Below are 57,671 nucleotides of genomic sequence, written 5' to 3'. Positions count from 1 at the left end.
CCGGCTTTTTTGGTAGAATAAAGCTATATTAGAAACAAAGGGGAACAGAATGGCGCAGCGAAAAGACAAATCCCAGGCCATGAGAGAAAAAATTTTAAATACAGCAACCCAGCTCTTTATCCAAAAGGGGTCCGAAAAGACCAGTATGCAGGATATTGCTCAGACGGCAGGCATTTCCAAGGGGGCTATCTACCATCATTTCAAGTCAAAAGATGAGATTGTCCTGGCGGTGATGAGGAGCCGGCAGGAGCTGATGGAAGAAGAGATGAAGCAGTGGCTCAAGGCTACGGAAAATCTGACCGGCAGGGAGCAGCTGCAAACCATCCTCAAGTCCAATCTGGAAAGTCAGACAGCCCGGGCCATGGACGGCATTGTGGATGAGTACGAGCAGGATGCAGGTTTTATTTTGACCATGATGCGGGACAATCTGCGGATAGGCGCCCCTCTGGTCAGTGACATTATCAAAAAAGGGATGGCAGATGGCTCCCTTCAGACCCAGTATCCGGAAGAGGCTGCAGAAGTTTTTCTGCTGCTGGTGAATTTTTGGATGCATGAGACCGTTTTTGAAAGCGATCCTGAAAAACTGCCAGAACGTTTCCATTTTCTGCAGTTTATGATGACCTCGGTCGGCATGGATATCTTTACTGACGAGCTCCTGCAGCTTTTTAGCCAGAAAAATAAGGCATAAAAAAAGGCGATAGGACAGAACTAAAAAATTTAATTCTGTCCCAGCCTTTTTATTTATGTGCTGAATATACTGTGGATATCTTCCTCGGTCAGGCCGATTAAGGGGTCGATTTTCAGGAAATTTTCCTTAGTCAGGACATAGTTTTCCACAGGTGCTTTCATTTTATCCACAGGATTGTGGATATTAGTTTCAGCTTGCGGGAGGTCGCCAAAGCGCTCGATTAGATAGGTTTTTCGGGCGGTTCCAGTATTTTTTGCGGCATAGTCAAAGGCTGCTTTTTCCCCAAGTAGGATCAACTTGCTCTTGGCGCGGGTGATAGCGGTGTAGATGAGATTGCGCTGCAGCATTCGATGACTGCTCTTGGTGATGGGCAAGATGACCACCGGAAATTCACTGCCCTGAGACTTGTGAATGCTCATGGCGTAGGCTAGGCGAATCTTGTACCACTCGCTACGCTGATAAACAAGTTCATTGCCATCAAAGTCAATGGTTAGCTCGTCCTGCTTGGAGTCGGTGTACTTAGCAGGCAGCAGGTCGCTGATGTAGCCTAAGTCACCGTTGAAGACATTGCTTTCAGCATCATTGACCAAGTGGATAACCCTGTCTCCTTGGCGATACTGACAGTCGGGAGCTTCAAAGGTCAGTTCCTCTTTCTCTACAGGATTGATGAGATTTTGCATAAGATTGTTAATCTGGTCAATGCCGGCTGGCCCCCGATACATAGGTGCCAATACCTGAACATCTTGAGCTGGGATGCCGCTGCGAATGGCTGCGCTAGCGATTTTCTCAATCATAGGCGGGATATGCTCATTTTTAGCTTCAAAATAAGAACGGTCCGCTTTTTTCTCTGTGAAGTCTGCTGGTAAAATGCCCTTCTGAATCTGGCTGGCCAGTGTGACGATTGTAGACTCTTCGCTCTGCCGATAGATGGTTTCCAGCTTGGTCTGTGGGATAGTCGGTATCTGCAGTAAGTCTGCCAGTACCTGACCTGGACTGACAGAGGGCAGCTGGTCCGCATCTCCGACAATCAAGAGCTTGGTCTGAGAGGAGATATTGCTGAGCAGCTGATTAGCCAGCCAAGTGTCCACCATGGAAAATTCATCCACAATGATAAAATCAGCATCCAGATAATCATCCAAATGACTGGTATCATCATCGCCAGTCATCCCCAAGTGGCGGTGGATAGTGGCGCTAGGAAGACCAGTCAATTCGTTCATGCGCCGAGCAGCACGTCCAGTGGGAGCTGCTAGCAGAATAGGCAGATCATTGACCTTTCGCAGATCCAAACCGCGAAGCTGGGCGTAGACTGCGATGATACAGTTGATAACGGTCGTTTTTCCAGTTCCCGGTCCGCCGGTTAGGATAAAGACCTTTTGATTGATAGCCTGACGGATGGCTTCTTTTTGGATACTGTCATAGGAGATGCCGGAGTTCTCCTCCACTTGCTGGATAGCCGCAGTAATCTTATCTTGGTCGAAAGAATCTTGCTCTCCTTTTTCTAGCAGACGGACCAGATTACTTTTTATTCCTTCTTCAGCAAAGAAGAGGCTGTTTTCAAAGATCTTGGTCTCTACATTCTGGACCTTATCTTCCTCAATCAGATGAGCCAGCTCATCAGCGACTAGACTAGGGGCCAGCTCCACTTGGCGTGAGCTTTCTAAGAGCTCGATGGTATGCTTGAGTAAATCACGAGCTTCAACATAGGTATCTCCCCGCTCCATAGACTGGGTCAGCAAGGTGTGGACAAGGCCAGCCCGAAAACGCTCAGGGGCATCACTTTGGATCCCCAGCTCTTCTGCCAGATGGTCAGCGATTTTAAAGCCGATCCCCTGAATATCCTCTACCAGCTGATAGGGATATTTTTCGACAATGTCCAGCGTTTCTTCCTTGTAGGTATCCTGGATCTGAAAAGCCAGTTTATTGGGAATGCCGTAGGCTGCCAGCTTAGCTAGTACCATCTCAGTTCCATAGTTGAGTCTGAGCTTGGCGACAAAGGCCTCGCGGTTCTTGGCAGCTAAGCCATTTATCTGAGTCAGCTTTTCCGGCTCTGCTAAAATCTTGTCAATGGTGTCCTCGCTATCTTCTCCGTAGAGTTGGACGATTTTTTGAGCTGTCTTGACCCCGATGCCCTTGAAATGGTCGCTGGAGAAGTATTTTACTAGGCCTTTACTGCTGGGTTTGGCTCGCTCATAGCGAGAAATTTTCAGCTGCTGGCCATATTTGGGGTGCTGGACGAGACTGCCCCAGAAAGTGTAATCTTCGCCTTCCATGACATCTGCCATAGAGCCGGTGACAATGATTTCAAAATCTTCAAAATCCTCGGCATCTGTATCCTCAATATCTAAGAGCAGGATGCGGAAAAAGTTGCTGGGATTTTCAAAAATAATCCGTTCAATCGTTCCTGAAAAGTAAAATTCCATAGTTTATAGGTTCTTCTTTTAAAACGAACTCAGCTGAAGTTCAACTGAGTTCGGTATGCTTAATAGGTCTTAAAGGGCAGCAGCGGCCAGAAGCGGAATTTGGCTTCGCCCTGAATTTGTTCTTTTTGGAAGGTACCGACTTGGCGACTATCCTTGGAAACAATCCGATCGTCACCTAGAAGCAGATATTCATCATCCAGAAGCTTGACGGTGAAGACAGGGCTGCCTTCACTATCAACAGTGAAGGCTTGAGCCTGAGCTGCGAGTTTCCTGAAAAACTCACCATTATCATAATAATCGTCCCCAGTGTAAGTTGATTGGAGCTTGTCTTCTTTAAATTTCTTGATGTAGTCCGTCAGGTAAGGCTCATCTGTTTTTTTACCGTTGATGTAAAGAGTATCATTTTCATACTGAATAGTGTCACCTGGCATACCGATGACCCGTTTGACAATCTCCTTGGTCGTTCCGTCATTATCTGTCTCAGTGGCGACAACGATATCAAAGCGGTCAATAGACTGATGTTTGAGGACAAGTAGGTATTCCCCATTGGCCAGGGTAGGGTCCATAGAGTGGCCGTCTACCTTGACAGGGGACCAGAGAAAGAGCCTTGACAGGATAATGACAGAGATAAAGAAGATAAAGAGTCCCCATTCTTTGAGAATGACAACAGCAGTATTTGATTTTTTCATAGGTTACCTTTCTAGAAGTTTTTGTGCTTTTTCAGTATTTTTAAAGTGGAGTTTAGCAGAATGCTGCAGACCGGCCATTCCATAGGATTGAAGAATCTGGCTGGCAACATGATCGCTCTTGCTTCCGGCTCCGCTAGGCAGGGTATAGCCTAACTCTTGACTGAGATTTTCTAGATTTTCCAGAAAGAGGTCGCGAGCGATAATAGAGCTGACCGCAACAGCTAGAAACTTTCCTTCAGCCTTCTCAATCAGACTTACCGGATTTGGAAAATGATTTTTTTCCTGCTTTAGGTATTTATTATAGTTTTGCTGGCTGGTAAAGGCATCGATGACGATTTTTTCGGGATTTAGACCTTTTTGCAGCAGTAGGTAAATAGCTTGATTGTGCAGGGCTACTTTGACAGAGACAGCGTTGTAGCCAGAAGCGATGACTTCGTTGTACTTCTCTGGCGATAAGAGCAGAGCTTGGTGGGCAATCTTTTCTTTTAAGACCGGCGCCAGTTGGCGAATCTTGCTATCGTTCAAGGTTTTAGAATCACCAACGCCCAGTTTTCTCAGAAAGTCGTGCTGGCCTGGAGTGACGAAAGAAGCTACGACGGCTAGACCTCCAAAGTAGGAGCCGTTTCCGACCTCATCTGTCCCAATGAGGGCAAAATTCTGAGAAGCAGGACTAGAACTGGTCTTGGTCACTTGATGACCAAAAAAGTCAGCGTAGTAAGCAGCTTTTGCCCCTTGAAAGAGAACTTTTCCGGAGCTAAAGATACTAACCGTTGCCTGATCCAGTCGGAAGAAATATTGAATATGTGGGTTCTTGCTGGGAGCCAGCTGGCTCTGATATTTCTTAATAAAAGCCTGAATTTCTTGCTGTTTAGGACTGAGGGTGATACTTTCCATACCCCCTATTGTACCATAAAAAGGAAAAGTCGAAAGCCATAAGATTGAAAATCCTACAAAAATTTTGTAGGAGAGCACCGCTGTTTACAATGTCAAAAAAGATGAAAAAGAAAGTCCCTGTCTAGTTCCAAGTGTTTTAATAACTGACAAAGGGCTTCTTTTTTGATATAATACAATGAGGTGATTTTATGGCAAATTTGAATCGATATAAATTTACATTTGGAAACAAGACCTTAACTCTAACAACAGAACACGATAATCTCTTTATGGAAGAAGTAGAACGGGTAGCAAAGGAAAAATACAAGGCTATCAAAGAGCAGATGCCTGCGGCAGATGATGAAGTCCTGGCGATTTTGCTGGCTGTCAATAGCCTATCTACCCAGCTCAGCCGCGAGATTGAGTTTGACGACAAGGAAAAAGAACTAGAAGATTTTCGTCACAAAATGCTCAGTGAGCTGAGAGAAAAGTCGGGTAAATAGAGGAGAAATAATGTTTTCTATTATTATTTTACTAATATTGGCCTGGAGCTTTTATATTGGTTACTCGCGTGGCATTGTTCTGCAGGGCTATTATGCTGCTGCGACCATGGTTTCTATGCTGGTGGCTGGAGCTTTTTATAAGAGCTTGGCTAAGTTTATCAGCCTTTGGGTACCTTATGCCAGTGCGACTCAGGGCTCTTCGACCTATTTTTTCCCTAGCTCTCAGCTCTTTCAGTTGGATCAGGTTTTTTATGCTGGTTTGGCCTATCTCATTATCTTTACGGCTGTCTACATCCTTGGGCGCTTTTTCGGGATTTTTGCCAATCTGATTCCTTACCCCAATAAGCTGGATACCAAATGGTACAATGTGACCAGCGGAGCCATCGCTGTTTGCATCTCTATTTTTGTTTTGGGAATGTGCCTGACTATTTTAGCGACGGTGCCGATGGAGATGGTTCAGGAGCGACTCAATAGCAGCTTCATGATTCGCTTTATTGTCAAGTATACCCCTATCACATCCAATATCCTCAAAGATCTCTGGGTGAATCAAGTTATCGGATAAAAGACGACTCAGTTGGCCTGCTAGCTGGGTTCTTTTTTACTAGAAAAGAAAATTATGAACACAAAAATTTTAGAAACCTTAGAATTTAAGAAGATTAAAGAACTGTTTGCTCCCTATCTTTTGACTGAGCAGGGGCAGCTGGAGCTGGGCCTGCTCTTGCCAACCAGCAAGAAAGAGACGGTGGCCTCAGCTTTTCTGGAAATGACGGATATGCAGCAGATTTTTGTGCAGCATCCGCACTTTAGTCTGGCAGCGACTCAGGATATTACTGCCTTGACCAAGCGCTTGGAGCTGGAAAGCGACTTGAATATTGAGGAGTTTTTGGCCCTCAAACGAGTCTTGGCTGTGACTCAGGAGCTCAGGGCCTTTTATGAGGACTTGGAAAATGTGCACTTGGAAAAGCTGGACCGTCTGTTTGATAATCTAGCTGTGTTCCCTAAGCTGCAAGGAAGTCTGCAGGCTGTTAATGATGGAGGCTTTATTGAAAGCTTTGCCAGCGAAAGTTTGAGCCGCATCCGCCGAAAAATTCAAGAAAATGAAAACCAGGTGCGGGAAATTCTGCAGGAGATTCTCAAAAACAAGGGAGAGATGCTGGCGGATCAGGTAGTGGCCAGCCGGAATGGCCGCAATGTGCTGCCCGTGAAAAATACCTATCGCAACCGCATTTCAGGTGTGGTTCACGATATTTCAGCCAGCGGCAATACCGTCTATATCGAGCCTAGAGCAGTTGTCAATCTCAACGAAGAAATTGCCAGCAGTCGGGCGGACGAGCGTTATGAAATTCAGCGGATTTTGCAGGAATTATCGGACCTCTTCCGTCCCCATGCAGCTGAAATTGCCAACAATGCTTGGATTATCGGACATCTGGACCTGGTGCGTGCCAAGGTCCGCTTCATGCAGGAGACGGGAGCAGTGGTGCCAGACCTGTCGGAAGAGCAGGATATCCAATTGCTTAGTGTCCGCCATCCCCTGATTGAAAATGCAGTGGCTAATGACTTGCATTTCGGGCCAGATTTGACAGAGATTGTCATTACTGGGCCAAATACCGGTGGTAAGACCATCATGCTGAAGACCTTGGGCTTGGCTCAGATCATGGCCCAGTCAGGTCTGCCGATTCTGGCGGACAAGGGCAGCCGCGTCGGGATTTTCAGTCAGATTTTTGCAGACATTGGTGATGAGCAGTCCATTGAGCAGAGCCTGTCGACTTTCTCCAGTCACATGACCAATATCGTCTCTATTTTAGAGCAGGTTGATAGCGATAGCTTGGTCCTGCTGGATGAGCTAGGAGCTGGGACTGATCCGCAGGAGGGGGCAGCTCTAGCTATTTCTATCTTGGAAGATTTGCGTTTGAGACAGATTAAAACCATGGCGACGACCCACTATCCTGAGCTCAAAGCCTATGGGATTGAGACAGACTGGGTGGAAAATGCCAGCATGGAATTTGATACAGATAGTTTAAGGCCGACCTATCGCTTTATGCAGGGAGTGCCTGGCCGCTCCAATGCCTTTGAAATCGCTCGGCGTTTGGGCTTGGCAGAAGTTATCGTTGGCCATGCCCAAGAGCAGACCAACACAGACAGCGATGTCAATCGGATCATTGAGCGCTTAGAGGAGCAGACACTGGAAAGCCGCAAGCGCTTGGATAATATCCGCGAGGTGGAGCAGGAAAATCTCAAATTTAACCGAGCCCTCAAAAAGCTATATAATGAGTTTAACCGAGAAAAGGAAACCGAGCTCAATAAGGCGCGCTTGGAAGCCCAGGAAATCGTTGATTTGGCTCTGTCAGAGAGTGAGAGCATTCTCAAAAATCTCCATGATAAGTCTAGTCTCAAACCGCATGAGATTATCGAAGCCAAGGCTCAGCTTAAAAAGTTGGCACCAGAAACAGTTGATTTATCAAAGAATAAGGTACTCAAGCAGGCCAAGAAAAATCGGGTGCCTAAGGTGGGAGATGATATCCTAGTCACCAGCTATGGTCAGCGGGGAACCTTGGTCAAGCAGCTCAAAGACGGTCGCTGGGAAGCTCAAGTCGGTCTTATCAAGATGACTCTAGAAGAGCAGGAATTTAATCTTCTCAAGGCTGAAAAGGAGCAGCAACCTAAGCGCAAGCAGGTTAATGTGATCAAGCGGGCTAATACTGCTGGACCCAAAGCCAGGCTGGACCTGCGCGGCAAACGCTACGAAGAGGCCATGGAAGAGCTCGATGCCTTTATCGATCAGGCCCTCCTCAATAACATGGCTCAGGTGGATATTATCCACGGTATTGGGACCGGAGTCATCCGTGAAGGGGTGACCAAATATCTCCGCCGCAACAAGCACGTTAAGTCCTTCGGCTATGCTCCGCAAAATGCTGGCGGCAGCGGTGCGACGATTGTGATATTTAAGTAAGAGGCCAGAAATGAAAATACAAACCTATGACTCGACTTATGAGAAAAGTTGGGTTTATACAAAAGCTTTGAGCTATCTCTTTTCGCCTTTCTTTGATGATATGAGCCGCAGCAAGGATGCTTTTACTGAAGAACCTTACCAAGATTCAGTTGAGCTCATAGCAGTGGAAGATAATCAGGTTGTAGGGCTTCTAGATATTGGGATTTACACCGAAGAAGCAAGCCATGCTTATCCATATTATCCGGGAGAAAAGATAGCTTACTTCGCTAATCTGGCTGTCCATCCTGATTTTCAGAATCAAGGTATAGCCAGTCAACTCTTTCAAACTGCTTGGGAGCAGCTGCATGAAAAGAAAGTTGAGGCCTTGATCATCTTTACCCGAGACGGAGAGCAGGCAAATCACCTCTATCAGAAGTGGGGCGGCAAGCTGATTTGCCAAGACTACTTGGTTGTAGGACGCCCCAAAGATCAAACACCGTTTTCTTTCAGTGTTGATAGGAAGCAGCAGACAATCTGTCTGACAGATAAGTCGGGAAATTCTTTAGGCTATTATCAAAGAGAAGGGCATTATATTGTCTCAAGGAAAGAAGATTTGGAGCATTTTGAGATTGATGAACTTTACAAAGAACATACCTATGTCTTGAAAATCGAATAAGGCATTGGAAGTTTCAGCGAAGAGATCACAGCAGGTTCTTTTATGAGGGCCTGCTTTTTGCTATAATGGAAGCAGCATAAAGTGTTTCGGAGGGAAAATAATGAGAATAAAGCATGCATCAGATTCCTGCACGACTATTTTGGTAGGCAAGAAGGCCAGTTACGACGGTTCAACCATTGTCGCTCGTACAGAGGATTCACAAAATGGGGTTTTTACGCCCAAGAAATTTGTCGTAGTGGAGCCACAAGACCAGCCCCGCCATTATCAGTCTGTTTTGACGTCTTTTGAGATGGATTTGCCGGACAATCCAGTCCGCTATACGGCGGTGCCTGACGCAGTTCCCAAGGATGGGATTTGGGGAGCTGCTGGGATTAACAGCTATAATGTCGCTGTCAGCGCAACGGAAACAATTACGACTAACAGCCGCGTACTGGGGGCTGATCCTTTGATAGAGTCAGGTATCAGCGAGGAAGATATCCTTACGCTGGTCTTGCCCTATATCAAAACAGCTCGCGAAGGGGTTCTACGATTAGGGAAAATCCTAGAAGAGTATGGCACTTATGAGTCTAATGGGATTGCTATCTCAGATGTCAATGAAATCTGGTGGTTGGAGACCATTGGTGGCCACCATTGGATGGCGCGGCGCGTGCCGGATGATGCCTATGTGACCAACCCCAATCAGCTGGGCAGTGATTATTTTGAATTTGACAATCCTGAGCACTTCCTCTGTCATCCAAATCTCAAAAACTTTATCGAGGAAAACCATCTCAATCTGAATTACTCGGACGAGGGTTTCAATCCCCGCTATGCTTTTGGCAGCCAAAAGGACAAGGACCGTCATTACAATACGCCGCGAGCTTGGGATATCCAGCGTTTTCTCAATCCAGAAGCGGAGCAAGATCCAAGAAGTTTCTTCATTCCTTGGTGTCGTAAGCCTTACCGCAAGATCACGATCGAAGATGTCAAGTATGTCCTGAGCAGTCACTATCAGGATTCGCCTTATGATCCTTACGGAGCAGAGGGTGACCACTACAGTAGAAGAGCTTTTCGGACCATTGGAATCAATCGAACCAGTCAGACAGCTATCTTGCAGCTGCGCCCTAATCAACCGCAGGAAACAACAGGGATCCAGTGGCTGTCCTACGGCTCCATGCCCTACAATACAGCCGTTCCTTTCTTTACTCAAGTCTCGACAACGCCAGACTACTTTGCCAATACGACAGACAAGGTTTCGACAGATTCCTTCTATTGGGCCAATCGTCTCATTGCTGGGCTGGCTGATGCTCATTTTAGCAGTCATGTCGGAGACTTGGATGATTACCAGGAAAAGACCATGGCCTGGGGCCATGAAATGATCGGTCGGGTAGACCGAGCTCTGGCTAAGGGCGAGGCTGTGGACTTTGAAGCTGAAAATCAAGCTATGAGCGACAAGGTGCAAGAAGCGACAGACCAGCTCTTGGAGAAAGTTCTCTTGGATGCCAGCAATCTCATGACCAACCATTTCTCACTGAGTGACTAAGGCCCTACCCGTAGCAAATATTTTTCTTTCTGATGTTTTTGGTGTAAAATGTTATCAAAAGTAAGCAATAAAAGGAGAAGATTTATGGTAGCAGCAGTTACAGATGCAACATTCGCAGAAGAAACAAAAGATGGATTGGTTTTGATTGACTTTTGGGCAACTTGGTGCGGTCCATGCCGTATGCAGGCGCCTATCTTGGAGCAGTTGGTAGGGGAAGTCCATGAGGATGAATTGAAAATCCTCAAAATGGATGTGGATGAAAATCCAAATACTGCCCGTGAATTTGGCATTATGTCCATTCCGACCCTTCTGTTCAAGAAAGACGGTCAAGTCGTGAAGCAAGTCGCGGGTGTTCATACCAAAGACCAGCTCAAGGCTATTATCGCGGAATTGAGCTAAGCAAGAAGCCTGAGGGCTTCTTTTTTGTATCAAAAAACGTTTACATGCTCAAAAATTTTCATAAAATATTGACAAAAGGCGAATGTTCTTTTAGAATAATAGAAAATTAATAATCAACACCGAACGAAGTTTTTCAGAAAGAGGCAGTCGCCTCTGACTGTGAAATGGACGGAACTCTGGAGAGACCATGAATGGCACCGAAGGGGCAAGGCGGTTTAGAACCGCTCAAACTCTCAGGTAAAAGGACAGAGCGAAGAGGCAGGGATTTCCCTACTCCAGCACATCCAGAGTACATGTTTTGCATGTGCTCTTTCTTTTTCTCGGTGTGAAAAGGAGCTTATATCATGTTGGAAATATTGAATCGTCTGGATTCTTTGGTTTGGGGTCCACCCCTGCTCATTTTGCTGGTTGGTACCGGTATCTATCTCAGTCTGCGTCTGGGCTTGCTGCAGATTTTTCGACTTCCGCGTGCCTTTCGGCTAATCTTTGTATCAGACGAGGAGCATCAGGGCGATGTCTCTAGCTTTGCTGCTCTCTGTACAGCTCTAGCCGCGACTGTTGGGACAGGAAATATCATCGGAGTGGCAACAGCCATTAAAACCGGTGGACCGGGTGCCCTCTTCTGGATGTGGGTGGCTGCTTTCTTTGGGATGGCGACCAAGTATGCCGAAGGCCTCTTGGCTATCAAGTACCGCCGCAAGGATGCTCATGGAGCCATGGCAGGCGGTCCTATGCACTATATCTTACTAGGAATGGGCGAGAAGTGGCGTCCTCTAGCCATCTTTTTCGCGATAGCTGGTATCTTGGTGGCTCTCTTGGGGATTGGGACCTTTACGCAGGTCAATTCCATCACAGAGGCCATGCAGAATACCATTCAGCTGCCTCCAGCTGTGACAGCTTCTATCTTGGCTATTTTGGTGGCTCTGGTTATTTTCAGCGGTATCCAGTCTATTGCTCGAGTATCGACCAAGGTTGTGCCCTTTATGGCAGCGATTTATATCTTGGGCACTGTGACTGTCTTAGCGGTCAATCTAGATCGATTGCTGCCCACTCTCCAGCTGGTCTTTAGTTCAGCCTTTAGTCAGACAGCTGCTGTCGGTGGCTTTGCCGGTGCGACTATCCAGATGGCCATTCAAAACGGGGTTGCGCGCGGAGTTTTCTCCAATGAATCTGGCTTGGGATCAGCCCCCATTGCAGCGGCGGCAGCTCGGACTAAAGAACCGGTAGAACAGGGCTTGATTTCCATGATCGGAACCTTCATCGACACCCTGATTATTTGTAGTCTGACAGGCTTGACGATTTTAATCACAGGGGTTTGGGATGGCAATCTTAATGGTGTGTCCTTGACTCAGGCAGCCTTTGCGAGTGTTTTTGCTAATTTTGGTCCAGTTCTGCTTTCAGTCTTTCTAGTTCTGTTTGCCTTTACGACTATCTTGGGCTGGAACTACTATGGTGAGCGCTGTTTTGAATTTCTCTTTGGGGTGCGCTATATCCGTGTTTATCGCTTGCTCTTTGTCCTGATGATTGTCCTCGGTGGCTTTGTGGGTCTAGAGGCGGTCTGGATTATTGCAGATATTGTCAATGCCCTCATGGCCTTGCCAAACTTGATTGCCTTATTAGTCTTGTCTCCAATTGTCATTAGTGAAACAAAGAAATATTTTGACAAGCATCGAAAGAACTAACTTTCGCACATAAAAAAGCCTCTAGCTTCCCGTAATGATGGAAGTCTAGAGGTTTTTTGTCGAAATTAATAGCGTTTTTCTTTTGGCCAGCTGCTCATCTCGGCCACAGCTGTAAAGAGAACGTCAGTAGAAGAGTTGAGAGCTGTCTCGCAGGAGTCCTGAATGACACTAATAACGAAACCGACGCTGACTACCTGCATGGCCAAATCATTGGAAATCCCAAAGAGGCTGCAGGCGACCGGAATGAGCAGGAGAGAACCGCCAGCTACGCCGGAAGCCCCGCAGACAGAAATTGCCGCTACGACACTGAGAACGAGAGCCGTTCCAAAGTCAACCCTGATATCCAGCGTGTTGACAGCAGCTAAGGTTAGGGTATTGATAGTAATAGCAGCCCCTGCCATGTTGATAGTGGCCCCCAGAGAAATAGAGACCGAGTAGGTCTATGGATTGAGCCCCAGATCCCGACAGAGTTTCATGTTGACGGGGATGTTAGCCGCTGAGCTGCGCGTGAAAAAAGCAGTCACACCACTGACTCGTAGACAGCGCCAGACCAAGGGATAAGGATTTTTCCGCAGCATGATAAAGGTAATCAAAGGATTGATAATCAGAGCGACAATCAGCATGCTGGCTATCAAGACCAGCAGTAGGATGCCATAGCTTTTTAGAGCCTGGAAACCTTTGCCGGAAATGGTCGTGTAGACCAGACCTAAAATACCCAGAGGGGCTAGATTGATAATCCACTCGACAATCTTAGAAGTGATATCTGCCAAGGTCTGCAACAGTTCCTTGCTGTGGTGGCTGGCTTCCCGCATGGCAATTCCAAAGATGACAGCCCAGGACAGGATACCAATGTAGTTAGCGGTGATGAGGGCGTTGACGGGATTGTCCACCAGCTGAAGCAGAAGATTGCTGAGAACTTGTCCGATTCCATCTGGCGGAGAAACCTTTTGGGAGGACGAAGCCAACTCTATACTAATGGGAAAGAAGAAGTTGACTAGGACTGCGACCAGGGCCGCCGCAAAGGTTCCCAGAAGGTAGAGCAAGATGACTGTCTTCATATTGCTCTTTTGTCCTTTTTGCTGTTGAGATAAGGCATTTGCCACCAGAGCGAAGACTAGGAGCGGAGCGATGGCCTTGAGGCCGCCAACTAAGATTTGGCCCAGAAGTCCGATGGCTTGTGCTTGGGGGAAGAATTAGGACACCAATGCCAATACCGATGGAAATCCGCTTGATTAGATTGGTTTTATTCCAAATGGTGATGGAGCGATGGAGCATGTAAGTTCCTTTCTTGTCTTGGATACTTATTTTATTATACGATAGAAAGGGAGTGAAAGCAATGTTAGGTCGGACTAACCATTCTATGTCCGCGCTGATTGGTCTTTGTGGTATAATGGTAGTAATCTTTTTGGAGGTAGCCTATGTCTAAGACCGGAAATGTCTTTTCTCGCTATATCCAGCAGTTTGACTGGAGCAAGATTGCAGATGACCTTTTTTCCAAGCTGGTCTCTTTACTTCTGCTTTTTATCTTATTTTACATCGTTAAGAAAATCCTGCATTTGTCAGTGACCAAAATTATTGCCCCCTCTCTCAAGCTATCCAAGCAGGATGTAGCCAGACAGAAAACCATCACTCGTCTGATTGAGAATCTGCTTAATTATGTCTTGTATTTTCTCTTGATTTACTGGGTTTTATCCATCTTGGGACTGCCGGTTTCCAGCCTTTTGGCTGGTGCCGGGATTGCTGGGGTGGCTATCGGGATGGGAGCTCAGGGCTTCCTGTCGGACCTGGTCAATGGCTTCTTTATCCTTCTCGAGCGACAGTTAGATGTCGGTGACAATGTCCGCCTGACTAACGGTCCTATCAACATCGCTGGAACAGTAATCAGTGTCGGGATTCGGACGACGCAGGTACGGGACGCGGACGGAACGCTGCATTTTGTTCCAAACCGCAATATCATGGTTGTCAGTAATCTTTCCCGTGGAGATATGCGTGTTCTGATTGATATCCCCATTTATGCCCAGACGGATTTGGACGAGATTTACCGCATCATTTCCAAGGTCAATGAAGAAGCCGTACCAGAACATCCGGAGATTCTCAAGGAACCGAATATTTTGGGGCCGCAGATGGCTTCAAATGGCCAGTTCAACTTCCGTATCAGCATGATAGTGCAGGGAGGCATGCAGATTTCTATTTACCATATCTTCTACCGTCTTTACCATGAGGCGCTTTTACGAGAGGGGATTGAGCTTCCGACGCTTGGACCTCTTTCCAAAGGCAAATAATTATTGATTAGAAAGGTCCATATGAATCAGCGAATTCAGCAGGAGATTGTCAGTGAGGACAATCTTGTTTACCGTTTAAAACGTCCTCTCCACAAGCAGGGTCTCTTTTGGGCAGCTCTGGTGTCTGGTATTATCATCTTTCTTCTGGCCTTGCTCAGCATTCTCCTCGTCATCACCACGATTGGCCTTATGGAGGAAAATGACCATCTCAAGTCTCTCACAGGCCACCATAACTCGCCTTTAGAGACCTATTCCAGCCATGCTTTTGAGAAAACAGTTGAATTTTCCAGCGGACTCAAGGTGACAGTTCATTCGGCAGTGGAAGACAGCAAGCGAGTCATGAGCGATGAGTCAACAGGAGTAGCTGTCGTTGCAACCATCACGGTTGAAAACACTTCTAAAAAGCCCATTCTGGTCAGTCCTTATGACTTTGGACTTTATGACAAGAAGGAGAATGTCTATATTTTGGACGGCTCAACCTTTGACAATACACAAATCGGCACCAATCTGGCGCCAGGCAAGTCTATCCGCTTTGACTTGGTATTTGACGGGGAAGGCGGCGATGAGGATACCTATACCGTGACCTACGACAATGCTAAGTGGCAAAAGGAGAAAAGCAAGCCAAAGCAAGAGAAAAAGAAGGATCAGTAGGGAAAATTATCCTATTACTCTAATACCTTTGCTACTTTCCGCACCCAGATTTGAAAGTGGAGGCAGCAAATGTTATAGATGAAAGAGGATTTGAGACAAAAGTTTCAAATCTTTTTCTTGACTATGACCCTAGAGGAGGGTGTATACTGGTGAAAATTAGAAAAGGAGATTACCATGAAAATCAATATGATTCGTTCAGATAAGGTTTATCAAGAGCTGCTTGAACTTCCATTTGATAAAAGGGAGGGCTGTTTTCGAGCGAAAATACTCGCTCCATTTGCTCTTAAATACCAAACTCAGCACATTCCTTTAAAAGCGAAGTATCCTGGAGGATTTGATGCTCTATTTCTACTTGGCTTTATGAATCAGCTGCCTGGAACTCTGTCAGAAAAGGATAGACCAGCTATCGACTCTCTGAGCTCTGATCAACTCTGGCAAGACTGCCAGGATACCATCAAAAGGAGTATTGGTCTTTTTGAACAGGCTGGCTATGATTTAGAGGTTGAGGATTACCATTTTACTATTTTATTGGGCAATCCAGACAAGCCTATGCTACAGCTCAATAAGGGTTACAGCGGAGATGGTGGAATCCCAGGCTACCTCATGCTTAGTCTACTACCAAATGACTATACTTTGCCACGTGTGCAGGCGGCGTTGGCTCACGAGTGCAATCATAATGTCCGCTTCCAATTTATCAAATGGAACCAGCAGACGACATTAGCAGACTGGGTAGTTAGTGAAGGATTGGCGGAGTCTTTTGCTGCTGAGCTCTATGGTAAAGAGCTTATTGGACCTTGGGTCACTTCAACCAGTCCAGAGCAGTTAGAAGAGATTAAGCCCATCATCTCCAGTCAGCTTCAGCTAACGGGGATGGCGGAAATGGCTCCTTATCTCTATGGTGATGAAATTGCAGAAATACAGGGTCAAATACCAGTCGGTATGCCCTATGCTGCAGGCTATGCTTATGGCTATCATTTGATACAAGCTTATCTGAAAAAGACTGGCAAGAGCATTATTGAAGCGACAGTAACACCCACAGAAGAGATTTTAGAGGCGACGAAAGACTTTTGGCAATGACACATTTTTGCTTGAAAATCTGCCAGAACCTGATATAATGTAGGTAATTTCTGGAGGTGACTATATGCACTATAAAACAGTTGAATTGAAAGTCACAAATCAAGGTATCCATGAGCGCAAGATCTTTCAAGGTGTGAGGATTTTCAGTCGTAGCAAGCTGTCCAAAGATCAGAAAAGCATTCTGACGCAGAAGCTTTACCTGACACCGAAGCAAAACATCGTTTACTATCAGCGAACAGATGTCAACTATGACAAGAACTGGCATCATAATAAGGACTATTACGAACTAGCTTATGACCAGTTGGACAGAGAAACTGTCTTTAAGGTTTGTCAAGATTTTGATGAACTAAGTCCTTTTCTGGAGAATGATCTGCTGGAGAAGCTAAAAGAAAAGCAGTCAGCAGGCAAGTTTTTTGAAAAATTAGATATATAAAAATCCGACCGCTTTTATAAGCAGTCGGATTTTTTTGAGTTCTAGTTAAATAGTACTTAAACAGGACCTTGCGCAATCATAGCATTGGCTACGTTTTCGAAAGAAGCAATGTTAGCATAAGCCAGATAGTCTTTACTAAGTCCGTAAGTTTCAGCGGTAGTTTTAGCTGTGTTGAGGATGTTGGTCATGATGTCCTTGAGACGGACAGAGTATACTGGCATCTATTTATCTGATAAGAGAGATTTTATCATCCAGATATTCATAGCTGGGTGGCCGGCGGCGTTAGAAAGTGGTTGTTGCAGTGATGTAAAACCATAGTGCTGATAGATGGCCACGGCCGTAGCCAGTTCAGTAGTGGTTTCTAGATAAAGCTGTTCATAACCTGCTAGGCGGGCTTCTTGGAAAATCTGCTTTATCAGCCGGCTGGAATAACCTTTGCCACGACTGTTTTTAGTGACATAGAGTTTTTGTAATTCAGCTATCTTATCAGACACAGGTGCAAAGCCACCGCAGCCAACGAGATGACCTTCATCTTCCAGAACAAAGTAAGCTGCCCTCTCTTGATGTTGATAGTAGTCGGCCAAATGATCTAGATGAGAATCAAAGTAGACAGTTCCTGGTTTGTCAAGCCCGAATTCTTCTAGGCTGGCTCGAATGAGCTGCGCTACAGCTGGATTGTCTCTCACTTCCATTGGCCGTAAGTTCATGATTTGTCCTCCGATAGGATGTATCAACTAGTTAAACAATACCTTGGGCAATCATAGCGTTGGCCACGTTTTCGAAGGCAGCGATATTTGCTCCTGCAAGGTAGTCAGTACCAAGACCGTATGTTTCAGCAGTTGTTTTAGCTGTGTTGAAGATGTTTGTCATGATGTCTTTGAGACGTCCGTCCACTTCTTCGCGAGTCCATGACAGACGAAGGCTGTTTTGGCTCATTTCCAGAGCGGATACAGCTACACCACCAGCATTGGCAGCTTTGGCAGGTCCGTAGAAGATACCATTTTCTTTGTAAACAGCGATAGCATCCAGGTCGCTCGGCATGTTGGCACCTTCAGATACACAGATAACACCTTGAGCAACCAAGCGTTTAGCAGCTTCGCCATTGATTTCATTTTGAGTCGCACATGGCAGAGCAATATCATAGTTACCAGCGTAAGTCCATACAGAACCTTCATGGTAAGTAGTGGTTGGTTTCTCAGCTGCATATTCAGTCAAACGAGCGCGGCGTTTTTCTTTGACATCAACCAAAAGGTCAAAGTCAATACCGTTTTCATCGATGACATAACCGTTTGAGTCAGATACAGAGATAACAGTTGCTCCCAGCTCAGTTGCTTTTTGGAGAGCGTATTGAGCTACGTTACCAGAACCGGAAATAACCACCTTCTTGCCAGCAAAGCTGTTACCATTAGCTTTCAGCATTTCTTCGGTGTAGTAAACCAAGCCGTAACCAGTTGCTTCTGGACGGATCAAGCTGCCACCAAATCCAAGGGGTTTACCAGTCAAGACACCAGCGTCGAATTGATTGAGGCGTTTGTATTGGCCGTAGAGGTAGCCGATTTCACGTCCGCCGACACCAATATCACCAGCTGGGACGTCAAGTGATGGGCCGATATGTTTTTGCAATTCAGTCATGAAGCTTTGGCAGAAGCGCATCACTTCAGCATCTGTCTTGCCTTTTGGATCAAAGTCAGATCCACCTTTACCACCGCCGATTGGCAGGCCAGTCAAGACATTTTTGAAGATTTGCTCAAAGCCGAGGAACTTCAAGATCCCTTGGTTTACAGTTGGGTGGAAACGAAGTCCGCCTTTATAAGGACCAACTGCTGAGTTAAATTGTACGCGGTAACCACGGTTAACTTGTACTTTACCTTCGCGGTCTACCCAAGGAACACGGAAGCTGATAACGCGCTCAGGCTCCGTAATACGCGCTAGGATGTTTTCCTCAATGTATTCTGGGTGTTTTTCAAAAACAGGCTCCAGGGTATTGAGAAACTCTTCAACAGCTTGGAGGAATTCTGCCTCGTGTCCGTTGCGGGCTTTTACGGTCTCGAAAGTGCTTTGGATATATTCTTTAGCAGTTGTCATCTGTCATTCTCCTTTAAATAAAATAGTAAACCATCCTGTCGGAAGCTGCTTGCAGCTTGTGTGACTAGGATGTGTTTAAATCTTTAAAACAGACATCTTTTAAATGTCATATTTTATTACATGGAACATTATAGCAGACTTTTTTTCCCTTGTAAAGAAAAAAGTTGAATTTTCTAAAAATTTCCACAATTTGTTTTCTGAAATATTTCAGAAAGACGACCAATCGAACTGGATATTTTCCGAACGTTAGTCAGGAATTGCCGGTTAAAAAAACGAAAAAGTGGAGTTTGGTGATATAATAGGGGAAATGAGCTAAAGGCATTCGCCTTTGTAAGAAAAAGGAGCGTTTTACTATGGTTTCGACATCTACACAAATTGCTGGTTTTGATTTTGATAACTGCCTGATGAATGCAGCTGGGGTTGCCTGCATGAAAAAAGAGGAACTGGCAGAAGTCAAAGACTCTGCTGCGGGAACCTTTGTGACCAAGACAGCGACGCTGGACTTCCGTCAGGGGAATCCAGAACCGCGCTATCAAGATGTACCGCTAGGGTCTATCAACTCCATGGGGCTGCCCAACAATGGCTTAGACTACTATCTTGACTACCTGCTGGAACTCCAGGAAAGTGAACCAAATCGCACTTTCTTCCTCTCTTTGGTTGGTATGTCACCAGAAGAAACCCACACCATTCTTCAGAAAGTTCAGGCAAGTGACTTTAAAGGCATTACTGAGCTCAATCTCTCCTGCCCCAATGTCCCTGGTAAGCCGCAGATTGCTTATGACTTTGAAACGACGGAAAAGATTTTGTCAGAGGTTTTTGCTTATTTCACCAAGCCACTGGGTATCAAGCTGCCTCCTTATTTTGACATCGTGCATTTTGATCAAGCCGCTGCGATTTTTAACAAATATCCACTCAAGTTTGTCAATTGTGTAAACTCAATCGGAAACGGTCTTTATATAGAAGATGAGTCAGTGGTCATTCGTCCGAAAAATGGTTTTGGAGGTATCGGAGGTCAGTATATCAAGCCGACCGCTCTAGCTAATGTCCATGCCTTTTACCAACGCCTGAAACCGGAAATCCAAATCATCGGAACTGGTGGTGTCCTGACTGGCCGCGATGCTTTTGAGCATATCCTCTGTGGAGCCAGTATGGTGCAGGTAGGAACAACCCTTCATAAAGAAGGAGTGGCAGCCTTCGAGCGCATTACCACAGAACTCAAGGATATTATGGAAGAAAAAGGCTATGAAAGTCTGGAAGATTTCCGAGGGAAATTGAAGTATATTGAGGGGTAATCTTCTATATAAGTGTTGTTGTGATTTGAAATGAAGAATATGGCTGGGTTGAGAAGTATTGAAACCTAGCTTTTTCATATTATTTTGAAGAAAGTTCTAATCAAATTGCTATAATTTCGACTCCTTTTATGAGAAAATAGACACAAAGAAATGAGGTGTTTTCATGGCAGAAATTTATCTAGCAGGTGGGTGCTTCTGGGGCTTGGAAGAGTACTTCTCCCGCATTGAGGGTGTAGAGGAAACGACAGTGGGATACGCCAATGGACAGGTGGAAGCAACCAACTACCAGCTGATTCACCAGACGGACCATGCAGAGACGGTTCATCTAATCTATGATGAAGAGCGGGTCAGCCTGCGGGAAATCCTGCTCTATTATTTCCGAGTTATTGATCCTCTGTCGGTCAATAAGCAGGGAAATGATGTTGGCCGTCAATATCGGACGGGCGTTTACTATACCAATCAAGCTGATAAGGCAGTCATTGAGCAGGTCTTTGCTGAGCAAGAAAAGCAGTTGGGACAAAAGATTGCTGTTGAGCTAGAGCCTTTGCGCCACTATGTCCTAGCTGAGGACTATCATCAGGATTATCTCAAGAAAAATCCCGGTGGCTACTGTCATATCAATGTCAATGATGCCTATCAGCCCTTGGTCGATCCAGGCCAGTACGAGAAGCCTACAGATGCGGAACTGAAAGAGCAGCTGACGGAAGAGCAGTACCAGGTGACTCAGAATAGTGCAACAGAGCGTCCTTTCCATAATGCCTACAATGCCACTTTTGAAGAAGGAATTTATGTAGATGTGACGACTGGAGAGTCCCTCTTTTTTGCTGGAGATAAGTTTGAGTCTGGCTGCGGCTGGCCTAGCTTTAGCCGGCCTATTGCCAGAGAAGTTCTGAGATACTATGAAGACAAGAGCCATGGAATGGAGCGTATCGAAGTGCGTAGCCGTTCTGGCAATGCCCATCTGGGTCATGTCTTCACAGACGGTCCAGAAGCAGCAGGAGGCCTACGTTACTGTATCAACTCAGCAGCTCTGCGATTTATTCCAAAAGAAAAAATGGAAGCAGAAGGATATGGCTATCTGCTGACTTTCATGCAGTAAAAGGGCATAAAATCAACTCAAATGCTTCAAACAGTCATATAATTTTTTTATCACGGCGATAAATTATTTATATAAGCCAAGTCTCCTTGAACATGGTAAAATGAGAAGTAATCTTATAAAATAGAGGATTTAGAATTTTATCCATCAAAGGAGAATAAATGATGAATTTGAAAAAAATCTTTTCAGTAGGCTTAGTAGGCCTTGCAGCCTTGGGTTTGGCAGCTTGCGGAGGCTCTTCTAGTAAGGAGAGCAAGTCAGCAGACGGACCTGTAACCGTCAAGGTTGGGGTAATGAGCCTGAGTGATACAGAAGAAGCGCGCTGGAACAAGGTTCAAGAGATTCTTGACAAAGAAAATGCAGGCGTTAAATTAGAGTATACGCAGTTTACCGACTACTCTCAGCCTAACCAAGCTCTACTTGATGGTGATGTGGACATCAATGCCTTCCAACATTATAATTTCCTTGAAAACTGGAACAAAGAGAAGGGAGCAGACCTTGTGTCTGTTGCGGATACTTATATCGCACCGATTCGTCTCTACTCTGGTACAAAGGACGGCAAAAATAAATATACAGATGTGAAAGACATCCCAGAAAATGGTACGATTGCCGTTCCAAATGATGCGACAAATGAGAGCCGTGCTCTTTATCTTCTTGAATCAGCTGGCTTGATCAAGCTTGATGTTAAAGGGAACGAGCTTGCGACTGTTGCCAACATCAAAGAAAACAAGAAGAATCTGACAATTTCTGAGTTGGATGCTTCTCAAACTCCAGCTTCTCTGACTTCAGCAGATGCTGCAGTTGTCAATAATACTTTCGTTCGCGAAGCAGGGATTGACTACAAGAAGGCCCTCTTCAAAGAAGAAGCCAATGAAAACTCAAAACAATGGTATAACCTGATTGCAGCGAAAGCAGATTGGAAGAAATCAGACAAGGCTGACGCGATTGAAAAAATTATCAAGGCTTACCACACTGATGAAGTGAAAAAAGTTATCGAAGAATCATCAGATGGTATGGATCAGCCAGTTTGGTAATTTTTACCAGCAGAAGGTCATTGTATTGAATAAATGAAATGATTAAGAAGGGCGGAGATTAGCTTCTCCAGCCCTTTATCTGCTATTATGGTCATTTAGTTTGAACAGTATCTGGCTTTGGGTTAGGTCGGTAAAGATTGCGGCTTGTGGCATCACGTTTCCCTAGTTAAGCGACAGGCGGAAAGCAAACTAAAAGTCTATAGTGGCTAAATCTCATATTGGACAAATCAAGGAGTGAATCGGAAATTATGGGCAAAGAAATTATCAAATTGGATCACATTGATGTCGTTTTTAATCAAAAGAAGCAAGACATTAGGGCCGTAGAAGATGTGACCATTCATATTAATCAGGGAGATATTTATGGAATTGTAGGTTATTCTGGTGCCGGAAAGTCTACCTTGGTCCGTGTTATTAACTTGCTGCAGGTGCCGTCTGCCGGTAAGATCACGGTGGATGATACGGTTTTCTATGATCATCATCAGGTTCAGCTTACTGCGGCTGAGCTACGCCAAAAGCGTAAGGATATTGGGATGATTTTCCAGCATTTTAACCTCATGGCTCAGATGACAGCCAAGGAAAATGTTGCCTTTGCGCTCAAGCATTCACCTTTATCAGCTGCTGAAAAAGAGAAGAAAGTTCATACGCTTTTAGACTTGGTGGGCTTAGCGGATCGGGCGGACAATTATCCTGCCCAGCTGTCTGGCGGTCAGAAGCAGCGGGTGGCTATTGCGCGGGCCTTGGCCAATGATCCCAAAATCCTAATCTCGGACGAGTCCACATCCGCTCTGGATCCTAAGACGACCAAGCAGATTTTAGCTCTATTGCAGGATTTGAATCAAAAATTGGGCCTGACTATTGTCCTCATTACTCACGAAATGCAGATTGTCAAGGACATTGCCAACCGGGTAGCGGTTATGCAAAATGGTCGGCTGATTGAGGAAGGCTCAGTTCTGGATATTTTCTCTAATCCCAAGAATGAGCTGACCCAAGATTTCATTACGACCGCAACCGGTATCAATGAGGCCATGATCAAAATCAATCAGCAGAAGATTGTGCAAAAATTGCCGGAAAATTCCATTCTGGCCCACCTGAAATACTCAGGTGTGGTGACGGACACAGCCATTATAAACGACATTTACAAGCAGTATCAAATATCGGCCAATATTCTTCACGCCAATATTGAGATTTTAGATCATGTACCGGTCGGAGAAATGGTCGTTATCTTATCTGGAGAGACCAAGCAACTGGCGGCGGTGCAGGAAAGTCTGCGCGAAGCAGGAGTAGAGCTGCATGTTCTGAAAGAAAGGAGTAACTAATGCTACAGCTGATTCAACAATTTATGCCCAATGTTTATAGAATGGGCTGGTCTGGGCAGGCTGGCTGGGGAACAGCTATTTACCTAACCCTGTATATGACTATCATTCCTTTCTTTATCGGAGGGATTCTAGGCTTTATCGCTGGTCTCTTGCTCGTCTTGACAGGGCCGAGAGGTATTTTGGAAAATAGACTTGTCTTTTTCGTCCTAGACAAGGTTACCTCTATTTTTCGGGCTATTCCTTTCATCATTCTCCTAGCCCTTATCAATCCCTTTACTCGGATTATTGTGGGAACTGGGATTGGACCGACTGCGGCCTTGGTGCCTCTTTCGCTGGCTGTTTTTCCTTTCTTTGCCCGTCAGGTTCAGGTGGTCTTATCCGAACTAGACCGAGGAGTTATTGAAGCAGCGCAGGCTAGTGGAGCAACCTTCTGGGACATTGTCGGTGTCTACCTGCGGGAAGGTCTGCCGGACTTGATTCGGGTGACGACTGTTACGCTAATCTCTCTGGTTGGTGAGACCGCTATGGCCGGAGCGATTGGAGCTGGTGGACTGGGAAATGTTGCCCTGACTTATGGTTATCAGCGTTTCAACCATGATGTGACCATTCTTGCGACTATTCTTATTTTGCTGCTCATCTTCTTTATTCAGTTTGTTGGGGATTTCCTGACGCGGAAGATTAGTCATAGATAATGATTGACAACTAGGGCCTCAGCTGGGGCTCTTTTTTATGCCATAATTTTATAAAAAGACTTGCACAATTAGATTAGGCTTGTTATAATAGCTAAAATCTTTTGAAACCAAGTGTTGGGAAAGTGAGGATATGGCGGATGAAAGCTTATACAAATGTCAATCTGGTGACCTGTGACAGCGCATTTCATGTTTACCGGGACGGGCTGCTAGTGGTTGAGGACGACCGCATTGCCTACTGCGGTCCCTATGATGAAAACTGGCTAGGGAAATGCAGTGAAACAGTGGATTATGAAGGTGCTTGGATCATGCCAGGACTGGTTAACTGTCATACTCACTCGGCCATGACCTTGCTGCGCGGGATTCGTGATGACAGCAATCTGCATGAATGGCTGGAGGACTATATCTGGCCAGCAGAAAGTCAATTCACGGAGGATCTAACGACCGAGGCTGTCCAGCTGGCTCTCGCTGAAATGTTGCTGTCAGGAACAACGACTTTTAACGACATGTATAATCCTCAGGGAGTGGATATTGACCGGATTTATCAGACTGTGCGGCAGTCTGGTATGCGCTGCTATTTCTCACCAACACTCTTTAGCTCAGAGGCGGAAACGGCAGAAGAGACTCTGGCACGTACTCGGGCCATTATTGAGAAAATCCGCTCCTATGATGATGAAGATTTTCAGGTTATGGTGGCGCCTCATTCCCCTTATGCCTGTGACGAAGCTTTGCTCAAGGGCAGTCTTGAGCTAGCGCGTGAGCTGGACTTGAAGCTTCATATCCATGTAGCTGAGACCCAGGAAGAAAATAAAATTATCCTGCAGCGCTATGGCAAAAGGCCTCTGGCTTTCTTAAAAGGCTTGGGCTACTTGGATCGGCCAGCAATTTTTGCTCACGGAGTTGAACTGAATCCGTCAGAGATTGCGGATTTAGCGGCTTCACCAGTCAGCATTGCCCACAATCCTATCAGCAACCTCAAGTTGGCTTCTGGAGTAGCTCCGGTGACGGACTTATTAGCCGCAGGGGTGACCGTTGGCCTAGCGACGGACTCTGTCGCTTCCAATAATAATCTGGATATGTTTGAAGAAGGTCGGACAGCTGCCCTTCTTCAGAAGATGCGGGCAGGCGATGCGACTCAGTTTACGATTGAGCAGGCCTTGAAAGCTTTGACCATTGAAGGAGCCAAAGCTCTGGGCTTAGAGAAAAAAATCGGCAGTCTGGAAACGGGCAAACAAGCCGATTTCATTGTCATTCAACCTAAGGGACGACTTCATCTCTATCCTTTGGAAAATATGCTGTCGCACCTAGTGTACGCAGTCAAAGGCAGCGATGTTCAGGATGTCTACATTGCAGGGCGACAGGTTGTCCGAGACGGCCAAGTGCTGACCGTTGATGTAGGAGGTTTTGTTTGAGAATGAAAGCCGAGTTTCAGCTCGGCAATCAGCTCTTAGAATTGAAAAAATAGAAAATGAAGCAGGAGAATGGGAGAGATTGCTACAATTTGAAGATTATAGCATGCTTCTCCCAGCTCCTGCTTTTTGCTTTTCTTTCCTTTTGGTGATAAAAATAGTACAATATAGTAAAGATTGATGTGCTGTTATCAAGCAAGAAAAAGCGGAGAAATGCGATGGATAAAAAATTTCTTTGGGAGAAGATTCAGACTTTTTTTCAGGAACTTTGGAAAAAGATATCGGGTTTTGCTACGGAGCACACTCTTCTGACAGATGCCTACCAAGCTTGGCGGGATTGGATTAAGAAGTTGCCGCTTCCTCGTCCTAAGTTCTTTCAAAAACAGCTTAGCAATCGGCAGTTTGTCGGAGTGCTTTTAACAGTTGTTGGACTGTCAGCTGGCTTAATTCTGCTGTCAGAGCATGTGCAGGACTTCTCCTTTCTGTTGCCTAGTAAGAAAGAGCAGCAGTCAGATTCCTCACAGAATCAGACGGTTCGTATCATGGCGACTGGGGATTTGCTTTATCACGACGGCCTTTATCTGAGTGCCCAGAAAGAAGACGGAACTTATGATTTTTCTGAGAATTTCCACTATGCCAAAGAATGGCTTCAGCAGGGAGATTTGGTCTTAGGGGACTTTGAAGGCACGATTCGGCCGGGCTATCCCCTAAATGGCTATCCGCTCTTTAATGCTCCGGAAGCTGTAGTTCCAGCAATCAAGGAGGCAGGCTATCAGGTGATGGACCTGGCTCATAACCACATTTTAGACTCTGGCTTGGAGGGAGTTTTTACTACAGCTCAGGCTTTTGAAAAAGAGGGAATCACTCCCATCGGTGTTTACCCGCATGAAAAACGCAGTCAGGCACCGATTTTGATAAAGGAAGTCAAAGGCATTAAGATTGCACTGCTGGCTTACTCCTATGGTTACAATGGTATGGAGGGGCTTCTCAATCAGGAAGATTATGATAATCGCCTGTCCGATCTGGATGAAGAAAAGATGCGAGCCGAGATTGAGCGGGCAGAAAAGGAAGCTGACATCACAGTCGTCATGCCTCAGATGGGGATAGAGTACCAGTTGGAGCCAACAGAGGAGCAGATGACCCTCTACCATAAAATGGTTGACTGGGGAGCAGATATCGTCTTTGGAGGGCATCCGCATGTGGTTCAGCCGGCGGAGATTTTAGAGAAAGACGGCCAGAAGAAGCTGATTATGTATTCTATGGGGAATTTTATTTCCAATCAGCGCATCGAAACCATGGAGGAGATTGAAAATGCTCATTGGACTGAGCGCGGAGTGCTGATGGATGTTACCATTGAAAAAACACCAAAGGGCACGCAGATAAAAAGTGCTCAGGCTCATCCGAGCTGGGTCAGCCGAGTTGAAAAGAGCGCTACTTCAGTAGACGGTCTACCTTTATACACTTATCAGACCTGGATTTTGGATGACTTTGTCGAAGGTGGCAAGTATCGAGACAAACTGAACCAAGAAACTAGAGCACGGATTGATACTGCCTATCAGGAAATGAATTCTCATGTTGGACTGAACTGGCCGGGGCAATAAATTGCTTGAATATGAGTTTAGCCAGATTGGATTTTCCAATCTGGTTTTTGCTGTTTTGAAATTTAGTTTTTGATAAAGATTTTAAAAGCATTGTTGGAGTTGCAGTTCAGGTCTATGCTTTTTTATTTTAAGATTGTCGTTATATAAAAAAGTTGCTATACTATGCATAACAGGCATTGATTTGGGGCTCAATGCTTAACTGAGAAAAAAGGGATGAAAAAGTTATGGAAGAAAATAAAAGTGCTGCTAAATTACGTGAGGAACGATTGTTAGAAAAGCAAAGGTTAGCTGAGAAAGCACGAATCGCCCTTTTAGAGGAAAAAATGGACGAACGTATTTTTGAGCTGAGAAAAACTTTAGCTCAGACAACAGATTTACTTATTCGGGGAGACTTGCAAGTTTTATTGAATGAGGAAGAGCAAAAGAGGGAGATTTATTATGAGAAAAAGCGGCTTGCAGAATCACAAGCACAGCAAATTCAGTTAGCAGTAGATAAAACATTAGAGAAACAGCTCGTATCGGTAAATCATGCACATGGAGATTCGTGGGCTAAAAGAGAATCAGAGGAAAACGAGCTTGCTGCCAAATTAAATAAACAAAATAGTCATTCAGCAGGAGCTGATTTAGAAGACAGATTGCGATGGCGACAGGAAAGCAAAAGAGATACTGTTTTTATCTCTACTTGTATGATTTTATCTTTACTCTGTCTTGTTTTTATCATCTATAAAAATGCTATTAATACTTATCGTACTCAAATAGCAACTGTTCAAGCATCTAGTAACCAGATTCGGGATACAAAAAATCAGGAAGAAGTTGCTGAAAAAGAATCATCAACTAATGTTCAAGAAAAACAAAATAGCTCTACTCAGTCTAGTAGCGTTGCTTCGGTACCAGTAAATTATCAAGTGCAAGTCGATATTGACAATTTGATTATTCGCGAAAAACCAGCATTAAATGGGAAAGATTTAGGTTTCATTGAGAAAGGGGTTTACACGATTACTGAAACGGTTCAAACGGATGGACATCTTTGGGGGCGTGTGAAGTCTGGAAAAGGATGGATTGCTCTCGATTATACTACAAAGGTAACGAAACCGTCATCTACCAATAGTACGGAATCTTCAATTAGCAATAATTCATCGCTCTACAAAGAGTGGGCAGGCGACTATGTTAATTGGACATCAAGTATTCGCTACGTAATTAAAGAAGATGGAACAGGAAGTATGATTACATCAGGGGGAGAAACACTTTTTAAAGTAAAAATAGAAGAACCTAGTCAGGAAACAAAAGTTTGGGGCCTTGTTTTAGATGACAATGGAGCACCTCAAGAACCCAAGGAATACGTGGCGAATATAGTTATCACTTTGATATCAGATAATGATGGAACGACTCGGAAGCTTTATGGGGTACTATTGAAAAACAATCGTAGAGAACTTACTTTTGGAGAATATACTGAACATAAGAATTCAGTTTATAGAAAATAAGGAAATTAATTATGAAACAATCTCTAACTAATCTTATCTTTTTTATGCTTTATGCAATTCCTACCTATACAGTTATTTATTTGTTCTTTTTACCTCAAATAGCATCTAGTATGTCTGTCGAATATGAGAATATTGTTTTAAGTGTTATTATTATTTTAATTGCTTTATTCACTTGGTTAGCTATTCTTCCAGCTTTGATTTGTCGAACAGGAAGTAAGTTGATTATTTTTCTTCTATGCTTTCTACTTAGTCCGACCCTACTAGGCTGGATTTTATTGATGATATGGGCGGTTTCATCAAACAATAATGCAGATAGGCATGAAGATATTATGGATATTTTACAAAGCAGGAATTACTGATAAAAGACCTGTCCGATAATATGGACAGGCCTTTTTCTCATTTCTTCCGATACTGGCTTGGTGTCATTTGGTAGTATTTTTTAAACTGGCGGTTGAAGTTGGACAGGTTATTAAAGCCTGCTTGGCTGGAGATTTCCAGTACAGAGAGGTTAGAGTGCTGCAGGAGTTCGGCTGCTTTGCGCAGGCGGAATTGAATCAGGTACTCAATGCAGGAAACGCCCAGATGCTTCTTGAAGAAGTTCATGAAATGGGTGGAGCTGTAGCCACAGATACCAGCCAGTTGGTCAATATTTAGGTCTTCTTGGTAGTGGGTATTGATGTAGTCAATGATGGAGCGAATTTTTTCTTCCTTGCGATAGCCTTCGGGTGACAGGTCTTTGGAAATGACATAGCCGTTCTCAAAGAGCAGGTAGAAGAGCTGGTTGAGTTGGGCTTTGAGCTGAAACTCGTAGTGAGATTTGCGGAAATAGCCTGTTTCCATAGCTGCTAAGAGGCACTGGCGAATCTCCGCATAGGCTGTATCCGTAGGCTTGATCACATGAGTCAAGTCCAGCTGGCCATTGTAGAGGGGCTGCAGGTAGTTGATGCTGGCCTGATCCATGGCAGAGTAACCCATCAGATCCAGATGAAAATTAATGGCGTCCATATAATGGCGCTCGTCGTTGATGGGGTGGATGGAGTGTAGGGCATTGGGGCGAATCAGGATAATATCACCTTTTTCGCTGTTAAAGTAGTCATCATCAATATGAAATTGTGCTTTTCCTTCGTGGACATAAATCATTTCAACATCGGTATGCCAGTGGAAAAGAATATCTGGATGACCATTCTCAGTGATGGTGCGGGTCAGAGAATAAGGGGTTCCTTGGTTTTTAAAAACGGTATTTTTATGTAGTTGGCCTAAATCAATCATGGGGACACTCTTTCATAGAATAGTACAATTTATTAAGATAATTGTGTTAGAAAATATGTTTGACAACTATTATAATATAAATATAAAAAAAACGAAAGCGAGAAAATGCAAATGGGTAAATTTCCGCAGAATTTCCTCTGGGGCGGTGCAACTGCAGCCAACCAGTATGAAGGTGCCTATAATCTGGATGGAAAAGGCCTGTCTGTTCAGGATGTGACTCCAAAAGGCGGAGTGCCAGCCAAGCCAGGTGACCGCAATCCTTTGATTACCGAGGGGCCGACAGCAGATAATCTCAAACTGGAAGGGATTGATTTCTATCATCGCTATAAGGAGGACATTGCCCTCTTTGCAGAGATGGGCTTCAAGGTCTACCGGACTTCCATTGCCTGGTCTCGGATTTTCCCAAATGGGGACGAGCCGGAGCCCAATGAAGCTGGTCTGCAATTTTATGACAATCTTTTTGACGAACTGGCCAAATATGGCATTGAGCCGCTGATTACCTTGTCTCACTATGAAACGCCCCTGCATTTGGCGCGTCAGTTCAATGGCTGGGCCAACCGCGATTTGATTGGCTTCTACGAGCGATACGTCCGCACGGTTTTTACCCGCTACAAGGATAAGGTCAAGTATTGGCTGACCTTTAATGAAATCAACTCTGTCCTCCATGCGCCCTTTATGAGCGGAGGCATTGCCACACCAGCTGAAGAACTGTCCAAGCAGGACCTCTATCAAGCGGTCCATCATGAGCTGGTGGCTTCTGCCTTGGCAACGAAAATCGGTCATGAGATCAATCCTGATTTTAAGATTGGCTGTATGGTTCTGGCTATGCCAGCCTATCCTATGACGCCTAAGCCTGAAGATGTGCTGGCAGCTCGGGAATTTGAAAATCAAAACTATCTCTTCTCTGATATCCATGCGCGTGGAAAATATCCAGCCTATATCAATCGTTTCTTCAAAGAGAATGGCATTGAAATTCAGTTTGCGCCGGGCGACAAAGAGCTTTTGGCTGAAAATACTGTAGACTTCATTTCCTTCTCTTACTATATGAGTGTGGTTGCGGCTCATGATCCGGAAAATTATTCTTCCGGCCGAGGCAATCTTTTAGGTGGCATCCTAAATCCTCATCTGGCTAGCTCGGAATGGGGTTGGCAGATTGACCCAGTCGGCCTGCGCTTGGTGTTAAATAGCTTTTATGACCGCTATCAGCTGCCTCTCTTCATCGTGGAAAATGGTCTCGGGGCCAAGGATGTCTTGGTGGATGGTCCAACTGGTCCAACGGTTGAAGATGATTACCGCATTGATTATCTCAAACAGCACTTGCAGCAGGTAGGAGAAGCGCTGGAAGACGGCGTAGAATTGCTAGGTTACACCACTTGGGGCTGTATTGACCTGGTCTCAGCCAGCACTGCAGAACTCAGCAAGCGCTACGGCTTTATCTACGTTGACCGCAACGATGACGGTAGCGGAACTCTAGCCCGTTACAAGAAAAAATCTTTTGATTGGTACAAAGAAGTCATTGCGACGAATGGAGACAGTCTCTATCAGGATTGAATGACTTAAATAAAATAGAATGGCTCCTTATAAAATTAACCAAGTTCTATCTGGCTTGGTTTTTTCTATATTTTAAGAAGGGAATTGGTTAAATCCTCTTGAATTTAAAAGCAACTAGAGGAAAAGCAGTGTTTTGAGGAAAGCTGTCTCTATAAAAAAGTAAGAATTTATTTGCAAAATTACAGATATATGAATCCGTTTACAAAAAACAAAGACGCCTCAAATAAAATATGGTATAATATGTTAAGAATATCTATTTCAGGAGGGAAAATCATGAGTAGGAAAATCCGTTTCATTTCTCTGCTTACTCTGTTGATTTGTTTTCTGATGGGCTGCAGTCTTTTTCAAAAGAATGGTGGCGGTCCGGGAGAGCAAAGCAGCCAATTTTCGGAAAGTGTTCGTAAGCTGAGAGAAAAATACAGCAAAAATACTCCTTATGATGTCCAAGAAAAGGTCATTCAGATCAAGGAAAATGAGCCTATTACATTTCCGACAGAGGTACAAAAGCCTAACGATTTTGAGACACTGCCCCATGCAGGACAGACTGAGTTGATTTCTTCCTTTGAAATTTATGGGGATAGCAACTTACGAGCTATTTTAGGAGGTGACTTTAAGCTGAATGATAAGCGGCAGATAGTGATTGAGCCAGCTTATCATTTCTCTGCGACTAGAGTGGAGGCAAATGGAGAGCATACGGAATATGGTCTAGCCAAGCAAGGTGAGAGCTGGGGTGTCTTTGATACGCTCTATTTGCTGCAACGGGATGATGAGCGCACAGGTAAAAAGCTTAAAAAGCCAAAACTTTGGATCGTTAAGATAGATAAGAAAGGGCGCGATAAACTAGCTCTGAAGACCAAGAGCAGTCTGCTCGGAGATGGTCGCCTGCAGCTGGAATGGACGGAAGTACCGGGAGCGGACTCTTATTCCATTATAAAAAGAGAGTATGTAACCATACCTGGCAGTGATACCAAGACAGGTCTTTATAACTATAAAGAGGTCGATCGGGTCACTTCGACAGTGTATCGGACAGATTTGCCTACCCACTATGATAGCCGCAACGGCGGCCGTTCCGGAGATGATCCGATACTTGCCAGATAACGGTTGCTGCAGGCTTACGATCAGGATTACAGTAAGAAAACGGTTGAGAAAAAGCCTTATGAACTCCTTGTTGTTCCCCTCAAAGACAAAGAAGCTTTAGGCACGATTAGCAATCCTATCTCATCTGATAGCTTTGCGAAACTGATGCCGAATCAAATCGATTTTCGGACTTTTTCTGACCAGGTTTCCGCCCTACGGCAGAAGGGAAACATTCCTGAAGAAGCACCACTGCAGATGATGGATGGCCAGACTCAGAACTTTCCAATCGTCTATGAAAAAATTGAAAAAGAAGGTCGGGATGTCAGATGTCTGGTCTCTATCAAGGGCATGCCTACTGTCAAAACGGACTTTTTCATTGAACAGGCCAGTGTCGAAGAAGTCCAGCCTGTTGTAGATAAGCATAATGAAAAGGTCAATAAAGAGGAAAGCAAGTCTGGTGTTTCAGAGAAATATATCAGTGTAGAGCAGGCTGACTTGGATCTCAAGGGTAAAACAGTCGTTCATGATGTTAGTGATATTGAGGAAAGAGTGGCAGCCAGAAGTGCAGCGCAGGAATATTTTGCCAAGGCCCTTCTGTCCGATGCAGAATATGTCGATTACAGTGAGTTTCCAGAGCTGAGTGAAGGAGATGTCAGTGAATTGATTAGCGATGTCTTGGATCAAAATCCGGTAATTCAGCAGGGAGTGCTCCCTACCATTGATGGCAAGCAGCGTGTGGTACACTTTAAATATGATGCTGACGAAACAGCCAAATATAAGAAAGCCCGTAAAAAGGTCAAAGAGATTGTCAAAGACATCATCAAAGACCAGATGAGCGACCGAGAAAAGATTGAGGCAATTAATCAGTATTTAATTGAGCATATTAGCTATGATAAGACTGCTTACCAAGGCATCTTAAATTATAAAAAATCTATTGAGAATAAAGAATCAGAAGAGGCTATTTCAAAAGCATATAAAGATATGCAGGACGTTGTTCGTAAGTATGCTTCTAGTTTTGATATTACTGGTCCGCTATTTGAGGGTAAGGGAGTTTGTCAAGCTTATGCTGTAACCTTCCAGGCTCTTGCTCAGGAAGCTGGTCTCGAAACCATGTATGTGAGTGGAAATACAGATGATTTTGACCCGCATGCTTGGAACTTCGCAAAAGTAGATGGTCAGTGGCTGGCTTTAGATGTTACCTGGAATGACTCTGATGGAGACAGCAATAAAACAGAAAACGAATACTTGCTATTGGCCATGGATAATCCACTCTACGCACAGAGCCACTATGCCTTTGACAGATACGAAGATGCTATTAAAGAATGATGCTCCAAATAGAAGAAATCTTTAAAAGATGCCAAAGTCTTGTAAGGCAAGGAAGAAGCCAATCAAAAAACCTGAGATACTGTTATCTCAGGGTTTTCTATGCTTTTATTTCCTCCAGCTTTCGACTTCTTTCTGGTGGTTTTTGATCCACTCTTTGGCTGCAGCTTCTGGTGAGCTGCCTTCGTTAATCTTAAGCATGACTTCTTCCATGTCCTTTTGAGTCCAGTTGAAGTTGTCTAGGACCTTATTGACTTCTGGTAAGTCCTTGTCTAGATTTTTTCGAGTCATAGTGTGGATAGCTTCCTTGCCACCCATGCTTCCTTTAGGATCCTTGAGGTATTTGAGGTCGTATTTGGAGAACATCCAGTGAGGTGACCAGCCGGTTACGATGATATCTTCTTTATTCTTAATAGCTTGATCCAGAGCAGTGGTCATGGCTCCTGTTGAGGAAGAAGAAAGATTCCAGCCACTGAGATTGCTGTATTCTTGCAAAGTCTTCTCAGTCGCGGTCATGATACCAGCACCGGGCTCAATACCTGTGATGGTTTTCTTTGCTTGGTCTGACAGGTCTTCGATGGAGTCGGCATCCATATAGCTTGGTACGACTAGCCCTGTTTTAACGCCCTCAAGGTTTGGCCCCAAGTCCACTAGCTTGTCCTTGTACTCCTCATAGAGAGCAGCGTGGGTGGTCGGCAACCAGGCAGAAACCATGGCATCGGCTTCGCCATTAGCAACGGACTTCCACATAACGGCATTGTCCAGCGGTGTGATGGTGACATCGTAACCCATTTCCTTGAGAGCTTCCGCTACGACATTGGTTGAGGCAACTTCGGAGTCCCATTCAACATAGGCAAGGTTGACCTTTTCTTTTTTGCTTTGCTGAAGCTTGGTCACTTGATTTCCGACAAAGGCTGTCAGGATGACAGCAGCCAGAGCAGACCAGAGCATAATCTTGTTGCGTTTTTCCTTGGCAGTGACCGGTGATTTTTTAGCCAGAGGCTGGTTGAGCTTTTGGGTCAGGCGGTCAATGATAATGGCCAGGATAACTAGAGATACCCCATTGACAAAGCCGGAACCGATGTCGGCATGCTGCAGGGCGGAAAGAACGCCGCGGCCAAGCCCTGGCGCCCCAATCATAGAGGCAGTAACGACCATGGACAGAGCCAGCATGATGGTCTGATTGACTCCAGCTAGGATGGTATTTTTAGCCAGAGGCAGCTCGACTTTGAAGAGCTTCTGCTTGCCAGTGCCCCCAAAAGAGTCTGACGCTTCGATTAGCTCGGTTGGAATCTGACGAATGGCTAGATTTGTAAAGCGGACAGTCGGTGGCAGGGCAAAGATGACAGAGGCAAAGACCCCAGGCACCATACCAATACCGAAGAAGGCCACGGCAGGTATCAGGTAGACAAAGGCCGGCATGGTCTGCATAAAGTCCAGTAAGGGTTTGATAATGGCTTCGACACGGTTGCTCTTAGCCATCCAAATCCCCAGTGGAATACCGATGATAATGGAAATGGCACTGGAGACGATGACCAAGGTCACAGTGTTCATAAGATTTTCCCAGAGACCTTGGTTGTAAACAAAGAACAGGCCTAGGAAGGTGAGCAGGGGTAGCCCTAGCTTACACTTGGAAATCAAATAGGTAAAGATAGTGATGACTGCGATGAAGAGCAGGGGCGGAATGAAGAGCAGGGTATCTGTCATTCCATTCATGATGGCATTTCCGATAGCCTGAAGGATCAAGAAAAGTCCGGAGAAGGTATCAGTTACCCAGTTAGTAAAGGCCTCAACCCATTGAGAAACGGGGATTGGCTGTTGTAAAATATCCAAAATGCGAACCTCCCTTATTCTTCAGATTCAGTAGTATTGGCCAAGGCTTCGATGACTCGACCTTTGATAATAACGCCGACTAACTTGTCCTTATCATCTACAACGGCCAGAGGCGCTGGTGAATCGTAGATCAGCGGGAAAATATCGGTAATCAGGGTTTCCTGAGTAACCTTGCGTACGTTCTTATCAATCACTTCAGCCAGTGCTTGATGCTGCTTGCGGGCATCGCGGGCGGCTTCGGCAGTTAGACTGCCCTTGAGCTGCCGCTTCCTATCCACAGCCAGCAGCATACTGACCTCTTCTTTTTTCATGCGATTGAGAGCCACGGTAGGTCCATCAATGTCAATGTTGGTGGTCAGTGGCGTTGTCATGATATTCTGGGCAGTCAAGACCTTGGAGCGGTCCACATCTTCAACGAACTCTCGAACGAAGTCATTGGCTGGATTGGTCAATATTTCCTCACCAGTGCCAATCTGCATAATCTGACCGTCTGCCATAATAGCAATACGGTCACCGATACGCAGGGCCTCATTGAGATCGTGGGTGATAAAAATAATAGTACGCTCATGCTCTGCCTGCAGATCTAGTAACTCATCCTGCATTTCTCGGCGGATAAGGGGGTCTAGAGCTGAGAAGGCCTCGTCCATGAGCAGAATATCAGGATTGTTGGCCAAAGCTCGAGCTAAGCCAACCCGCTGCTGCATCCCACCGGAGAGCTGATCGGGGTATTGATCCTTGAAGGACAGGAGACCGGCATTGTCCAGAGCTTGTTCAGCTAGGCGCGTGCGCTCCTCTTTATCAACACCTCGGACTTCCAGACCGAACTCAGTATTTTCTAGAATAGTCCGATGCGGGAAGAGTCCGAAGTTCTGAAAGACCATATTGAGCTTGTGGCGCCGAACCTCACGCAGCTCCTCTTCGTTCATCTTAGCCACATCTTGGCCGTCGATGTAAATGTCGCCTGATGTCGGGTCAATCAATCGGTTAAGCAGGCGGATAAGGGTAGACTTCCCACTACCGGACAGTCCCATGATGACAAAAATTTCTCCGGTTTGAACCTCAAAGTTTACATCGTAAACTCCGACAGTAGCACCGGTTTTTTCTAAAATTTCCGTTTTGCTTTTGGCTTGCTGCACCATTTCTAGTGCCTGCTTTTGCCTTTTTCCGAAAATTTTAGTCAAATGTTTTACTTCTAGTTTATTCAACGTATTTCTCCTTTTGCAAAAGTGACTACATGTTTATTTTATAAAGTTGTCACTTAAAAGACCATCACAGTATAACATCGTGTGGTCACTTTGTCAAACCCAAAAGACCGTCAGAACGGCTTTTTTCGACTATTATAAAAAAGGAGGGTGATTTTCTGGAATATTTCTGAAAGTCATAAAAACCTTGTCAGACAGCGGATTTGCCTGTCTATTCTGTTTTTTTGACAAAGAAAAAACAAGCGAAGTTTCACTTGTTTGTTTCAATTTCATTAAAAAATAAATTATGCATCAAACCGACTGATAATTCGTTGCCAACAAAGTAGATAGTATTGCCGGCTTCCAGCTTGGTATAAGGACCAGGCGAGATTAGGAGTTGGTCGCCCTGCTGGATTGCGACAATGGTAGCGCCAGTCGAGTGCCAGATATTGAGCTCATTGATAGATTTTCCTAGGTTGATGGCGTCTGCTGAGAGCTGGAGCTCGTAGGGATTGAAAGGGAAGCGTTGCTGGACATCCTTAGTTCGGCTTAGAAGCTGATTAAGCAGCTGGGAAAAGTTGGCAAATTCTTCCTCTTGGCGCTGGATGCTCTGGTGAAGCTTGCTTTTGAGGTCCTGCAGAGAGTTAACATCTTTATAGGTCTCGAGAAACTGCTGAGCTTTTTCCTTGGAGGAAATGAAGGCTCCACTGCCATGGCGGACTTCCATGATTTCCAGATCTACTAGCACATTGATAGCCTTGCGGGCTGTTTCAGGGGAGACATTGAAATTGCTGGCTAGGGTAGAGCGGGCATAGATCTTGCTGCCGATGGGATATTTGCCGTCAACGATTCGCTCGGCAATGGCGACAGCAATCTGCTGGTAGCGTGGGAATGCGACTTCTTTTTTGCTCATGAGGACCTCCAATTTTACGACAGGAATATAGCTATGATTATAATATAAAACTGGAAGATTGAAAAGTGCCCATTGTAAAACCAACCGTCTTATCCGCCTCTTCTTGCCTTTCTTTTTACTTTTTTAAGTAGTATAATATGTCTAAAAGTCAGAGGTTTTCTGGAAGGGGTGAGGACATTTATGTCACAATTTATCTTGGTATTACCGGGCTTTTTGGCGGTACTGGTGCTTGTCATAGTCTCTGCCATTCGGAGAAAGCTTCGTTTTAAGAAACGTTTAGCTACTGCTTGGGGAAGTCGTGAACGGGTGGATTGCCGGCCAGACAGTGAGTCCAGTCTATATGAGTCCTTTTTATTAGACGAAGAAGCTGGAACCTATGATAGTTTGGTGGACGACCAGACTTGGGGAGACTTGGACTTTTTTGATATTTTTCAGGATATTGATACAGCAGCTCAATCCAGTCTAGGTTCAGAGTACCTTTACAGCAAACTCCGCATGCTACATTTCGAGGCAGATCAGGAATTTGATGATTTGCAGTCCTATTTGGCTCAGCATCCAGAGGTGCGCAGTCAGCTGCAGCTACTTTTTTCTGAGATTGGCAAGAAAAATCACAATCAAGCAAAGAAACTGATCTATAAACCAGCTCAAGCTAATCACAGGAGAAGTTTATACCTATTTTTGGCTTCGATTCCGCTACTTTCTCCTTTCCTCTATTTTATCAATCCAAGTCTGGGATACATAGTTCTCATCATCAGCATGGCCTTTAATATTGTTTACTCCATGGCCACGCGCTGGTCTCTCGAGATGAAGTTGGACAGCATGAGCTATCTGGTACGGATCTTCTATATTGGTAAAAAGATTGCCCGCCTGCCCTTGCCCCAGCAAGCTGCCCTGAAAGAAGCGTTGGCTTCTTTCAGCCGAATAAAGCTTTTTGGAGAAGTCTTTCGGCCCCAGTCGGGTGCCTCTGAGCTGGAGATTTTCTATCTTTATCTCAACTCCGTCTTGCTGATACCTCAGTTGGCTCAGGCCTATATCTCCAATCGTCTGGTCAAGGCCAATCAACAGGCTAGGCAAGTGCTGGAGATTCTAGGTCGCTTAGAGGCAGCGATTGCTGTACTTAACTACAAGGAAAGCCTGCCAATTTATGCGAAACCTAGTTTTACAAGCTCATCTGGAATGAAGGGCAAGGGTCTCTATCACCCACTCTTAGAGCGACCTGTCAGCAATGATTTGGACTTTTCTAAGAATATGATGATTAGTGGTGATAATGCTTCTGGAAAATCGACTTACCTGAGAATAGCAGCTATCAATGCTATCTTGGCTCAGGGGTTAGGCTTTGCCTGCGCAGAGAAGATGACCTTGCAGCATGGTCATGTCTTGAGCTCAATGGATGTGACCGATGACATCGGCTCTGGGGATAGTTACTTTATCGCTGAGAGCAGGGCTATTGAGCGCATGATAGATTCCTTGGAAGAAGAGGGCTTGCACTACTTTTTCATCGATGAGCTTTTTAAAGGAACCAATACTGTTGAGCGGATAGGTGCAGGGCTAGCAATCATTGATTGGCTAGCTCAGAAACCCTGTCTTTACATGATTTCGAGCCATGATGTGGAATTGGTAGCAGCCTCTGGTCAGCTCAATGCTCAATATCACTTTGACAGTCAATATATAGCAGGAGAGATTGTCTTTGACTATAAGATTAAGAAAGGCAGCGCTTTGACCAAGAATGCGGTTAATACACTAGAGAGCCTGAACTATCCAGAAGAGATTACGGATACAGCTAGGGAGATAATCACCGCCTACGAAGCCAGTGGTAACTGGAGTTTGCTGGAAAAGGTACAATCTAAGCCAGATGCTAAAAATAGAAATGGATAAAAAGATGACTGTAAAGATGATAGCGACAGATATGGATGGAACCTTGCTGGACGGACAGGGACAGCTGGATTTGCCGCGTCTGACTACTATTTTAGATGAGCTAGATAAGAGAAACATTCGCTTTGTGGTGGCTACTGGTAATGAAATTCCACGGATGCGTCTGCTATTGGGAGATTTGGTAGAACGAATGACTTTGGTAGTCGCCAACGGAGCTAGGATTTTTGAAAAGAACCAGCTAAGCATGAGCAGCTTCTGGGAAGCCGGATTGATAAGGGATGCGCTGGCTTATTTTTCCGGTCGTGAAAGGGAGCTTCAGCTGGTTGTGACCTCTGAAAGAGGCGGCTTTGTTCAGGAGGGAACAGAGTTTCCCTTGATTGAAAAAGTCATGACTAAGGAAATGGCCCAGCTTTTTTATAAGCGGATGAATTTTGTGCCTAGCCTTCAGGATTATCCCTTTGACAAGGTCTTGAAAATGAGTATGATGGTGGAAGAAGCTGCAGCAGTAGAGCATGCTCGTCTGATTAATCAGCATTTTGCAGGACGATTGAGCGCAGTTGCCAGTGGTTACGGAGCCATTGACATCCTCCAAGATGGGATGCACAAGGCTTGGGGCTTGCAGCAGCTGATGGCTAAGTGGCAGATTCAAAGCTCGGAAATCATGGCTTTTGGCGATAGTGAAAATGACATAGAAATGCTTGAATTAGCTGGTATTTCTTACGCTATGGAAAATGGTGATGAGCGGGTCAAAAAGACAGCGGACTACCTAGCGCCAGCAAATACAGAAGCTGGGGTTCTACAGGTGATTGAGCAATACTTAGAAGAGGAAAAAGGATAATGGCAGTACAATTATTAGAAGAATGGCTTCTCAAGGAGCAGGCAAAATTGCAGCAAAACTACAGAGAGCTTAATCAACTCTCCGTCAAGGAGCCAGACATCATCTTTATCGGAGACTCCATTGTAGAATACTATCCGCTCCAGGAGCTCTTACAGACGGATAAAAGACTGGTCAACCGCGGTATTCGGGGTTATAAGACTGATTTACTTTTAGAGCATTTGGATGCCCATCTCTTTGGGCAGGCACTGGATAAGGTCTTTATTCTGATAGGTACCAACGACATTGGAAAGGAGATTTCTCAGACAGAAACGTTGGCTAATTTAGAAGCCGTTATTCAGGAGATTTCTCGTGATTATCCTCTGGCTCAGATCCGTTTGCTGTCGGTCCTGCCGGTCAATGAAGCTCCAGGCTATAAGAGCACGGTCTATGTCCGTAGCAATGAAAAGATTCAGGCCCTCAATCAAGCCTATCGTCAGCTGTCTAACGCCTACATGAATGTCCAATTTATCGATCTCTACGATGCTTTTCTGAACGAGGAAGGTCAGCTGCGCCCAGATTACACAACAGACGGCCTCCATCTGACCATTGCTGGCTATGCAGCCCTGTCCAAGGTTTTGCAGGAATATTTGTAGTTTCTTCAAAAAATACGGCTCTGTTTTTCCAGAACAGAGCTTTTTTATTTTCCTTAACTTACAAAGTTTTTCTGTGAATGATGCTTGATTTCAAAGGGATTATGAAAATTATTATAAAACACATTGGACTTTGTGAAAAAATTTAGGGCTTTGTGTTATGTAATAGTTCTATATCATCTTTGAGCATATTCTTATACAAGAGCGAAAAAACATGATAAATTGATAGAGTAAAGTTTCTTGAAGCGTTTTCATTCACAAATGGAAATGTTTTCAACAACTGAAAATTTATTTTATTGAAGGGGAGTTATTATGACTCAAGGAAAAATTACTGCATCTGCAGCAATGCTCAACGTATTGAAAACATGGGGCGTAGACACAATCTACGGTATCCCATCAGGAACACTTAGCTCACTTATGGATGCTTTAGCTGAAGACAAAGATATCCGCTTCTTGCAAGTTCGCCACGAAGAAACTGGTGCTCTTGCTGCGGTGATGCAAGCTAAATTCGGCGGCTCAATCGGGGTTGCAGTTGGTTCAGGTGGTCCTGGTGCGACTCACTTGATTAACGGTGTTTACGATGCAGCTATGGATAACACTCCATTCCTTGCTATCCTTGGATCACGTCCAGTCAACGAACTCAACATGGATGCCTTCCAAGAGCTCAACCAAAACCCAATGTACAACGGTATCGCTGTATACAACAAACGTGTAGCTTACGCTGAGCAATTGCCAAAAGTGATTGACGAAGCTTGCCGTGCTGCAGTTTCTAAAAAAGGTCCAGCTGTTGTTGAAATCCCAGTAAACTTCGGTTTCCAAGAAATCGACGAAAACTCATACTACGGATCAGGTTCTTATGAGCGTTCATTCATCGCTCCTGCTTTGAACGAAGTTGAAATCGACAAAGCTGTTGAAATTTTGAACAAGGCTGAGCGCCCAGTTATCTACGCTGGATTTGGCGGCGTTAAAGCGGGTGAAGTGATTACGGAATTGTCACGTAAAATCAAAGCACCAATCATCACAACTGGTAAAAACTTTGAAGCTTTCGAGTGGAACTATGAAGGTTTGACAGGTTCTGCTTACCGTGTTGGTTGGAAACCAGCCAACGAAGTGGTCTTCGAAGCAGACACAGTTCTTTTCCTTGGCTCAAACTTCCCATTTGCTGAAGTTTACGAAGCCTTCAAGAATACTGAAAAATTCATCCAAGTGGATATCGACCCTTACAAACTTGGTAAACGCCATGCCCTTGACGCTTCTATCCTTGGTGATGCAGGTCAAGCAGCACAAGCTATCCTTGACAAGGTAGATGCTGTTGAGTCTACTCCATGGTGGCGTGCAAACGTTAAGAACAACCAAAACTGGCGCGATTACATGAACAAACTCGAAGGTAAAACTGAGGGTGAATTGCAATTGTACCAAGTTTACAATGCAGTTAACAAATACGCTGATCAAGACGCTATCTACTCAATCGACGTAGGTAACACAACTCAAACATCTACTCGTCACCTTCACATGACTCCTAAGAACATGTGGCGTACATCTCCACTCTTTGCGACAATGGGTATCGCTCTTCCTGGTGGTATTGCTGCTAAGAAAGACAACCCAGACCGCCAAGTATGGAACATCATGGGTGACGGAGCATTCAACATGTGCTACCCAGACGTCATTACAAACGTTCAATATGACCTTCCAGTTATCAACCTTGTCTTCTCAAATGCTGAGTACGGCTTTATCAAGAACAAATACGAAGACACAAACAAACACTTGTTTGGTGTAGACTTCACAAACGCTGATTACGCGAAAATCGCTGAAGCTCAAGGCGCTGTTGGATTTACAGTAGACCGCATCGAAGACATCGACGCAGTCGTTGCAGAAGCTGTGAAACTCAACAAAGAAGGCAAGACAGTTGTCATCGATGCCCGCATCACGCAACATCGTCCACTTCCAGTAGAAGTACTTGAACTCGATCCAAAACTTCACTCAGAAGAAGCAATCAAAGCCTTCAAGGAAAAATACGAAGCAGAAGAACTCGTACCATTCCGCCTCTTCTTGGAAGAAGAAGGGTTGCAATCACGCGCAATCAAATAATTCCTCTCGTCGAAAATCAAATTTTAAATTTGTAGACCTCATTCGGAGGTTTACTTCCGACGATTCCATCATTGAAACCTTAATTTTCAATGATGGAATCTAGTGCGGAGCCTAGAAAAAGTCCCAAAGGATTTTTCGTAGTTTGATGAGCAAAGATTTGCCATCAAACTTGGTTACGACTTGTTTATTCTTTGATTTTCATAGAGAGGAACTTGAAAAGATCGGAGCAATCCGGTCTTTTTGTGGAGGATAACAAATGAATTTAAATCAATTAGATATTATTGTTTCAAATGTTCTACAAGTCTGTGCTGACTTGGAGCGTATTTTGGATAAAGAGGCCGATTATGTTGATGACAGTTTTGCTCAGTTTACGATTGGCAGTCATTGTCTTATGTTGTCCCAAAATCACCTGATTCCTTTGAACAATTTTCAGTCAGGAATCATTCTTCATATCGAGGTTGAGGATGTAGAGCAGAACTATCAACGGTTGAAAGAGTTTGATGCCGAGATTTTACACGGTCCTGCTGTAACCGATTGGGGAACAGAATCTTTGCTAGTTAAAGGACCTGCTGGTCTAGTCATTGATTTTTATCGAATGAAATAGGACGATTAGTCATTTGAAGTTGACCTTAATCATTCTTAAAACAGAATGTGAGAATATGAACAATTGAAAGATCGGAGAAACCCGGTCTTTTTTAGGTAAACCTAATAGTGACTTCTGAGCTTGACTATCGTGAGGTAACGGATTAAAACAGTCTCGTGATAGACCGTTTTAAGTATGACGCTGGACATAAGAATCGTCAGAGGAAGGAATAGTGAGATTGTGTCTCTACGAACAGAAATGTGATAGTAAGGCATGTATAGTAGTAGATAAGGAGATTTGAAATTAGTTTGTACTTGATTGAAAATTATTAAAATATAGAACCTTTCTAATTTTCTGACTTTTGCTTGGATTATCATTTTAATAGGTATATAATGTATTTAAAGAAATCAAAGAATAAAGAGGTGGTAATATGAAATTATCACGATATGTCTTAAGGTATGATACTGAAGATGGTAGTGTATATTTTAATACCAATCAAATTGCAAGAATAATCATTAATAATTGTATGAAGCTATTTTAGATGTGGACTAGAGAGGGGTAAGCAAAAATGTCTATCAAGAAAAACAAAAAGGTTGTAAAAAAACCTGAAGTTGTAAGCAATAATTGTAATATTTGTTAAGTTTATATAATAAAAATGGAGAGGAGTGCTAGCCTCTCTCTTTTTCTAGGAGGGCATTATGAATAAAATATTTCACTATCTGGATAAGAAAACGAAGTTTTATACTATCATCGGTGCACTGGCAAATGGAGGTTTAGCTCTTGCTCAACCCTTAGTCGTATCACAAGCCTTGTCCTTAAATCAAGGAGAACTGACTTATTCTAAAATCATACAGTTTGCTATTTTTGGCTTTACAGTATACTTCGTCTTGTATAGCTTAATGCTCTTTTGTAATCATACACATAATGTTTTTCGACGTGAAATTCAAATGAATATGAGGGCAGATTTATTTGACAAGCTGATGATAAAAAAAGATTTTAACGAAGATGAAAAAATCACCATGCTCACACAAGATATGGAGTATTTGGGGGATAATTACTTAGAAAAATACGTCAATATCATTTGCTGGAGCTTTGTAGCAATACTAACAGCGATTTATATTATTTCGCAAAATTTGTTACTAGGTAGTATTTTTGTCTTTTTCACTATTTTACGTCCTATTCCTCAGTTCTTGATGAGTAAAAGACTCAAACATACTGGTGATGACATGGCTCAAGGCAGAGTAGAAGTGCATAATCAAGTATCTGATAGTATCCGAGGAGCACATACTCTACTCATGAACCAAGCAATTTCTGAAAATCAGAACAGATTTTGGAAGATTAATCGACATTATCAACTAGCCATTCAAAAATTTTGCTTTACCCATAATATAATTTTCTTTTGCAACGGTTTCATGGTCTTTTTAAGCCAAGTTTTACCACTTGTTTTAGGTTTTTACTTTGCTATGGCTGGGCAGAAAGTGTCAGTGGCAAGTCTTGTTGCCATGTACATCGCAGCAGGTCAGCTAGTGAGCCCTATTCAGACTATTATGTATGATGCTGTAGATATACAAGGGGCAAAAACGACAGCAGATAAGATTTTTGGAGTATTAGAAATTGGAGATGTAAAACAGATAGATAAAAAAGATGCGCAAGAATTGAATGCTCTACACATTAAAAATTTAAGTAAATCCTATGGTGACAGACAACTTTTTACTCATCTAAATTTGGATGTTCAAGCAGGTCAGAAAGTTTTAATCAAAGGACCGAGTGGTTGTGGTAAGTCAACCTTGTTTCGACTCATTACTGGAGAAGAAATAGCAGATGAGGGAGAAATTATCGGCGTTACAACTGTTAATGAATGTACATCAAGTTTTGTATCCAGTATAGGAATTATTAGTCAACATCCATTTCTCTTTAATGATACAGTGCGTTATAATTTGACCTTAGGACAAGAATTTTCTGAGGAAGAGTTGCTTGCTGTTTTGAAACAAGTCAAACTAGATTTTGAATTGACGGGTGGGATGGATTTTATTATCAAAAATAACGGGGAGAATATTTCTGGGGGACAAAGAGTAAGGATTGAATTGGCACGTTTTCTTCTTCGTAGAAAAAATCTGTTATTGGCTGATGAAGTGACCGCAACCCTAGATAAAGAAAACGCCCTCATGGTACATGAACTACTATTTTCTCTTCCTGTTATGATGTTAGAAATTGCCCATCATATTGATGATGAAAGTAGATATCAACAAGTTGTAGATTTAGGAAAATATTGAATCTGGCTTAAAAGTCAGTTTTATCAGAAAATAAAGTAAATATTTCAGCAATAAAACACCCAGTATCAAGATTTTTCAATGCATAGTAATATGCGTTTTTCTGATTATATATACTTTTTCTAAACTCACTCTTCTTTCTTATCACAAGATTGTGATAGTTTACAACTTTATAACAAAAGATTTAAAGACTTGATTGTTTTGAAAGAAGATTATAAAACAAGATTCAGCAAAAATGAAAGAGGCTATAAAAATGTCTGAAAAACAAATGAAAATTCTGGGTTGGGTAGCGACCTTCATGTCTGTTATGATATATGTGTCTTACTTCCCACAAATCATGAACAATCTAGCTGGCCAAAAGGGGAATTTCATCCAGCCCTTGGTTGCAGCAATCAACTGCAGTCTCTGGGTCTATTATGGACTTTTCAAAAAAGAAAGAGATATTCCACTTGCAGCAGCCAATGCACCTGGGATTGTTTTTGGCTTAGTAACGGCTATCACAGCTTTGATTTAAAAGAAACAGGAGGAGACTGGTTTTCCAGTCTCATTTTTCTAATTTTTACGAGAACCTATTTTGGAGAATTGAAGATAGAATAAAAATAGAAAATCTGCTGGTTCAAATAGTGGAATAGTACCGCTATTTAGCATCATTTCACAAGTAAAGGTGTTGAGATTGGAGTATAATATAAGTAGATAAAGAATTAAAATAAGAAAGTGAGTAGAGATATGACCAAAAAACTGACTTTTCCTGATGGTTTTTTGTGGGGCGGAGCGACGGCTGCCAACCAGTGTGAGGGTGCTTATGATGTGGATGGTCGCGGGCTGGCCAACGTAGATGTGGTACCGATTGGTAAGGACCGTCTAGCCATCATCACGGGTAAGAAAAAGATGTTTGACTTTGAGGAAGGCTATTTCTACCCAGCTAAGGAAGCCATTGACATGTACCATCACTTCAAGGAGGACATTGCCCTCTTTGGCGAGATGGGTTTTAAGACCTATCGACTGTCCATTGCTTGGAGCCGGATTTTCCCTAAGGGGGATGAACTGGAGCCTAATGAAGCTGGCTTGAAATTTTACGAAGACCTCTTTAAGGAATGTCACAAGTACGGCATTGAGCCCTTGGTGACCATTACTCACTTTGACTGTCCCATGCACTTGATTGAGCAATATGGTGGTTGGCGGAGTCGTCTCATGCTTGAATTTTACGAGCGTCTCTGCCGCACTCTCTTTACTCGCTACAAGGGCTTGGTCAAGTACTGGCTGACCTTCAATGAGATTAACATGATCCTCCATGCACCATTTATGGGGGCGGGGCTCTGCTTTGAAGAAGGCGAAAATGAAGAGCAGGTCAAATACCAAGCGGCCCATCATGAGCTGGTCGCGTCAGCCATTGCCACCAAGCTGGCTCATGAGATTGATCCAGAAAATAAGGTCGGCTGTATGCTGGCGGCAGGGCAAAATTATCCTAATACCTGCCATCCACGCGATGTATGGGCTAGCATGGAGGAAGACAGGAAAAACTATTTCTTCATCGACGTACAGGCGCGTGGTGAATATCCCAACTACGCCAAGAAAGCTTGGGAGCGCGAGGGCATTACTGTTGAAATGACAGAAGAGGACCTGCAGCTGCTCAAGGAGCATACGGTGGACTTCATTTCCTTCTCATACTACTCTAGCCGGGTGGCTTCGGGCGACTCTAAGGTCAATGAGCTGACCGAGGGCAATATCTTTGCTTCTCTCAAGAATCCTTATTTGGAAGCTTCTGAGTGGGGCTGGCAGATCGATCCTCTGGGCTTGCGCATTACGCTTAACACCATCTGGGATCGTTATCAAAAGCCCATGTTTATCGTGGAAAATGGTCTGGGTGCGGTGGATACTCCAGATGAAAATGGCTATGTGGCTGATGATTACAGGATTGACTACCTGGCTGCCCATGTCAAGGCTATGCGGGAAGCCATCAATGAGGACGGTGTGGTGCTGTGGGGCTACACGACCTGGGGCTGTATCGACCTGGTATCAGCCGGCACTGGCGAGATGAAGAAGCGCTACGGCTTTATCTATGTGGACCGGGATAATGAAGGCAAGGGAACACTCAAACGCTCTAAGAAGAAATCCTTTGACTGGTACAAGGAAGTCATTGCGACTAACGGAGCATCTGTGAAATAGAAAAAAGGCTGAGATATGAATGTCTCAGCCTTTTTCAAGTATGTATGTTTTATAGGAACTTTAGTCTAACTGAAATTTAAATACTTTTCAAGATTTATTATTTCAAGAATTCCTTTATTTGCTGGGCGATTTCCTCTGGCTTTTCGTCATGGATATAGTGGGAGCCTTCTAATGTCACAAGTTTGGCTTGGGCATTTTGCGCGACAAACTCTTCCTCTAGCTTGGGAGCTTCTCCGCCTTTCTGGACAGCCGCAAAGATAAGAGTCGGAATCTGAGGCACGGGTTCTTTGTTAATCGTTTCAACATTTTTCTTCCGATTCTTGACTTCGTTCATGACCGCCTGAGTGATTGACCGCTGGTGGAACAAGGCTTTAAAGATAGCTTTTTCCTGATCATTGAGGGCCCCAGACTTTATGGCTGGGCTGCTATTTTCATCAAAGAAAATCGGTAGGCGAGCCAAGCCTAGCATTCTCCCCAGCTGGATAGTCTGATAAGAACCATAAAATTTCTGCTGGTCGGCCACCTCCGTATGGGGCATGGTCATATCCAGCCCGATAATAGCTTCTACTTCTTCTGGGTAATGATTGGCCCAGTGAATCGTTTCTAAACCAGCAATCGAATGCGGAACCAAAACATAAGGACCGGATATCTTAGCAGCTTTGAGGGCCTTACGTGTCTGCTCCACTTGTCTATCCAATGAGCGGTCATCGTTTCCATCATCGCTGTAACCATAGCCTAGACGTTCTACCACGACGATGCGATAATCATCCTCTAGCTTGGAATAAAGAGCCTTGAAATCCAGAACCGGAGCATTGGTGCCCAGTCCCGCTAGGAAAACCAAAGTCTTCTTGCCCTTGCCGGCAGTGTAGACATTGAGCTTCTTACCCTCTACCTCGACTAGCTGACCAATCGGCTTCTCAATGAGTTTACTTTCCTGAGCTATTTGAAAGCGGTGATAGAGAAAGATAGCCAATAAGGCCAGAGCTAAGAGTCCTACCAGCCAAGTGATTGTTTTAAGGACAAATATAAAGATTCTTTTCAACATAGGAATTCCTTTCTGTTCATCATATTTTAGACTCGCATACTTTTATTTATAATCTTTACTTCAAGCGGTCATATCGTGATTTACACTAAAAGCGAATAGAAGTTTAATCAGGTAAAGTGATAAAAGAGCTGTCATACTGATTGGCAATTTACTGTAACTAATAAGAAGAATGCAACCCAACCCCGCCATAGAAGCACCAGTTAATGCTTGCTCCCTGCAATCTTTCAGTAGTTCGCTAACAAACAGAGCGCCTATCATCGCACCAAGCCAGACCATAGTACAGGTTAGTAAAGATTGATTAAAAAGTAGAGCTAGAAGTAAGGGCTGAATATGAATCAGGAGGAAAATACATCGTCGTTTTACAGACTCCTGATAATAATGATTAGTCCCTTGAGATAAATTAGCAATCACTCCTCCGCTGATGTCTACAGATAAGAGGCAAAAAGTGATGAATTGCCATAACGGCCAATTCTGATCTGGCAAGGAAAGACGCCAGAGTAATCCAGTTACCAGAATAGAGAAGGTCATCGTGATAGCTATGGTTATCAGGCTTGTTTTCCGTCCAAATAGTTCCTGTAAAAACTTAGGTGTACAAATATCTCTCAATATTTTATTCCTCCCTGCCCCATGATAAATTCTATCTGTTCCAATCCTTTTTCCATTAAAAGTGATGGTGGCATATCCGTATAAAGATATCGGATTACCAAAAGCCCTAAATTGTTATAAAGTATTTCCAGCAGGAGGTCGATTGGGTAGTTTTCTGGCAGTAGATGAGCCTTGCTTTCCAAGTAAGTCTTAATTGATTGAAGATATTGACTATCAAGATACAGCAAGTTGCTCAAATATTGACTGGAATCAGTATCAGAGGTGAGGATTTGAAAAATGCTCTGCCAGTCGGACTTCTCAACTTCAGTTATAGTGCCAACATCAGATATAATCTGCTTTTTAATACTTGCCACAAGCTCTGCATAAGTCTCAGCATTTTCATCAAATTTTGTAGTCAACTTAAACTGCTTCTGGATAACTATTTCAATAAAAATTTGCCCCTTGCTTTTAAAATAATTATATAGAGTTCCAGTAGCTATATCACAGACTTCTGCAATCTCTCGCATAGAAACTACTCCAAAGCCCTTAGAGCGAAACAGCTCCCCTGCCACTTCTAAAATAGCTTGACGATTTTTTTCTTTTTTACTTACTTTCATTTTTAAATCCCTTTTTAATATGAATGTGTTCATTTTATGAACTTGTTCATATTATAGTAAATAAAAGATAAAAAATCAAGAAAAAACTAAATACAATTTAGTGGTCAAAAAATAGAAAGCCAGAGAGACCGGTCAGGTGTGTCTATATTGTTTCTGTCGCGACAGAGTTGGAAATAGCAGCTAACAAATATTAGATATGTCTGATTGAATCGCAAGTCCAAACTTAAAATAGCAGAATAAAACTAGGCCACTTTTCGATTTTTGGTGAATATTAGTCACTCAGTTATGCCTTCGACTTCTCATAGAATTTTTGAAGAAGATTATGAAATAGGGAAGGGAGCTCAGTTTTTTTCTCTCGCGATATATTTTTCATAATAGCGGTTGCTATCAAAAGGATAAGGAGTCTCTTTTGATTTGAACAGTTGCTCAGGGATAAGAACGACACTGCTTACAAGAACTGTTCCACTGATAATGGCTAAAATGATTATTGGTAAACTGGGGAGATTTGTAGGATACTGGCTCAGAACATAGTAGAGAGCATGAAGCGTAAAGACAACCGCTGTCGCAAAACCTGGGTTGTAAATGGTTCTTTTTCCTACTGTACGAAAACGTCGGTACATATTGAACCCAAAAATCAGGTGGCCAATCATTTCAAAAAAGCAAAAGATAAGATTCCAGATGACAATGATCTGATTGACACCGTAGAAAAGACAGACAATACCAATTAATTCAGCTAACATAATAGTCAGCATATCAGAAAATTGATTCATAGGATAGCGATCGGGCTTTCGAGAGCGCCGAAGCATGTTGTAGTTATAATGAAAACCGCCAGGAAATCTCCATTCCTCTAGACAGTGCAAAGGGAGCATGACATAGATTATAGCGACAAATCTGCTTCCAGCATCTAGTGTAGTCCAATGTGTGATAAGATATAAGAGAATACCGATTCCCATAGCAAAGAGAATGGGAATCCAGATTTTTAACCAAACAGAAATTAATTTGAACATAACAGCACCTCATTTATCAAAGCACCCACCACTGGTAGAGGGACCAGTAAAGGATATTAGCGACCACCGCCAAAGCAGATAGACTGGTCATGGCCGTCAGGAAGAGGCGGCCTTTGCTGAGCTTTTTCCTGGATTTTCTGAAAAGCGGCAGCAGAGCAGCAGCGGTTAGCAGGAGTCCCAAGGCAGCAAAGAGCATGTAGCGCCAATGAGCTAGAGAATCAAGGTCATCAGCCATCAAAGGTATCATAATCATTAGTAGGTTTAGGGGAACAGCCAGAATACCAAGAGAAGTCAGTAGATTCCAGACCTTCCAAGTGCGGTCTGTGTGCTCAACCGTTTTTCGGGAAATCAAGCGATAAGCTCCTAATAAAAGGCTGATGATGAGCGTTCCAAAACTATAGACAATTCCAAGAATGCCTAAACCTACGATGATATAGTCCTTATAGTAGTCGAAAGCAGAGATTTTTTCATAGTCTACCACAGCGACGGGAATTGTAATCTTTCCCTTGCTCTTATAGATGGTCCAAAAATTGGTATTCAAGATTCGGTTCTGAGCAGGATTGTCAATCTTCTCTATTGAGGGCATCATGAGTCTTAGAAAGGATAAGGGGCCATGGAGAAAGGTACGTGGAGAAAGGTAGTAGCCTGGTGTAAACTGCTTTTGGGTATCTTCGTCAGCTGTTTTACGTCTTCCGAAAACCAGTTCAGGCATTTGGTAGTTGTAATTCTCTTCCATGCTTTGATTGGTCATGACTATGTAGCCGATGCCACTTTCCAAGTCTAGCATGAGACGAGAGCTGAAACCATCAGTATTGCCACCGTGGCCAATGATGCTGACTCCGTATTCGTTGATCCAGAAACCGTGGGCATTGCGGGCGATGTCTGTACCTGGATAGGTCGAAGTGGGATTGTAGAGAGTATTCCAAGTTTCTGGACGTTCAAAGAGAACCTTGCGCCCCAGCAGAGCCTGAGCAAATTTCTGTAAATCCTCCAAGGTACTGGCTGCTTGGCCAATTGAGTAGAGACCATACTCATAAAAAGCTGTCCCTAGTGAATTTCCCTTTGTATCATAGGCCTTAGATTCTTGACGTTTTTTCTGAACATAGGGATTATCAGATAAGTTCGGTAGGAGAGCTGTCTTGTCCATGCCAAGCGGCTGGAAGATATGCTCGTGGGCATAGTCAGCAAAGGTCAGACCGGAAATCCGCTCGACAATCAGAGAAGCGAGCCCAGCACCATAATTGGAATAAGAGGTTACTGTTCCAGGTTCAAAGGACTGGACAGGCTGGAGCATGCGTAGATTTTCCTCTATATTTTTATCACCTTTTGTGTAAGACAGAGATTCATCAAATCCCGTCTGATGATTCATGAGATCCAGCATCGTGATAGCTTTATCGAAGTGCAGATTTTTAAGAAAATTCTCTGGCAGGTAGGTCTTGATATCTTCCTCTAGGTCAATCTTTCCTTGTTCCCAGAGTTGCATGACAGCTATCCAGACGGTCAGCTTGGTCACAGAGCCCCAATCAAAGACGCTGCTGTTGTCAGCTTTGATGCCTTTTTCTTTATCCATATAACCGAAATTGCCTTGGTAAATGGTGCTATCCTTGTCAAAGACTGCCGTTTCCATAGCGGCTGTTGTCTTTTCATGCTCCTTGACATAGTCTTGGATTTTCTGGCCAATCTGGTCCCGTTCGATACCAGAGGGTAGCTTTTGGGACTCCTCAGCTAGCGCCGTAGCTGGCTGGAAGAGTCCTAGAGTCAAAAGAGTTAAAAGGATTAGGGAAAATGTTTTTTTCATAGTTGGCTCCTTTCATATTAGAATACCCACCACTGATAGAGGGACCAATAGAGGATATTAGTGGCCACTGCTAAGGCAGATAGGCTGGTCATGGCTGTTAGGAAGAGGCGGCCTTTGCTGAGCTTTTCTCTGAACTTTCTGAAGAGCGGTAACAGAGCGGCTGCGGTTAGCAGGAGTCCCAAAGCAGCAAAGAGCATGTAGCGCCACTGAGCGATCTCGCTGAAATTTCCTGGAATTGCTGACATGAATAGCAGAAAGAGATTGATTGGAACGGCCAAAATACCAACAGCTGTTAGGAGGTTCCAGGCCTTCCAAGTGCGATTTGGCTGGTCTTGTCTCTTGCGAAAGATAAGCCGATAGCCTCCTAGAAGCGGGCTGATGATGATGAGGCCGAGGGCGTAGATGATACCAAGTCCGGCCAAGCCTAGAACAACATAGTCTTTAAAGAAATCAAAGTCAGAGACTTTCTCATAGTCTGCGACAGCCACTGCGATATGGGTCTTGCCTTTGTTCTGATAAATGGTCCAGAAGTTGTTTGGCAATCGCTGATCATCAGATGGTTCCTGCAAGTAGTCTGCGGAGGCTGGAATCATTTTAAAGATAGCCAGAGGACCTTGGTTAAGATTTCGCAGAGTGCGATAATAGCCTGGACTGAACTGCTCTTGGGTTTCCTTGCTGGCCGTTTTACGTGGTCCAAAGACGAGCTCTGGCATTTGGAAATTATAATTTTGCTCTGTACCTTGATTGGTCATGACGACATAGCCGATACCGTGCTCCAAGTCCAACATTATCCGTGAGCTAAAGCCAAGTGTATTTCCGCCGTGTCCTAGCACTGTAGTGCCATATTCGTTAGCCCAAAAGCCATGAGCGTTACGAGCAGTATCTGTTCCAGGATAGGTCAGGCTTGGGCTGTAGAGGGTACTCCAAGTCTCTGGACGCTCAAAGAGCGTTTTGCGAGCCAGCAGGGCTTGGGCGAACTTCTCCAAGTCTTTCAAGGTACCAGTAGCTGCACCGATAGGATAGAGGCCAACAATGAAACTATCCTTTCTCAGAACTTTTCCTTGGATGTCATATCCTTTGGCCTCTTGACGCTTTTTCTGAACGTAGGAATTGTCTGATAGATCCGGCAAAATAGCCGTTTTATCCATGCCCAGAGGTTGGAAAATATGCTCATGAGCATAATCAACAAACCGCTGACCGGAGATCCGCTCGACAATCAAAGCCGCCAAGCCGGTACCGTAATTTGAATAAGCTGTGACTGTACCAGGTTCAAAGGACTGGATAGGTTGTTGTTCTTCAAGGATTTCTTCGATACTTTTATCGTCTTGTAGGTACATGCTTACCTCATCGAATCCCGCCTGATGGTTCATCAGATCCAGCATGGTGATTGGCTTATCATAGCGGAGATTTTTGAGGAAGCCCTCTGGCAGATAGGTGCGGATGTCTTCTTCTAAGTTAATCTTACCTTGCTCCCAGAGCTGCATAACAGAGAGCCAGACAGTTAATTTGGTTACGGAGCCCCATTCAAAAACGCTATCATCATCGGCCTTGATGCCTTTTTCCTTATCCATGTATCCAAAGTTGCCTTGATAAATGGTACCGTCCTTATCAAAGACTGCCGTCACCATGCCGGCTGTTGTCTTTTCATGTTCCTTGACATAGTCTTGGATTTTCTGACCAATCTGGTCCCGTTCGATACCAGATGGTAGCTTTTGAGGCTCCTCAGCCAATGCAGTAATTGGCCAGAAGAGTCCTATAGTTATAATCGTTAAAAGCGTTAGAATAAATGATTTTTTCATAGCATTTCCTTTCTGTTCAACTTTAGTATTCACATAAGCTGAGTTCAGATAGTCGGCGCAGTCTCCTTTTAATTTAGAATCAGGTTATTCTTGTTTCATTGGTCATAGGATTTTCTCCTTTGCAGAATGATGCAGACGAAGCCCATCTCCCCTAAGGAAGACAGGCTCTTCATCATAATGCCCACCACTGGTAAAGAGACCAATAAAGGATATTGGCTACGATGGCCAGTGCAGATAGGCTAGTCATAACCGTCAGGAAGACACTTCCTTTTCCGAGTCCTTTTTTAGCTTTGGTCAGAAGCGGATAGACTAGGCAACCTCCTAAGATGAGTCCTAGACCAGCAAAGATTGTATAGCGCCAAGGAGCTACAAAGCTGATGTTACCGCTGGTCATTGCAAGGAATAATAATGCAAAATTTGCTCCGGTTGCTAATACCGTCAGCGAAGTCAGAGTATTCCAGATTCGCAGGGCTTTTGGCATCTTGGATGGCATTTTTTTCAGCGAGCGAACAAGACCAGCAACGCCACTAATGAATAGATTGATGAGAGCGTAGACCACTCCTGCAACTGCTAAGAAGTACATGGCATAATCTTTGTAGATTTCTGTATCCGATATCTTGAGTGTATCGCCTGTGGTGCTAGTGATTTTTTCTTGGCCGCCTTCATGGCTTAGCACCGCATAATTTTGGTTTAATTGCGGATTGTCCATACTTTTAGGGACGTAACTCGTATAAAATAGAGTTCGGGCAACTGACAGGGGACCAGTCTCGAAGTACCGAGCGGAACGATAGTAGCCCGGCTTGAAATTTTCAAAGGTAGCCTTATCAGTCTTTTTCTTGGATCCAAAAACAAGTTCAGGCATCAGAACATTATAAATATCCTCGCCTTTTTGATTGGTCATGACAGTAAGGCCAATACCGTTTTTCAAGTCTAGTAAAATGTAAGATGAATAACCAGTGGAATTCCCACCGTGTCCCAGAACAACAGTGCCATATTCTTCGACCATGAAGCCGTGAGCATTTAGCAGTCTATCCGTTCCGGGGAAGGTTGAAGTAGCAGTATAAAGTGTTTTCCAAGTTTCTGAGCGCTGAAACAATTTTTCTTGCTTTAACAGGGCTTGACCAAACTTCTGAAAGTCTTCAGGGCTAGAAGCTGCCTGACCCACAGAATACAAGCCAAAATCAAAGTAAGCCGAACCGAGTGAGTTTCCTTCTGTATCATAAGATTGAGCTTTCTTTCGTTTTTCACGGACATAGTTATTATCCGCGAAGCCAGGAAGGATGGCGGTTTGGTTCATGTCCAATGGCTGGAAGATATGCTCATGGACGTAGTTGGAGAAACGCTGACCAGAGATTCGCTCAACGATATAGGACGCTAAGCCTGCTCCAAAATTAGAATAGGCTGTTGTTGTGCCAGGTTCAAAAATCTGAGTTGGCTGACTAACTGACAAAATCTCCTCTATCGTCTGCCCCTTATTTTCCAGATAAGCAGCATGAGCCCCCTCTTCAAAACCAGCCTGATGGTTCATCAGATCCAGCATGGTGATAGGCTTATCATAGCGGAGAGTCTTGAGAAAACCATCTGGCAGATAGGTGCGGATGTCTTCTTCTAGGTTAATCTTACCTTGTTCCCAGAGCTGCATAACAGAGAGCCAGACGGTTAATTTGGTTACAGAGCCCCATTCAAAAACGCTGCTGTCATCAGCTTTGACTCCCTTTTCCTTGTTCATATAGCCAAAATTTCCTTTATAAATGGTACCGTCCTTATCAAAGACTGCCGTCGCCATGCCGGCTGTTGTCTTTTCGTATTTCTTGACATAGTCTTGGATTTTCTGGCCGATCTGGTCACGTTTGATACCAGAGGGTAGCTTTTGAGCCTCCTCAGCCAGTGCAGTAGCTGGCTGGAAGAGCCCCAGAGTTATAATGGTTAGAAGTGTTAGAATAAATGATTTCTTCATGCGATTCTCCTTTTTTCCTTAGCCCTCAAGGGCGAAAGTAATACTTTTAAAAACGATTTTGCAAAAAATTTTAAACATATTGAGCCTCCTTTTTGTAGCACATACATTTCTTATTTCTTTCTATTTTAAAGTTCGATTCTCAAATATCCTTCAAGTAATTCTAAAATATTTCTAAAGTTTTTCGAATAGTCCATCTTTTATTGACTTAGCCTCTTATCCTTGCTACACTAGTGATAGGAAATTTCTGGAGGCGAGTGTTTATGGCTCATATTTTGCTCATCGAAGACAACAGTGATATTCATGAAATTCTAAAAGAACTTTTTCAGAAGGAACACACGGTTTATTCTGCCTATTCGGGGACAGAGGGCATTTCGCTGTTTGAGCGGGAGGAGATTGATTTGGTCCTTTTGGATATCATGCTGCCGGGTAAGAATGGTGATGAAGTGTTG

At 44.0% G+C, this 57,671-nt stretch carries 48 protein-coding genes, 3 pseudogenes and 1 riboswitch (1 of these 52 only partly in view); of the genes and pseudogenes, 33 read left to right on the top strand and 18 right to left on the bottom strand.

Going from position 1 to position 57,671, the window contains the following annotated elements:
* Nucleotides 1-49 precede the first annotated feature (49 nt).
* Nucleotides 50-688: a TetR/AcrR family transcriptional regulator gene (locus ELZ47_RS10025; RefSeq protein ID WP_125330883.1), complete on the top strand. Its 639-nt coding sequence runs from the start codon at nucleotides 50-52 to the stop codon at nucleotides 686-688.
* Nucleotides 689-741: 53 nt separating this feature from the next.
* Here ELZ47_RS10025 and ELZ47_RS10020 read toward each other — a convergent pair whose 3' ends face one another.
* From ELZ47_RS10020 to rnhC, 3 genes are read right to left on the bottom strand one after another with little or no spacing between them, the layout of a single operon-like run.
* The gene (locus tag ELZ47_RS10020) at nucleotides 742-3,108 is read right to left on the bottom strand and encodes an ATP-dependent RecD-like DNA helicase (protein WP_125330884.1); all 2,367 of its coding nucleotides are present in this window, start codon (nucleotides 3,106-3,108) and stop codon (nucleotides 742-744) included.
* Between the two features lie 59 nt (nucleotides 3,109-3,167).
* On the bottom strand, nucleotides 3,168-3,797 hold the full coding sequence (lepB, locus tag ELZ47_RS10015) for a signal peptidase I (RefSeq protein WP_126435929.1): 630 nt from the start codon (nucleotides 3,795-3,797) through the stop codon (nucleotides 3,168-3,170).
* A gap of 3 nt (nucleotides 3,798-3,800) precedes the next feature.
* The gene (rnhC, locus tag ELZ47_RS10010; protein WP_164549610.1) at nucleotides 3,801-4,691 is read right to left on the bottom strand and encodes a ribonuclease HIII; all 891 of its coding nucleotides are present in this window, start codon (nucleotides 4,689-4,691) and stop codon (nucleotides 3,801-3,803) included.
* 188 nt (nucleotides 4,692-4,879) lie between these two features.
* Between rnhC and ELZ47_RS10005 the strand changes: the two genes are divergently transcribed.
* The 7 genes from ELZ47_RS10005 to ELZ47_RS09975 all read left to right on the top strand — a co-directional run bounded on the left by ELZ47_RS10005 (nucleotide 4,880) and on the right by ELZ47_RS09975 (nucleotide 12,375).
* Nucleotides 4,880-5,170: a hypothetical protein gene (locus ELZ47_RS10005; RefSeq protein ID WP_002919703.1), complete on the top strand. Its 291-nt coding sequence runs from the start codon at nucleotides 4,880-4,882 to the stop codon at nucleotides 5,168-5,170.
* Between the two features lie 10 nt (nucleotides 5,171-5,180).
* Entirely contained in the window at nucleotides 5,181-5,732 is a 552-nt protein-coding gene (locus tag ELZ47_RS10000; protein ID WP_002903748.1) for a CvpA family protein, read from the top strand.
* Nucleotides 5,733-5,786: 54 nt separating this feature from the next.
* Nucleotides 5,787-8,120 (top strand): endonuclease MutS2, encoded by a 2,334-nt coding sequence (locus ELZ47_RS09995; RefSeq protein WP_125330887.1) that lies wholly within the window; start codon nucleotides 5,787-5,789, stop codon nucleotides 8,118-8,120.
* 10 nt (nucleotides 8,121-8,130) lie between these two features.
* On the top strand, nucleotides 8,131-8,775 hold the full coding sequence (locus ELZ47_RS09990; RefSeq protein WP_125330888.1) for a GNAT family N-acetyltransferase: 645 nt from the start codon (nucleotides 8,131-8,133) through the stop codon (nucleotides 8,773-8,775).
* A gap of 100 nt (nucleotides 8,776-8,875) precedes the next feature.
* Nucleotides 8,876-10,294, top strand: coding sequence for a C69 family dipeptidase (locus ELZ47_RS09985; RefSeq protein WP_125330889.1), 1,419 nt, complete (start codon nucleotides 8,876-8,878; stop codon nucleotides 10,292-10,294).
* A gap of 84 nt (nucleotides 10,295-10,378) precedes the next feature.
* On the top strand, nucleotides 10,379-10,693 hold the full coding sequence (trxA, locus tag ELZ47_RS09980; protein WP_125330890.1) for a thioredoxin: 315 nt from the start codon (nucleotides 10,379-10,381) through the stop codon (nucleotides 10,691-10,693).
* Between the two features lie 166 nt (nucleotides 10,694-10,859).
* Nucleotides 10,860-10,952: riboswitch (glycine riboswitch) on the top strand.
* Between the two features lie 85 nt (nucleotides 10,953-11,037).
* On the top strand, nucleotides 11,038-12,375 hold the full coding sequence (locus ELZ47_RS09975) for an alanine/glycine:cation symporter family protein (RefSeq protein WP_125330891.1): 1,338 nt from the start codon (nucleotides 11,038-11,040) through the stop codon (nucleotides 12,373-12,375).
* Between the two features lie 65 nt (nucleotides 12,376-12,440).
* On the opposite strand, the pseudogene sstT reads toward ELZ47_RS09975, so the two are convergent.
* A pseudogene (gene sstT, locus ELZ47_RS09970) lies at nucleotides 12,441-13,650 on the bottom strand (serine/threonine transporter SstT).
* 143 nt (nucleotides 13,651-13,793) lie between these two features.
* Here sstT and ELZ47_RS09965 point away from each other — a divergent pair.
* From ELZ47_RS09965 to ELZ47_RS09950, 4 genes are all read left to right on the top strand, one after another.
* A complete protein-coding gene (locus tag ELZ47_RS09965; RefSeq protein ID WP_002907299.1) occupies nucleotides 13,794-14,657 on the top strand; it encodes a mechanosensitive ion channel family protein in 864 nt (287 codons plus the stop codon).
* A gap of 21 nt (nucleotides 14,658-14,678) precedes the next feature.
* Nucleotides 14,679-15,308, top strand: coding sequence for a DUF4352 domain-containing protein (locus tag ELZ47_RS09960; protein WP_126435928.1), 630 nt, complete (start codon nucleotides 14,679-14,681; stop codon nucleotides 15,306-15,308).
* A 174-nt stretch (nucleotides 15,309-15,482) separates the two neighbouring features.
* The gene (locus tag ELZ47_RS09955; RefSeq protein WP_126435927.1) at nucleotides 15,483-16,385 is read left to right on the top strand and encodes a DUF2268 domain-containing protein; all 903 of its coding nucleotides are present in this window, start codon (nucleotides 15,483-15,485) and stop codon (nucleotides 16,383-16,385) included.
* Between the two features lie 64 nt (nucleotides 16,386-16,449).
* Nucleotides 16,450-16,818 (top strand): EXLDI protein, encoded by a 369-nt coding sequence (locus ELZ47_RS09950; protein WP_126435926.1) that lies wholly within the window; start codon nucleotides 16,450-16,452, stop codon nucleotides 16,816-16,818.
* 56 nt (nucleotides 16,819-16,874) lie between these two features.
* Here ELZ47_RS09950 and ELZ47_RS09945 read toward each other — a convergent pair.
* The 3 genes and pseudogenes from ELZ47_RS09945 to gdhA form a co-directional block, all read right to left on the bottom strand.
* A pseudogene (locus ELZ47_RS09945) lies at nucleotides 16,875-17,021 on the bottom strand (NADP-specific glutamate dehydrogenase); the annotation flags it as partial.
* Between the two features lie 18 nt (nucleotides 17,022-17,039).
* The gene (locus ELZ47_RS09940; RefSeq protein WP_125330896.1) at nucleotides 17,040-17,525 is read right to left on the bottom strand and encodes a GNAT family N-acetyltransferase; all 486 of its coding nucleotides are present in this window, start codon (nucleotides 17,523-17,525) and stop codon (nucleotides 17,040-17,042) included.
* A 31-nt stretch (nucleotides 17,526-17,556) separates the two neighbouring features.
* Nucleotides 17,557-18,903: an NADP-specific glutamate dehydrogenase gene (gene gdhA / locus ELZ47_RS09935; RefSeq protein WP_125330897.1), complete on the bottom strand. Its 1,347-nt coding sequence runs from the start codon at nucleotides 18,901-18,903 to the stop codon at nucleotides 17,557-17,559.
* A gap of 353 nt (nucleotides 18,904-19,256) precedes the next feature.
* Between gdhA and ELZ47_RS09925 the strand changes: the two genes are divergently transcribed.
* The 10 genes from ELZ47_RS09925 to ELZ47_RS09885 all read left to right on the top strand — a co-directional run bounded on the left by ELZ47_RS09925 (nucleotide 19,257) and on the right by ELZ47_RS09885 (nucleotide 29,180).
* Nucleotides 19,257-20,195: a dihydroorotate oxidase gene (locus tag ELZ47_RS09925; protein ID WP_126435925.1), complete on the top strand. Its 939-nt coding sequence runs from the start codon at nucleotides 19,257-19,259 to the stop codon at nucleotides 20,193-20,195.
* A 163-nt stretch (nucleotides 20,196-20,358) separates the two neighbouring features.
* The gene (gene msrB / locus ELZ47_RS09920) at nucleotides 20,359-21,294 is read left to right on the top strand and encodes a peptide-methionine (R)-S-oxide reductase MsrB (RefSeq protein ID WP_126435924.1); all 936 of its coding nucleotides are present in this window, start codon (nucleotides 20,359-20,361) and stop codon (nucleotides 21,292-21,294) included.
* A gap of 158 nt (nucleotides 21,295-21,452) precedes the next feature.
* Nucleotides 21,453-22,325, top strand: coding sequence for a MetQ/NlpA family ABC transporter substrate-binding protein (locus ELZ47_RS09915; protein WP_126435923.1), 873 nt, complete (start codon nucleotides 21,453-21,455; stop codon nucleotides 22,323-22,325).
* Nucleotides 22,326-22,573: 248 nt separating this feature from the next.
* The gene (locus ELZ47_RS09910) at nucleotides 22,574-23,641 is read left to right on the top strand and encodes a methionine ABC transporter ATP-binding protein (protein WP_126435922.1); all 1,068 of its coding nucleotides are present in this window, start codon (nucleotides 22,574-22,576) and stop codon (nucleotides 23,639-23,641) included.
* Nucleotides 23,641-24,333 carry a methionine ABC transporter permease gene (locus ELZ47_RS09905; RefSeq protein WP_002898357.1) on the top strand — a complete coding sequence of 231 codons (693 nt, stop codon included), beginning with the start codon at nucleotides 23,641-23,643 and terminating at the stop codon, nucleotides 24,331-24,333. The genes ELZ47_RS09910 and ELZ47_RS09905 overlap by 1 nt, the downstream gene beginning before the upstream one ends.
* A gap of 137 nt (nucleotides 24,334-24,470) precedes the next feature.
* Nucleotides 24,471-25,742: a TRZ/ATZ family protein gene (locus ELZ47_RS09900; protein WP_126435921.1), complete on the top strand. Its 1,272-nt coding sequence runs from the start codon at nucleotides 24,471-24,473 to the stop codon at nucleotides 25,740-25,742.
* Nucleotides 25,735-25,920 (top strand): hypothetical protein, encoded by a 186-nt coding sequence (locus ELZ47_RS11890; RefSeq protein WP_164549609.1) that lies wholly within the window; start codon nucleotides 25,735-25,737, stop codon nucleotides 25,918-25,920. The genes ELZ47_RS09900 and ELZ47_RS11890 overlap by 8 nt, the downstream gene beginning before the upstream one ends.
* A gap of 37 nt (nucleotides 25,921-25,957) precedes the next feature.
* Nucleotides 25,958-27,340: a CapA family protein gene (locus ELZ47_RS09895; protein ID WP_126435920.1), complete on the top strand. Its 1,383-nt coding sequence runs from the start codon at nucleotides 25,958-25,960 to the stop codon at nucleotides 27,338-27,340.
* A 224-nt stretch (nucleotides 27,341-27,564) separates the two neighbouring features.
* Entirely contained in the window at nucleotides 27,565-28,821 is a 1,257-nt protein-coding gene (locus tag ELZ47_RS09890; protein ID WP_126435919.1) for a hypothetical protein, read from the top strand.
* An 11-nt stretch (nucleotides 28,822-28,832) separates the two neighbouring features.
* A complete protein-coding gene (locus ELZ47_RS09885; RefSeq protein WP_126435918.1) occupies nucleotides 28,833-29,180 on the top strand; it encodes a hypothetical protein in 348 nt (115 codons plus the stop codon).
* A 37-nt stretch (nucleotides 29,181-29,217) separates the two neighbouring features.
* On the opposite strand, the gene ELZ47_RS09880 is transcribed toward ELZ47_RS09885, so the two are convergent.
* Nucleotides 29,218-30,090, bottom strand: a complete 873-nt coding sequence (locus ELZ47_RS09880; RefSeq protein ID WP_126435917.1) for an AraC family transcriptional regulator — start codon at nucleotides 30,088-30,090, stop codon at nucleotides 29,218-29,220.
* A 105-nt stretch (nucleotides 30,091-30,195) separates the two neighbouring features.
* Between ELZ47_RS09880 and ELZ47_RS09875 the strand changes: the two genes are divergently transcribed.
* Together ELZ47_RS09875 and ELZ47_RS12070 are read left to right on the top strand one after the other, a co-directional pair.
* Nucleotides 30,196-31,641, top strand: a complete 1,446-nt coding sequence (locus tag ELZ47_RS09875) for a glycoside hydrolase family 1 protein (RefSeq protein WP_269460455.1) — start codon at nucleotides 30,196-30,198, stop codon at nucleotides 31,639-31,641.
* A gap of 273 nt (nucleotides 31,642-31,914) precedes the next feature.
* Nucleotides 31,915-34,044: pseudogene (locus ELZ47_RS12070) on the top strand (transglutaminase domain-containing protein).
* Between the two features lie 105 nt (nucleotides 34,045-34,149).
* Here ELZ47_RS12070 and ELZ47_RS09865 read toward each other — a convergent pair.
* From ELZ47_RS09865 to ELZ47_RS09850, 3 genes are all read right to left on the bottom strand, one after another.
* A complete protein-coding gene (locus tag ELZ47_RS09865; RefSeq protein ID WP_126435915.1) occupies nucleotides 34,150-35,874 on the bottom strand; it encodes an ABC transporter permease/substrate binding protein in 1,725 nt (574 codons plus the stop codon).
* Nucleotides 35,875-35,888: 14 nt separating this feature from the next.
* Nucleotides 35,889-37,079, bottom strand: coding sequence for a quaternary amine ABC transporter ATP-binding protein (locus ELZ47_RS09860; protein WP_125330907.1), 1,191 nt, complete (start codon nucleotides 37,077-37,079; stop codon nucleotides 35,889-35,891).
* A 247-nt stretch (nucleotides 37,080-37,326) separates the two neighbouring features.
* Nucleotides 37,327-37,968, bottom strand: coding sequence for a GntR family transcriptional regulator (locus tag ELZ47_RS09850; protein ID WP_125330908.1), 642 nt, complete (start codon nucleotides 37,966-37,968; stop codon nucleotides 37,327-37,329).
* Nucleotides 37,969-38,148: 180 nt separating this feature from the next.
* Here ELZ47_RS09850 and ELZ47_RS09845 point away from each other — a divergent pair, with 180 nt between their 5' ends.
* The 8 genes from ELZ47_RS09845 to ELZ47_RS09810 all read left to right on the top strand — a co-directional run bounded on the left by ELZ47_RS09845 (nucleotide 38,149) and on the right by ELZ47_RS09810 (nucleotide 48,414).
* Nucleotides 38,149-39,843 carry a MutS-related protein gene (locus ELZ47_RS09845; protein ID WP_125330909.1) on the top strand — a complete coding sequence of 565 codons (1,695 nt, stop codon included), beginning with the start codon at nucleotides 38,149-38,151 and terminating at the stop codon, nucleotides 39,841-39,843.
* Entirely contained in the window at nucleotides 39,821-40,678 is an 858-nt protein-coding gene (locus tag ELZ47_RS09840) for a Cof-type HAD-IIB family hydrolase (RefSeq protein ID WP_164549608.1), read from the top strand. The genes ELZ47_RS09845 and ELZ47_RS09840 overlap by 23 nt, the downstream gene beginning before the upstream one ends.
* Complete coding sequence (locus tag ELZ47_RS09835; RefSeq protein WP_125330911.1) at nucleotides 40,678-41,310, top strand: SGNH/GDSL hydrolase family protein; 633 nt, start codon at nucleotides 40,678-40,680, stop codon at nucleotides 41,308-41,310. Before ELZ47_RS09840 ends, ELZ47_RS09835 begins: the two co-directional genes overlap by 1 nt.
* A 309-nt stretch (nucleotides 41,311-41,619) precedes the next feature.
* Nucleotides 41,620-43,395, top strand: coding sequence for a pyruvate oxidase (spxB, locus tag ELZ47_RS09830; protein WP_125330912.1), 1,776 nt, complete (start codon nucleotides 41,620-41,622; stop codon nucleotides 43,393-43,395).
* Nucleotides 43,396-43,651: 256 nt separating this feature from the next.
* Nucleotides 43,652-43,999: a VOC family protein gene (locus ELZ47_RS09825; protein ID WP_125330913.1), complete on the top strand. Its 348-nt coding sequence runs from the start codon at nucleotides 43,652-43,654 to the stop codon at nucleotides 43,997-43,999.
* Nucleotides 44,000-44,676: 677 nt separating this feature from the next.
* Nucleotides 44,677-46,251: an ATP-binding cassette domain-containing protein gene (locus tag ELZ47_RS09820; protein ID WP_125332610.1), complete on the top strand. Its 1,575-nt coding sequence runs from the start codon at nucleotides 44,677-44,679 to the stop codon at nucleotides 46,249-46,251.
* A 250-nt stretch (nucleotides 46,252-46,501) separates the two neighbouring features.
* Nucleotides 46,502-46,762, top strand: coding sequence for a SemiSWEET family transporter (locus ELZ47_RS09815; RefSeq protein ID WP_126435914.1), 261 nt, complete (start codon nucleotides 46,502-46,504; stop codon nucleotides 46,760-46,762).
* Nucleotides 46,763-46,974: 212 nt separating this feature from the next.
* A complete protein-coding gene (locus ELZ47_RS09810) occupies nucleotides 46,975-48,414 on the top strand; it encodes a 6-phospho-beta-glucosidase (RefSeq protein ID WP_126435913.1) in 1,440 nt (479 codons plus the stop codon).
* 97 nt (nucleotides 48,415-48,511) lie between these two features.
* Here the strand turns inward: ELZ47_RS09810 and ELZ47_RS09805 are convergent, their stop codons facing one another.
* The 7 genes from ELZ47_RS09805 to ELZ47_RS09775 form a co-directional block, all read right to left on the bottom strand.
* Entirely contained in the window at nucleotides 48,512-49,459 is a 948-nt protein-coding gene (locus tag ELZ47_RS09805) for an alpha/beta fold hydrolase (RefSeq protein WP_126435912.1), read from the bottom strand.
* A gap of 60 nt (nucleotides 49,460-49,519) precedes the next feature.
* Nucleotides 49,520-50,065: a hypothetical protein gene (locus ELZ47_RS09800; protein WP_126435911.1), complete on the bottom strand. Its 546-nt coding sequence runs from the start codon at nucleotides 50,063-50,065 to the stop codon at nucleotides 49,520-49,522.
* The gene (locus ELZ47_RS09795; protein ID WP_125332602.1) at nucleotides 50,062-50,661 is read right to left on the bottom strand and encodes a TetR/AcrR family transcriptional regulator; all 600 of its coding nucleotides are present in this window, start codon (nucleotides 50,659-50,661) and stop codon (nucleotides 50,062-50,064) included. The genes ELZ47_RS09800 and ELZ47_RS09795 overlap by 4 nt, the downstream gene beginning before the upstream one ends.
* A 341-nt stretch (nucleotides 50,662-51,002) precedes the next feature.
* Nucleotides 51,003-51,668: an HXXEE domain-containing protein gene (locus ELZ47_RS09790; protein ID WP_125332600.1), complete on the bottom strand. Its 666-nt coding sequence runs from the start codon at nucleotides 51,666-51,668 to the stop codon at nucleotides 51,003-51,005.
* 16 nt (nucleotides 51,669-51,684) lie between these two features.
* Complete coding sequence (locus ELZ47_RS09785; RefSeq protein ID WP_125332598.1) at nucleotides 51,685-53,466, bottom strand: serine hydrolase domain-containing protein; 1,782 nt, start codon at nucleotides 53,464-53,466, stop codon at nucleotides 51,685-51,687.
* Between the two features lie 17 nt (nucleotides 53,467-53,483).
* Nucleotides 53,484-55,265, bottom strand: coding sequence for a serine hydrolase domain-containing protein (locus ELZ47_RS09780; protein WP_125332596.1), 1,782 nt, complete (start codon nucleotides 55,263-55,265; stop codon nucleotides 53,484-53,486).
* A gap of 172 nt (nucleotides 55,266-55,437) precedes the next feature.
* Nucleotides 55,438-57,222: a serine hydrolase domain-containing protein gene (locus ELZ47_RS09775; protein ID WP_125332594.1), complete on the bottom strand. Its 1,785-nt coding sequence runs from the start codon at nucleotides 57,220-57,222 to the stop codon at nucleotides 55,438-55,440.
* 260 nt (nucleotides 57,223-57,482) lie between these two features.
* Between ELZ47_RS09775 and ELZ47_RS09770 the strand changes: the two genes are divergently transcribed.
* Nucleotides 57,483-57,671, top strand: partial view of a response regulator transcription factor gene (locus tag ELZ47_RS09770; RefSeq protein ID WP_002896543.1) — the 5' portion only. Its footprint extends 492 nt past the window's final position; only the first 189 of its 681 coding nucleotides appear in the window; its start codon is at nucleotides 57,483-57,485; its stop codon lies off the right edge, out of view.

Source organism: Streptococcus sanguinis (assembly GCF_900635155.1).
GTDB classification, from domain to species: Bacteria; Bacillota; Bacilli; order Lactobacillales; family Streptococcaceae; genus Streptococcus; species Streptococcus sanguinis_G.
Note: the sequence above shows the minus strand (reverse complement) of the source record. Positions and strands in the feature narration are given on the sequence as shown.

What these genes read in the sequence shown, in the direction of transcription:
- ELZ47_RS09910 (WP_126435922.1), top strand. Translation starts at nt 22,574, where the DNA reads ATGGGCAAAGAAATTATCAAATTGGATCACATTGATGTCGTTTTTAAT.
- ELZ47_RS09925 (WP_126435925.1), top strand. Translation starts at nt 19,257, where the DNA reads ATGGTTTCGACATCTACACAAATTGCTGGTTTTGATTTTGATAACTGC.
- ELZ47_RS10005 (WP_002919703.1), top strand. Translation starts at nt 4,880, where the DNA reads ATGGCAAATTTGAATCGATATAAATTTACATTTGGAAACAAGACCTTA.
- rnhC (WP_164549610.1), bottom strand. Translation starts at nt 4,691, where the DNA reads ATGGAAAGTATCACCCTCAGTCCTAAACAGCAAGAAATTCAGGCTTTT.
- ELZ47_RS09900 (WP_126435921.1), top strand. Translation starts at nt 24,471, where the DNA reads ATGAAAGCTTATACAAATGTCAATCTGGTGACCTGTGACAGCGCATTT.
- ELZ47_RS09810 (WP_126435913.1), top strand. Translation starts at nt 46,975, where the DNA reads ATGACCAAAAAACTGACTTTTCCTGATGGTTTTTTGTGGGGCGGAGCG.
- ELZ47_RS09915 (WP_126435923.1), top strand. Translation starts at nt 21,453, where the DNA reads ATGATGAATTTGAAAAAAATCTTTTCAGTAGGCTTAGTAGGCCTTGCA.
- ELZ47_RS09960 (WP_126435928.1), top strand. Translation starts at nt 14,679, where the DNA reads ATGAATCAGCGAATTCAGCAGGAGATTGTCAGTGAGGACAATCTTGTT.
- ELZ47_RS09820 (WP_125332610.1), top strand. Translation starts at nt 44,677, where the DNA reads ATGAATAAAATATTTCACTATCTGGATAAGAAAACGAAGTTTTATACT.
- ELZ47_RS09995 (WP_125330887.1), top strand. Translation starts at nt 5,787, where the DNA reads ATGAACACAAAAATTTTAGAAACCTTAGAATTTAAGAAGATTAAAGAA.
- gdhA (WP_125330897.1), bottom strand. Translation starts at nt 18,903, where the DNA reads ATGACAACTGCTAAAGAATATATCCAAAGCACTTTCGAGACCGTAAAA.
- ELZ47_RS09850 (WP_125330908.1), bottom strand. Translation starts at nt 37,968, where the DNA reads ATGAGCAAAAAAGAAGTCGCATTCCCACGCTACCAGCAGATTGCTGTC.
- ELZ47_RS09840 (WP_164549608.1), top strand. Translation starts at nt 39,821, where the DNA reads ATGCTAAAAATAGAAATGGATAAAAAGATGACTGTAAAGATGATAGCG.
- ELZ47_RS09890 (WP_126435919.1), top strand. Translation starts at nt 27,565, where the DNA reads ATGGAAGAAAATAAAAGTGCTGCTAAATTACGTGAGGAACGATTGTTA.
- ELZ47_RS10020 (WP_125330884.1), bottom strand. Translation starts at nt 3,108, where the DNA reads ATGGAATTTTACTTTTCAGGAACGATTGAACGGATTATTTTTGAAAAT.
- ELZ47_RS09905 (WP_002898357.1), top strand. Translation starts at nt 23,641, where the DNA reads ATGCTACAGCTGATTCAACAATTTATGCCCAATGTTTATAGAATGGGC.
- ELZ47_RS09825 (WP_125330913.1), top strand. Translation starts at nt 43,652, where the DNA reads ATGAATTTAAATCAATTAGATATTATTGTTTCAAATGTTCTACAAGTC.
- trxA (WP_125330890.1), top strand. Translation starts at nt 10,379, where the DNA reads ATGGTAGCAGCAGTTACAGATGCAACATTCGCAGAAGAAACAAAAGAT.
- ELZ47_RS09975 (WP_125330891.1), top strand. Translation starts at nt 11,038, where the DNA reads ATGTTGGAAATATTGAATCGTCTGGATTCTTTGGTTTGGGGTCCACCC.
- ELZ47_RS09990 (WP_125330888.1), top strand. Translation starts at nt 8,131, where the DNA reads ATGAAAATACAAACCTATGACTCGACTTATGAGAAAAGTTGGGTTTAT.
- ELZ47_RS09955 (WP_126435927.1), top strand. Translation starts at nt 15,483, where the DNA reads ATGAAAATCAATATGATTCGTTCAGATAAGGTTTATCAAGAGCTGCTT.
- ELZ47_RS09835 (WP_125330911.1), top strand. Translation starts at nt 40,678, where the DNA reads ATGGCAGTACAATTATTAGAAGAATGGCTTCTCAAGGAGCAGGCAAAA.
- ELZ47_RS09795 (WP_125332602.1), bottom strand. Translation starts at nt 50,661, where the DNA reads ATGAAAGTAAGTAAAAAAGAAAAAAATCGTCAAGCTATTTTAGAAGTG.
- msrB (WP_126435924.1), top strand. Translation starts at nt 20,359, where the DNA reads ATGGCAGAAATTTATCTAGCAGGTGGGTGCTTCTGGGGCTTGGAAGAG.
- ELZ47_RS09790 (WP_125332600.1), bottom strand. Translation starts at nt 51,668, where the DNA reads ATGTTCAAATTAATTTCTGTTTGGTTAAAAATCTGGATTCCCATTCTC.
- ELZ47_RS09780 (WP_125332596.1), bottom strand. Translation starts at nt 55,265, where the DNA reads ATGAAAAAATCATTTATTCTAACGCTTTTAACGATTATAACTATAGGA.
- ELZ47_RS09875 (WP_269460455.1), top strand. Translation starts at nt 30,196, where the DNA reads ATGCAAATGGGTAAATTTCCGCAGAATTTCCTCTGGGGCGGTGCAACT.
- ELZ47_RS09940 (WP_125330896.1), bottom strand. Translation starts at nt 17,525, where the DNA reads ATGAACTTACGGCCAATGGAAGTGAGAGACAATCCAGCTGTAGCGCAG.
- ELZ47_RS09805 (WP_126435912.1), bottom strand. Translation starts at nt 49,459, where the DNA reads ATGTTGAAAAGAATCTTTATATTTGTCCTTAAAACAATCACTTGGCTG.
- ELZ47_RS09785 (WP_125332598.1), bottom strand. Translation starts at nt 53,466, where the DNA reads ATGAAAAAAACATTTTCCCTAATCCTTTTAACTCTTTTGACTCTAGGA.
- ELZ47_RS09950 (WP_126435926.1), top strand. Translation starts at nt 16,450, where the DNA reads ATGCACTATAAAACAGTTGAATTGAAAGTCACAAATCAAGGTATCCAT.
- ELZ47_RS09895 (WP_126435920.1), top strand. Translation starts at nt 25,958, where the DNA reads ATGGATAAAAAATTTCTTTGGGAGAAGATTCAGACTTTTTTTCAGGAA.
- ELZ47_RS09775 (WP_125332594.1), bottom strand. Translation starts at nt 57,222, where the DNA reads ATGAAGAAATCATTTATTCTAACACTTCTAACCATTATAACTCTGGGG.
- spxB (WP_125330912.1), top strand. Translation starts at nt 41,620, where the DNA reads ATGACTCAAGGAAAAATTACTGCATCTGCAGCAATGCTCAACGTATTG.
- ELZ47_RS09880 (WP_126435917.1), bottom strand. Translation starts at nt 30,090, where the DNA reads ATGATTGATTTAGGCCAACTACATAAAAATACCGTTTTTAAAAACCAA.
- lepB (WP_126435929.1), bottom strand. Translation starts at nt 3,797, where the DNA reads ATGAAAAAATCAAATACTGCTGTTGTCATTCTCAAAGAATGGGGACTC.
- ELZ47_RS10025 (WP_125330883.1), top strand. Translation starts at nt 50, where the DNA reads ATGGCGCAGCGAAAAGACAAATCCCAGGCCATGAGAGAAAAAATTTTA.
- ELZ47_RS09985 (WP_125330889.1), top strand. Translation starts at nt 8,876, where the DNA reads ATGAGAATAAAGCATGCATCAGATTCCTGCACGACTATTTTGGTAGGC.
- ELZ47_RS10000 (WP_002903748.1), top strand. Translation starts at nt 5,181, where the DNA reads ATGTTTTCTATTATTATTTTACTAATATTGGCCTGGAGCTTTTATATT.
- ELZ47_RS09845 (WP_125330909.1), top strand. Translation starts at nt 38,149, where the DNA reads ATGTCACAATTTATCTTGGTATTACCGGGCTTTTTGGCGGTACTGGTG.
- ELZ47_RS09965 (WP_002907299.1), top strand. Translation starts at nt 13,794, where the DNA reads ATGTCTAAGACCGGAAATGTCTTTTCTCGCTATATCCAGCAGTTTGAC.
- ELZ47_RS09815 (WP_126435914.1), top strand. Translation starts at nt 46,502, where the DNA reads ATGTCTGAAAAACAAATGAAAATTCTGGGTTGGGTAGCGACCTTCATG.
- ELZ47_RS09885 (WP_126435918.1), top strand. Translation starts at nt 28,833, where the DNA reads ATGAAACAATCTCTAACTAATCTTATCTTTTTTATGCTTTATGCAATT.